This window comes from Streptomyces sp. AC1-42W, from assembly GCF_003248355.1.
GTDB lineage: Bacteria > Actinomycetota > Actinomycetes > Streptomycetales > Streptomycetaceae > Streptomyces.
The window spans coordinates 1-54,468 of the sequence record NZ_QKWY01000004.1 but is presented as its reverse complement, the minus strand read 5'-3'; the positions used below and the strand labels follow the sequence as shown (position 1 = coordinate 54,468).

Here is a 54,468-nt window from a genome sequence, read left to right as displayed (position 1 = left end):
CTGCCTTGTTGGCGGCCGCGACGACGCGGGTCTGCTCCAGGCGGGCCTTCGTCGCCCACGCCGACGACTCCGGGCACACGGTGAGCCGGCCGGAGTCCGCGTCGAAGCCGACAGCCACGACGTGCCCGGCGAGCTCCGGGGCGATGGCCGCCCACCGCTCCCGCAGGGTGGCGCCGGCGGCCGGGAGCTCCCAGGCCCGTTCGGTGACCAGTGCGCCGATCGCCGCCCCGAGGCCCATCGGCTCGCGCCCGTCTCGCCGCACCGTCGCACCGGTGCGCGGCTTCCTCTTCGTCTTCTGGCCGCTGCCGTTCTTCCGGGCCTGCTCCATCGCGGCCCGCAGCGCGACCCGGGCCAGGTCGACCCCGGACACCTCGCCCCCGCTCACGCCTGCCCCCAGGCGGTGTGCCCGAGGACCAGGTGGTGCGTGCCCGAAAGGCGCTGCGCTTCGTCGACCAGGCGGTTGCTGAACAGGCGCCTTGCCGACGTTTCGCCGTATTGGTCGATGTGGTCGAAGACGACGTCGTGGTCCTTCATCGCGCGCACCCGCCAGTCGCGTACCTGGTCGGGGGTCAGGTCCTCGAGGACCAGCTCCTGGTCCTCGTCGACGTCGGCGGTCTCCGGCTCCGGGGCGGGAACGGCGGCGGCCGGACGGGGCGCGGGCAGCACGACCGGGGCCACCGGCGCGGCCGGGACGACGTCCTCGGGCTGCACGGCCGCTGCGGCTTCGGCGCGGGCCTGAGCTGCGGCGGCCTTCCGGGCCCGGTGCTGCTCCCACTCGTACGCCTTCGCCCACGCCCTGGCCGTCACGTCCTGGTGCAGCTGCTGCTCGGTCGCCGCCCGCCGCTCCGCCTCCGAGGCGCCGGGCATCGCGGCGTCGACGGCGGCCGCGACCGCACGGCGCTGGTCGCGACGGTCGTCCTGCTTCTCCGCGCACCGCGGGCAGTCCCGGCCGGAGTCGAGCAGCACCCGGTCGTCGCACCGCACGTCGCCGCACTGCTGACGCTGGGGCAGGGCCAGACCGATCAGCCAGCCCACCGGGTCCGCGATCGGCTTGCCCAGCCGCATCTGGGTCTCCAGGTGCCGGGCGAGCCGGTCAGCAAGGACCTGCGGGGCGTCCGCACGGCCGGCGAAGCCGATCACCCGGGCCAGCTCGCTGCGAGCGGCGGTCTCCACCAGCTTCCGGGCGCCCCGACGCTCCAGGCGCGCCCAGACCAGGCCGACCGGAGCCAGAACAACCCGCAGGTCCTCCGGCGGCAGGGGCACCCTCCCCCGCTGCTGCCTGCCCTGACCCCCGCCGTCCACGACGCGCACCGGAGCACCGGTCACCGGCCCGCGGCCGGGCTTCTCGCTGCTGATCGACGGGGACTTCTCCTGCTGTTCCCCGCGCAGCGGGCCGCCGTCCTCGCGCATGCACGCGCGGTCCGGCAGATCACCGGACCCACCACGGCCTTCGCCGGAAAAGCCACCAGAGAGAGCAAGTGAAGAGGCGGGAGTAACCAGGTGAGGGTGGTCAGTGTGAAGGGCTGCCGCAACGTCGGGCTCTGCAACATCCGCCACATCCGTCACCGGCACGCCGCTGACCTGGGGTTCCGTCTCCGTCTTCGGCGCCTCACCAGCCCCTGCCGCAACGTCGGGGTCTGAAAACTCGGACTCCGGGGCCTGCGCACGGTCCTCCTGGACGTCGTCGGCGACCGTACGGCCGTGCGCGGCGGCGACCGCCGGCACCATCAGCCGCGACCGGTTCCGCAGGCCCGAGCCCGTCTTCAGACGCACCCGCAGGACCAGCTCGCGGTCCTCCAGGCGCTCCAGCACCCGCTCGCCCGCCGATGCCGTGCACCCGAGCAGCCGGGCTACCGTCGCCGCCGCGCGGCCGCGCTTGGTGTCCACCGTCCCGCCGCACTGCCGCACCCGACCGGTCTCCCGCGCCTCCAGGACCAGGAGCAGCAGCGCGAGGCGGTCCGTCGCCGCGGCGCGACCGGTACGCGTACCGATCAGCCCGGCCGGAGTGACCGAACCGTCCCGGTGCTTCCAGCCCGGACCCATCACGGCCTCCAGCAGCCGCCACAGGGTGGCGTACTCCTTCTTCGCCAGGTTCAGCGGGTGCCCGACGACGTCCTGCGCCGCCCACAGCGGCAGCACCTTGCACTCCAGGCCGTCGTCCTGGCCGTACTCGCCCGGCGCCGTCTCCACGGAGACCACGCCGGAGCGGCGCAGCCCCGACACCACCTCGGAAGCCGTGTACGACGCGGACATCCCGATCCACCGGCCCAGCTCGGAGGTGCGGATCTCCACCACACCGGTCTCCGACGGCGTCCGCGACGCCAGCACCAGCACCGCCAGGCGCACCGCGTCCGACGCCCCGGCCAGGCCAGCCGCATCCAGCAGCATCCGCACCGCACCACCCAGACGGGCGCGCGCGTCCGACCCCAGCGACAGCGGATGACCCGCCGCCCGCTCCGGGACCGGCCCGGCCGGGACGGACCGCAGCCGACGCCGCGAGCTCCCGCCCGGCGGGACGCCGACGGAGTTGTCGACGACGTCCCAGAAGTCGTGGTCCAGCACGGCGGCCGACGCCGCTCCCGCGCTCACAGGGACATCCCCGAGGTCAGGCGGTCAGCCGACCGGTCGTAAACGGTGTGACAGTTGGGGGGTGTGATGTACGTCACAATCCCGCCAGGGGGGACACCACAACCTGCGGTAATCACCCCCAAGGGGGTACTGACCTGGTCGTGGTCGACCTGACAAGACGACCGAAGCTCCTGCATTATGGCGAGACCAACCTTCATATGGATCAACGCGGACGGGCCCCTTGGCGGGGGCGCGATCGCAACGGCTCATGTGGTGGGCGGGGCAGTACGAAGGCCCAGAAGCGATCTCCTTTCGTTTGGTGGCGTTTTCGAACTGGTGTTTCGAAGCCCTTGGCGGGGCCTCGGAACGACCGAGGTGTTGGTCCTGGCTAGGGACCGGTGCTGCGGGTGTTGCTGCTGGACCCAGATGGGGCCCTTGTGGTCCTGGCTAGGGACCGGTGTTGCAAATGGCCCTGATGAGGGGCCGAGTGGGAGATATGCGGCTTGATAGCCGCGGCTCAGGACCGGTGACAGCCGGGATCTGAGCGGACCGCTCTGGTGGGGGATTGCCGCCAGGCGGTAGACGGGCCGCGCGAGGCCGAAGGGGATGGCTAGTCCGCCTCTTCTTGGCGCGCGCGGCCGATGGCCGGCTAGGTCATCCCAACCCCCTGAATCCGGAGGCTGGCGTCAGCATGTCCAGGCGCGCACCCGATGGCGTGATCGCGATGGTGGAACGGCCTTGCGGCGCGTGTAGTTCCGCAGACGCGGGTACTCTTCATTTCGCGATCACCTCCTTTCCAGGTGTCGCCCAACGAGGCATTGCCCCGTACGAGGCCCCGAGGACCATGCCCGGTCCCGGGGTTCTCGTCGTTAAGGATCACATCTGTGATCACCCTAAACCCCTGTGACGACACACAGGCGGGTCGAAAACGCAACAGGCCCGAGAAGTCCCGAATGCCGGAAGAATTGCGGCGTTTGACGGGAAACTCGTTACCGAGGTGGGTCGCCCAGTGGGTAAGTCGCTGAGTCCGCATCAGGCCAGCCCGCCCAGGTGCGCGTTAACTTCCTTCGCGGACGCAGCCAGCTCGTGCAGTTCCACGACCACGACCCCGGCCTCCACCAACTGCTCGTAGCCGATGCAGTCGTCGACGAACAGCGACGGCTCCCGCCAGGCGATGACCACCCGCGGAATGCCCGCCTCGAGGATGCGCTGTGCGCACGGGGTACGCGGCGAATGCCGCTGTGAGCAGGGCTCCAACGTGCTGTAGAGCGTCGCCCCGGCAACGAGCCGGGGGTCCGCCTTCCCGAGCGCGGCCTCTTCCGCGTGCTCACGCGGGTCGGACTCCCGGGAGTAGCCGGCCGCGATCTCGTTGCCGTCCTCGTCGACGATGAGCGCCCCGACCGAGTAGGCACCTGCGGCCGGCGGGCACATCGCGGCGAGGGAGATGGCACGCCTCATCCACTGCATGTCCTGCCATCGGTCGGGCGCGTACATCAGGCGCGTCCCTTCGGGGCGTAGCGGACGAGGACGACGTCGTCGATCGCGCGGACCTCGAGGACCTGCATCCGCGCGGTCGACCCGCCCGGGTAGTCGGCGGCTCCGAGGAACCGGGCGGCCTCCGGCTGGCCGACCAGCAGCGGCGCGATGGCGAGGTGCACTTCGTCGGCGAGGTCCTGGGCCATGAGCTGGGTGTGGATCGTGCCGCCACCCTCCACCATCAGCTGCTTGACGCCGCGGCGCCCGAGCTCATCGAGGACCAAGCCCCAGTCGAGGTCGGGCCCGACGCTGACGACGTCGGCGAGGTCCCCGAGCGTCGCGCGCACCTTCTCCACCGCGCTGTCGACGGTGACGACCAACTTGTCGCCACCGTGGTGCCAGAACTTCAGGTCGGCGGCGAGGTCGCCGGTGCGGGTGACCGTGACCTTGAGCGGGAACTCCGGCTTGCCGTCGGCGACGCGCTGAGCACGGCGTTCGTCGCTGTTGACCAACAGGCGCGGGTTGTCCCGGCGCATGGTGTTCGCGCCGATCAGGATCGCGTCGGACTCCGCGCGGACCTGGTCGACGCGGTCGAAGTCGGCGGCGTTGGACAGGCGCAGCCGCTCGGGGCTGGTGTCGTCCAGGTAGCCGTCGACCGACATGGCGGCCGACAGCAGCACGTACGGGCGGGCAGTCATCTGCTCAGGCATCCGTTTCTGTCTCGTGGAAGAGGGTGGAGTCGAAGGCGGTGCGGAACTCGGACACGACCGGCTCGCGCTGCCAGGGGATCAGGGCCTTGTCGAGCCGGGCGAGCTCGGTGGTGATCCGGCCGGAGCCCGTGTCCTCCGCCACCGTCAGCGCGTGCATCCCGATGGCGGCGGCCTGCTCCGGGACGCGCGCGCCGGCCAGCGCCACGGCCTGCCGCGCCAGGTAGACGCCGCGGTCGCGGTGGTAGCCGTCGGGCATCATCCGGATGGCGGCGCCGAACGCGTCCGCGGCCTGGTCGTGCTTGCCGAGAGCCTCCAGGCCCTGGGCGCGGTGAATCTCCACGTACGACGCGTTCAGCCACACGCCCCACGGGGTGGGGTCGGCGGCGGCGCCATCGAGGGCGTTGCGGACGTCGTCGATCGCCCGCTCGCTCTCGTCAGCGTCACCGCGCAGCGCGTGGCCATACGCCTCGTACGTGCGCGCAACGGCGGCAAGCCGGCTGCGCGGCCGCGCCATGTTCTGGGCGGCTTCCGCGAGGTCGACCACGTCGACCAGGTCCGCGATGTCGCCGGCCAACTGCGCCTTGCGGGCCATCACGTACGTGGTCAGGTCCTGGTCACCGACCGTTTGCGACCACTGCATCGCCCGGTCCAGCCAGTACGAGGCCGCCTTCGGGTCGCCCAGGTCCTGGTAGAGCCAGGACAGGAACTCGCCGTACTGCGTCTGGAGTTCCATCAGGTCGCGTCGGTCGGCGCCCTTCGCCTCGCGACGCAGCTCCTGGATGACCTGGATGTGATCGCGTGTCGCGCGGACCGCGTGCCAGGGGCCCAGCAGGTTGTCGTTGTCGATCAGCAGGCGGCGGGTGCGGCGCAGGTGCTCCACCGGTGTCGAGCCGTACGCAGATGCGGCCCGAGCCTTGCGAACCAGGCCCGGAACGGCACCCGAGTCCGCAAAGGCCGGCGAACCGATCCCTGCGGCGGCCGCCGCCCCGATCCCCACCCCCGTGCGCAGCAGCGCACGCCGATTCATTGCCACCCAGACCACCGACCCATCACGTAGACGACACGGGACCGAGATCCCTTCATCGTCCGACGCTGCCTGGTCCGGCATGGCCAGGGCCAGATCAACCGATGACTTGGCCACATGAACCGGCTGATTGGCCACATGCCCAGGCTCGTCTCCGATGCGCTCCCACAGCCGGAGCAGCATGCCGTTCGCTCCCAACGCACTGTCCAGCTGTGCGGCCTGCGCGCGGGTGGCCATGCGCTCAGCACGCTCGAATCGTCCCAGGTGGGAGTGGTCAACCATCGCCCGCTTGGCCAGGGCACGCAGGCTGAGACGGCGCAGATTCCGCAGCTCACGCAGCTCGTAGCCCCAGTTGTGCAGGGGCGACACCCAAGGCGTCAGCTCCCTTGGTTTCTGTGCCATCTCGCCCCAATCCTGTGGCTGATGTGGCCAGTTAGCCCGGCCACATGTCAGATCTGGAACTTGCAGCTCCCCGGGCTTAGAACCGAAGCAACGGTTTCCGAGCCCAGCGAGGGGGTGTTGCTCAGTGAGTGCTGTCGGGCAGCTCGATCTTCAGTTCAGGTCCGTCACCACGGCTGTAGTTGGCCGCGCGCTGGAACAGGGCACCGCTGCTGCGGTCGGCCGCTTCTACGGTCCGGACGTGCACGAATCCACGGTCGCTGTAGTACCGCTGGAGCTCGTCGTTGGAGCGCCACGCGTCCAGGCGAAGCAGCTGCTTGCCCTGGCGGAGCGCTTCCCGTCCAGCCCAGTCGAGCATGGCCGAACCAAGGTCCTGGCCTGCTACGTCGCGACGCACGACCATGCGGTGCACGTAGAGCGCGGGGTCGTCGGCCTCGGAAGGGGTCCAGAAGTCAGGGTCGGCGTGCTCGTCGACGGTGATGGTCGCGACCGGCGCACCGTCTACTTCGACGATCCAGCACTCGCCGGCTTCGATGTTCGCCTTGATGCGTTCCTCGCGGGGCGGGTACTGCCACTGGTCGATGCCGCGCTTGTTGAGCCACGAGGCGGCGTGTTCCCAGAGCTCGATGACCGTACGCAGGTCGGTGGCGACGGCGGGACGGATCGTCAGTGCGTCCGCGACCTGGGGCCGACTGCGCTCGTAGGTGATGACGTGCCGGTCGCCGGGCAGGACGTTGACCACCGCGCGGACGGGCCTTCCGTTCTTCGTGAAGCCCGTGCACAGGTGTACGGCGACCGGCGTACCGGGGCCGAGCTGCAGGCGGTCAGCCTCTTCGGGCGTCGGCATCCGGACGTGCAGCTCATCAAGGGCGCGGACCTGCTCGTAGCCGAGTTCCGCCAGGACGACGTTTGCGCCGCGGGCGATGTCGTCCGGGTTCATGATCTCGCTGTTCTGGACCAGGGACAGCGGGAAGTGGCTGTCGTTGGTGTTGTACGGGATGCCGTCGACGAACCGGACGCGCCGGCGGACAACCACCAGCTCGCCCTCGTTCATCTGGAGGCGCTCGCGGACGTGTCGCGAGGGCGTCTCCACCTTCACCTCGATGTGCTGGCTGGCCTCCCGGCCTTCCTCGTGCATCTGGGTGAGGAACTGGTCCATCTCCGGCGACAGCGGGCGCTTTCGGAACTCGCCCTGCGGTCGGTACACCATCGGTCGCCGACTGCGGACGAAGTAGCCGCGGGGCCGGTCGCTGATGATGAGACCTTCGTTGACCAGGACTTTCAGTCCCTGCACGGCCGTCGAACGGGTGGTGTCCCATTCGGCCGCGATCTCTGCTTCGGTCGGCAGCCGGTCACCCGGGGCCAAGGTCCCGTCGGTGATCTGAGCGCGGAGTCTGTCCGCGATGCGCTGATAGAGGGCCCGTGCCCTGCCACTGACTGCCATGGGAGATGTCTACATGCCCGGGAATGACTAGTCAATGTAGGCGAAGGGGCTTGACCCCGTGTCGCGCGCCGTGCATGCTTCATTGCGTCGGGCATTGAGTAGTCAATGTAAGTCGACTACCTGAAGCCCTTCACCAGCACCACCGCAGTAAGTCGTCTGCTCCTCACGGGGCGGCCGGGGTCGATAGCACCACCAAATCCCCCGGGTTTCTCGACTGACCTGCGTGTACGTCGCAGCGCAGATGCGCTGTCCCTTCGTCAGGACGCCAGGTCTCCCGAGCGGCCTGACGGACGGAGAGAGCACCGCGACGCACCCCCTGCCCCTCCGTACACAAGGAGCGCCGCATGTCCGTTTCGACCATGGAACCCACCGCCCGTCTCCGGAAGAGCCGGACCCGCACCAAGAAGGTCAGCTTCCGCGAGGCGCTCACCCTCTCCATCCTCCGCCCCCACCAGTACGACCTCCGCCCCCACTGCGCCTCGCTGATCTGCCCCGACTGCAACACCTGGGTGCCCATCACCGGCATCCAGGCCAAGGTCCACAAGCTTGTCCCGCACCACGCTGGCACCGCCCACGAGGACGCGCCGATCCGCTGCTCGGGCAGCAATCGACAGGTCATCGTCAACGTGAAGTTCGAGGTGTGGGAGCGGCGGCTGCAGGAAGGCGGCGCGGAGACCAACGGGCGCCGCTCGAACCGCGTCACACGGAAGCCGAAGACCGCGGTCGCCCCGGCCGTCATGCAGATCCTGTCGCCGCTCCTGGACGCCAAGGCCGCGCTCAAGATGTACGAGGCCCACACCAGGAACTGCGCGACCTGCGCCCCGTCCGGCCGCACCCGCTGCACCGACGGCGGCAGGCTCGCCCACCTGGTCGCGCACAAGCGCCGCACCGAGCCCGCCCGCCGCGCGGCCCTCACGGTCCGCGAAGGACTGGCCGAACAGCGTGAGCAGGGGCTGTGGCTGCTGCGCGAACTCCAGTGGGCGTCGACCGCCAGTTCGGTCCGCCGGGCCGACATCCAGCGGGCCCACGACGCGCTGGTCGCGATGCTCCAGTCGCTCACGCCGAAGAAGGCCGACGGCCCGCAGCTGAACGACTGGGAGCGCGCCGACCTCATGTGCGCGATCACGCTGCTCGCCACGAAGGTGGAGCAGCTCAGCAGGTAAGGCGAGCGCACGAACGCCCACGGCCCCGGCCATCCCGCACACCGCGGGGAGGCCGGGGCCGTGGCTGCTCGTACAGCAGCCAGAACGACGACAGCCCCAGGGATTAGGGCCCCGGGGCTGTCCAGGACCTGACTGGAGGACCTGATGCAGCTCAGCATCGCACGCCCGCTCGGCAACACCGACTCGGACCCGGACATGGACGAGGCGTTGCGCCGGGCGAGGGGAGGCAAGTGATGAACGCGATCACCAGCCTGACCGACGCCGAACGCGACGAGCTGTCGCGGAAGAACGCCGAACAGAACAAGCGCTCGGAGAACAACCGGCGCTGACCGCCTGCAAGTCCCAGCAGTGCTGAACCCGGCCCTGCCCGTCGTCCCCGCGCCTTCCCGGCCGGGGCCGGCGGAGAGCGCCGGGAACTCCCGCACGCTCCGGCCATCCGGCCGCCACAACACGCAACAACCCCGGGGCGGCTACCCCGGGGCTGTCTCTCGCTCTGGACCTTCTGGGAGGCCCTGATGAATCGCGGATCCATCGTACGCACGGCGAACTACAACTCGGTCTCCACGGCCGCCGGGCCCAAGCGGCCCCGCCCGGCCTGCGAGGGCGAGGACCCTGACCTGTTCTTCCCGGTCGGTGACGGTACGCGCGCCCTCTTCCAGGCGGCTACGGCCAAGGCCATCTGCCGTCGCTGCCCGCTCCAGGACTCCTGCCTCGAGGGCGCCTTGGAGCGCGGAGAGGAGTTCGGCGTGTGGGGCGGCACGGACGAACGCGACCGCCGCGCCATGCGCCGCCTGGTCGCCCGCACCGCCGCCTGACCGCTTCCCGTCCGGCGGGAGCGCCGGCCAACTCGCCGCCCGCCCCGCAGCACCGCCGCACATCGGCCGCCCACACCCCGGGCTGCCCCATTGATCCGCCCCCTGCTCCTGGTGACAGTCCAGGAGCCAGACCTCGAAGGAGTCCTCCATGGCCGGGATCTTCGCCCGCATGACCAGCCCGCTGCGCCGCATCGACGCTGAACCCGACGAGCTGGTCAGCGAGGCGTACTGGCTGCTCAAGGAAGCCGAGAAGAACCACGGCGTGTGGGCGGCGATGAACGCCTACACCGGCATGGCGAGCGTGAAGATCCAGCTCGCCCAGTACCTCAAGGAGCACCGCGACTGACCGCCGCGGCCCCGGCCGGAGTCGACCTCCGCGCCGGGGCCGGCGGTTCTCCCGCTCCGCCACGACCGACCAGGCCGTGGCGGAGTCGGAGAGCCGGAACGGCTCGGCAAAGCAAAGAGGCCCCGTGCGAGGGGGCCTCTCCTTTGTTCTCGCGATCCGCTGACAAGGAGCGATTCGCATGGCCAACGCTACCAGCGGGGGTGCCCGGTGAGTACAACCACAACCCCGGCCCCCGACAAGACGACGGACGACACGTACGTGGCACACAGCCCCTTCGCGGCGCTGCTGGCCACGGTCATCGCCGTGGCCGCCACCGTCCTGGCCCTGTTCGACCTGTTCGCGAACGGCCTGTGGCCCACCTGCCTGCACCTGGCCGTCGGCCTCGCCGTCTTCGGCGCGGTCCGGCTGTGCGTGGGCATGGCCCTGGAGCCGTTCATCCCGACCGACGACCCGGAGAGCACCACATGACCGCCGTCGACTTCCGCAAGCCCGACGTGATCCGCCCGGACGGCGACGACGACCCGCACTCCTGGGACGTCCCCGCCCTGGCCGACCACCCCGACCACAACGACGTCCAGGAGCTGGAGCACGACGAGGCCCCGGCGACCGGCACCGAGCCGGACCGCGACCCGCGCACCATGCGGCTGATCGCCGTCTTCGCCGGAGTCGGCGGCCTGGTGCTCGCCGCCATCGGCTTCACCGGCTCCTACACCACGCTCAAGAACCTCGCGGAGAGCAAGGACTTCGGTCTCTTCTCCTACGCGTTCCCGATCGGCATCGACGCCGGCATCCTCGTGCTCCTGGCGCTCGACCTCTACATGATGCGCAAGCGGATGCCGCTGCCGATCCTGCGCTGGGCCGCCCACGGGCTGACCGCCGCCACGGTGGCGTTCAACGCCGCCGCGCCCAAGGGGCCGTGGACGGCCGACCCGCTCGCGGCCTCCATGCACGGCGTCATCCCGGTGCTGTTCATCATCGCGGTGGAGGCCGCCCGCCACTACATCGGCCGGATGGCCGACCTGCTGGCCGGCGAAGCCCCGCTCGGGTCGGTCCCGCTGACCCGGTGGATCCTCTCCCCGCTGACCACGCCCCGCCTGGCCCGCCGGATGCGGCTCTACAACCTCCCCTACAAGGAGGTCGCCGCTCAGTTCCAGCAGCTGCGGATCTACCGCGAGGGCCTGCGTCAGAAGTACGACGACGACGAGCGGGGCTGGCGGAAGGCGGCGACGGCGAACGAGATGCTGCCGTTCAAGTTGGCGCCCTTCGGGTTCAGCGTGGAGCGTGCCCTCGCGGTGCCGCTGGAGGAGGAGACCAAGCGGATCGAGAGGGAGGCGCAGGCCGCCGTTCAGCGTGCCGAGGCCGAGATTCAGCGAGTGAAGACCGATGTTCAACTCGGAGCCGCTCGCATTCAGGCGGAGGTCGACAAGATCCGCGCCGAGGGTCAGCTGAAGATCGCGAAAGCCGAAGCGGAACGGGAGGCTCAGGCGGAGATTCAGCGCGCCGAAGCCGATGCTCAACTCCGTGAGGCCAAGCGCCAGCACGCGCTCAAGCTCGCTGAGGACAAGGCGGCGGCCGAAGCGCAGGAGCTCGCCGACGAGACCGAGAAGCGCCGCACCCTCGCCCAGATCGAGCGGGAGAAGGTGCAGGCCAGTTGGGGTCTGGAGAAGCAGCAGATGGCCACGGAGGCCACCGAGGCAGAGCGCCGGATCCAGGCGGATGCCGCCGCCCGAGCCCAGCGCGACGAGGCCGCCCGCAAGGCCGGCCTCGCGGAGCAGCAGCAGCGTCTGGCGCGGGCCCTGGCCGAAGAGAAGAAGGCCCTCGAAGAGGCCGCTGAACACGAGCGGAAGGAGGCTGAACACCGCGCCGCGACGGTGAACAAGGACCTGGAGGCGCAGCGCGACGCCGAGGAGATCGCCCTCTCCAAGGCCCGCGAGGAGGCTGCGGTCGAAGAGGCCGCGGAACGCCGTGCGCAGGCCGCTGAACACGAGGCCCGTGCGGTCGAAGCCGCCGCCCTGGCCCGCATGAACCAGGTCGACTGGGACGTGCAGAGGGTCGTCGCGATGATCCAGACCCGGGGCGAGAGCGCGGTCACCGTCCGCGTCATCGCCGACGAGCTGGGCATCTCCACCGGCTCCGCGCAGGACCGCAAGACCCGCGCCGTCGATCTCCTCAACGGCGGCGGCACCGAGGCTCCGGAGCAGGCCGCAGCCTGAAACGGAACCTGCTCGAAGGTCTTCCTGGCCCACACGGTCGCCCCTCGCAACGCCCCTCCGGCACACCGCCGGACGGGGTGGCTGCGGGGGTCGGCCGCGGCCGCCAGGCCGACCGCTTCACCCGCTCCACCCAGCACGATCCGGCCCGACCAGCGGCCCGGAAAGCACCTTTTGCACCCCCGACCCCGCCGTTTACGGAAAGTAGCGGCGAGGCGAGGCGAAGCGAGGCGAGGCGAGGGGGAAACCCCCTCCCAGCCCCCTGCTGAGCCCTCCAACCGGGGGTGACGGGGGGCCTCTGCCTCACCTCGCGTCGCCTCGCCTCTCCTCTCCGCTACGCATTGTGAGGAGATTCGTCGTGGCAGACACCGCGACCGCGCCCCCGGACACCACCGCCGGCGGCACCACCACCGAGGACACCGACACCGCCGAGTACACCGTGGTCACCGAGCCTTCGGAGACCACGGACCCGGCCCCGGAGCAGAAGAAGACCAGCCGCGGGCGCCCCCAGGCGCTGCCGCTTCTTGTCCACGGCACGAACGCAACCGGAATCGCCACGGGCATCGCCTACGGCGTCGCCGGAGTGCCCGGACTCATCGCCGCGGGCGCGGCCGGAGTGGCTGTCGCCGCTGCCGCACTGGCCGGTCGCAAGAAGCGCTCGAAAGTCTCCGCCGCCCGCAAGGCCGCTGCCGCGAACCGTTCCGGAGGCGGCTCCGGCCGGGCCGGCGGGGGTGCGGGCAAGGGCGGTCTGCTCGGACGCGGCGGAGGTCGCGGCCGGTCGGGCGGCGGCGGCGCCGGGGGCGGCCGGATGAACAACCGCAGCGGCCGGTTGAACGGCACCGGCGGCAAGATGAACGGCACCGGGAAGGGCGCTGAACGGCGTCCCGGCGGCGGCCGTCACGCCGCAGGCGGCGGCACCGGCGGGTCCGGGTCCGGGAAGAACGGGCGCGGCCTGGGCGGCCTGCTCGGCAAGGGCGGAGGCCGCGGCAAGGGCGGCCTGGGCGGCGGAGCCACCAGCCCCGCCGCCAACACCCCCAAGGGCACCGGCGGCAAGAACGGCCCCGGCGGGAGCAGCGGCGGCGGGAAGGCCGGCGCCGGTCAGCAGTCCCGCACCGGCAAGGCGTGGCAGACCCTCAAGGGCTGGGGCAACAAGATGCGCCGCAAGGGCGGCGGCTCGGGCACCGGGAGCGCCGGTTCCTCCGGCGGCTCCAGCGGCTCCGGCTCCGGGTCGGGCTCCAGCGGCAAGGGCACCACCCCGGCGAAGTCCCGCCTCGGGCGCGCGATGCAGAAGATGCGCGGCTGGGCGGGCAAGCTGCGCCGCTCCAAGAAGGGCAAGGGCGGCACGTCCGGCGGCTCCAGCGGTTCCGGCACCAAGGCCGGTTCGGCATCGGGCCGCCTCTACCGGATGCGCCGCACCGCCGCCCGCAAGCTCGGGCACTGGGCACGCTGCGCCGGAGCCGGATTCCTCGCCGGACTCGCCGGGCTCCTCACGCTGCCGCTGGGAATCCTGTGGGGCACCTGGCGCCTGCTCACCAAGCACCGCGACCCGCTCGCCGGGTTCGCCTTCCCCGTCCGGATCGCCGGACGGATCTGGCGGTTCTTCTTCCGCCGCTCCAAGGCCCGCCACGACAAGGAAGCCAAGGCGGACCAGCTCAACCTCACCGTCAACGACCCCCGGAAGGACACCGACCCCATGACCGGACCCTCTCTCGCCGCCGGCACCACCGTGCTGGACGGCAACAACTCCAAGTTCGCCCTCGCCATGCGGGCGACGCACTCCGCGTACACCGGCTACAGCCCGACCAGCATGATGGAGGTCGCTGCCGAGTACGCGGGCCTGCCCAACGGCATCCGGGCCGCGGCGATGGCCGTGCAGCAGATGGCCGTCAACTCCGACCAGAAGTACCCGTGCAGCAAGCGGGCCATCGCCAAGCTGACCGAGGCGTACCAGCGGATGGTCAACGCCGCCTCCCGTGCGGAGAACATGGTCGCCCTGTTCCGCTTCGCCCACGCCTTCGACATCGAGCGGATCGTCGCTCCGAGGACGAACGAGTGGATGTGGAACGTCACCCCGAACGGGTCGTCCGCGTCCGAGGCCGCGATGTTCCAGCCGGGCCGGATCGAGTCCGGGTGCGTCCTGATGGCCGTGCTCTACCGGACCTTCGACCCGGTCCACATGCTCCAGGTCGGCTCCGAGTACCAGGGCATCGGCTACGGGCTGAACGCCCTGGCCGACGCGATCGAGGCGCTGCACCAGCGCACCCGCGACCTGTACCCGGTCGACGACCGCGTCACCGACGAGCTCGGCACCCTGGTCCAGATGATCCGGGCGGCGGCCGACGACGCCGACATGGCCGCGAAGCTGTTCCTCGAGGACCACCGCCTGGAGATCAGCCACAACACCAACCCCCGCAAGGGCCCGGCCGCCGAGTCCATGTGGAACACCCCCCGCTGACCCTTCGACCCCCAGCACGACCCGCACCACCAGGAGCCGGTGGCCGACCCCGAACCCCGGGGCCGGCCACCGGCTCCCTTGCTGCCTATCCACCTTGTTGCTGCCCCCGCCCCGCCTTCCTGACCAGGACGGAGAACCTCCCCATGTCGATGCGTCACTGGGACTGGTCGCTGCCCAGCGGCCACACCACCTTCCTCGGATACGCCAGCGAGACCGCCGCCTCGATGGTGATGCTCGCCCCGATCACCGGACTGCCCTGGCAGGCCGCCGCCGTCACCCTCGGGGGCGCGGCCGCCGCCGGTGCCGTCCACGACCTGCGCGAGGGCACCACGGCCGGCACCCTCACCACCCGCGCCCTGTCCTGGGTCACCGCGGCCGGGTGGGCGTCCTGGGCGCTGGCGACCGCGCCCCTGACCTCTACCGGCTGGGCGACCGGCCTGGGCCTGGCCGCCGTCGGCATCGCCGCGAACGCGTCCGCGACCCGCTCGGAGTCCACCCGCTCCGAGCGCAAGCGGCTGCTCAAGCTGCGCCGCGAGTCGGTCGGCATCCTGCGCGACTGGGAAGACCGCATGAAGCGCGTCGCCCGGGTGGAGAACTGCGTCGGCAAGGACGTGCAGCACTGGCCCGGGAAGGTCGGCTACACCGTCGAGATCGACCTGCCCTCCGGCGGGACCACGGCCGACGACCTGAACGGCTACGGCCCGAAGTTCGCCGCCGACCTGCGCCTCGCCGACGGCTGCGGCGTCGAGATCTTCCCCGGCGCCAACCGCGGCACGATCCTGATCGAGGTCACCCTCAAGGACGTCATCAGCGAGGACATCCCCTACCCGGAGGACTTCTCCGAGCTGACGCTGACCGAGCGGTTCCCCTTCGGTCTGCACCGCAACGGCCAGGAGGCGCTCGGCAGTCTCTGCAACGACTGCGGCATCCTCATCGGCGAGACGGACGCGGGCAAGACGAACACGCTGCGCGTCGTCACCGGCCAGCTCGCCCGGATGCCCGACGCGCTGATCTGGGCCATCGACATCACCGGTGGTGGCGTCGCCCTCCCGTGGATCACCCCGTGGGCCACCGAGGGCCTCGCGTCCGCGCCGGTCGTCGACTGGATCGCGCACACCGAGGACGAAGCCCGGCTCATGCTCAAGATGGCCGGGGAGATCATCGCGGCTCGCAAGGCCGGATACCAGCAGCTGATGCGGGAGAAGAAGACCGACAACAAGCTGCCGATCTCCCACGAGATCCCGGGCATCGTCATCATCACCGACGAGACCGCCTCCCTCCCCTTCGACGTCAAGGAGATGCTCGACAAGGTCGCCGAAGAGGGCCGCGCGATGCGCGTGCGCAACCTCGTCTGCGGCCTGCGCGCCACGCAGGACGTCGTCACCGCCACCATGAAGATCCAGGCGAAGTGGCGCGTCGGCATGACCGTTTCCGACGCCGAAGAGCTCGCGTACCTCTTCCCCGGGTACATCAAGATCGACCCGAAGGACGCGCCCGTCGCGGGCGCCGGGTGGACGATGCACACCCGCCTCGGGCCCAAGAAGCCCACGGCGATGAAGGTGTGGCGCCTGGTCGACGAGCTCACCGACAAGATCTGCGCCGCGACCGCCGCCCGGAGGCCCAAGCTGGATGAGCTGTCCGCGTCGGTGGAGAGCGGCGCGTTCTACCCGCAGCGGTGGGCGCGCACGCTGCCGGACCTCTACAAGGGCCAGCAGCTCACCGAGTCCGCGCAGCACGCGATCGACAACGCCGGGGAGATCATCGACGCCTCCACCCTGCTCGCCTCCGCCCCGGCCCCGGCCGGATCGGCCGGCACCACCCCGGCGGCCCCGGCCGCCTCGGTGCCGCAGGGGTTCGAGGGCTTCGGCGGCGCGGCGGAGCTGTTCGCCGCCGTCAACGCCAGCCTCGACCCGACCGCCGGGCCGATCGCGGTTCCCGCCGGACCGGCTCCGGCTGCCGCTCCGGCAGCGGCCCCGCTCCCCCGCCCGACCCGCCCGGTCGACCCGCGCGAGAAGGGCTGGGAGCTCCTGGTCGCCGCCGGCGAAACCGGCTACACGCCCAAGCTCCTGCACGAGGCGCTCCAGCAGCTCCTGGGCGACGCCACCCCGGCGCCGCGCACGGTCGGCGGCTGGCTCAGCAAGTGGGCGGAGGAAGGCAGGGCCATCAAGGACGACTCCGGGCAGTACGCCCGGTACATCGCCCGTGAGGCCGCCGCCCAGCAGCCCAGCACCGCCCCCGCCGAACCGGCCGGGACGGCGCTGCCCGAGGGCCTGGACGGCGCCCTGGTCCTCGAGGCCGTCGAACTGGTCGTGTCCACCCAGTTCGGGTCGACGTCGATGCTCCAGCGCAAGCTGCGCATCGGCTTCGCCCTGGCGGAGAGGCTGATGGACTACCTCCACCAGCTGGGCATCGTCGGCCCCTCCGACGGCTCCAAGGCCCGCGAAATCCAGGTCTCGACTGACGACCTGGAGGTGGTAAAGATGAGGCTGGCCGACGAACTCGGCTTCACCGCGCGCGACTTGGGCGCGATGGGTCTCGCGGCCGCCGCCGCTTCGCACACCAAGGAGTGACCATGGAGACAGCGGATGAGGAGATCGAGCGCCTGGAAGCCGAACGGCACTCCTACAGCGAGACCTTCAAGAACACCTCCGAGGCCGACACCGTCACCCGCGCACACCTCCAGTCGGAGATGGACCGGCGCACCGCCCGGATCCAGGAGCTCCAGCAGCACCAGCCGCTGGGGTTCTTCGCCCGCTGGGGCCTGCGCGCCGCCGCCATCGCGGCAGTCTGGGGCGCGTTCGAGTTCGGCCCGTGGTGGGTGAAGGTCGGCCTCGGTCTCCTCGCGGCGTTCCTCGCCTTCTACAGCCTCGGCTGACCTCCCCGCCCCACCTCACGGCCCGACCCGGGCCACCCAGGACCCGCCCAGCCATCCCGGCCGGGCGGGTCCTTCGCGTTCCCCGCCACCCCCTCCCCCGTCAAGGAGCACCCCGTGGAACCCCGCGACCTCACCCTCACCGACTACCAGCACACCCCGCCGCACCCCGGCCCGCCCACCGCCGGCCTCCCGGTCGACGGACTGGAGCAGATCTGGGCCCTGTTCCCCGAGGCCCGCCCCGGCGCCCGGCCCGGCGACCTCCCGGCCGCGCCCGCCCACGCCGCCGTCGGACTCCCCACCGACGAGGCGTACATGGCGCGCGTCTACGACCTGGTCCGCCGGGAGAAAGCCCTCCAGTACCTCCGCGCGCAGTACCAGCAGGCGGCCCTCGCCCCGGTCCCCGCCTACCCGCAGGTCATGGCTCCGGCACCGACGCACCTGCTTCCGCCCGCCGCTCCGGCCGCGCCGCAGCGAGCGGTGCCGGCGTTCGTGTGGAAGTACAGCGCCATCGCCCTGTCGACCGGCGGCGGCATCGCGCTCGCCGGGGTCGGCGTCGGTGCTGCCGCTCCGACCCTCGCGCAGCTGCCCGCCATCCTCACCGCGACCGGCCAGGCCGTGATGAGCGTGGCCGGCCTGTTCGTGCTGATCTTCCTCGCGCTCGCCGTACGCGGAGCCTCGCGCGGCAACGGCGGGGGCGGCACCACGGTCAACATCCGCAAGGCGGTCTTCCGGCGCAACAAGTTCCACGGATGAGCCGGGCTGCCTGCCTCGCCCCCGCCCCGCCCGCTCCGGGCGCCGGGGACGGGACAGGCCGCCCGGCCCGCACCACCACCGTCTCGACAAGGAGCAGCATCACCTTGGCACCCAACGACCCGACCCCGGCCGCCGACAACGACCGCACGAAGTCGACGTCGACGAAGAAGGAGTCCCGCCTCTCCGAAGCCCGCACCTGGTGGAACGAGGCATGGGACGAGGGCGGCACCCTCCACGAGCTGTGGGAGGACGTCCGGCGCGCACCCGACGCCGGATGGCACGGCATGGCCAACTGGATCAAGGCCGTCGCCGCCATCGCCGTGTTCTCGTTCGTCGTCCTGCTCTTCAACGGCGCCGTCGACGTCCTGCTGGACGCCGCGCACCGCATCCTCACCGCCGTGCCGAACGTCCAGGTCGGCGACAACACCTCCACCGGCGTGTGGGCCACGATCGACAACCCGATCCGCTCCTACATCGCCGCCCACTCCGCCGGCCTGCCGATCAGCGCCTCCACCGTCTACACCCTGTGGCAGGTCACCGGCCTGTTCTCCCTGATCGCCGGGTTCATCACCCGCAGCAACGGGATCCGGCTGACGTGGCTGGCATGGGGGTGCGCGGGCATCGCGATGGTCTGGACGACGACCCCGGACACCTCGCGCACCGTCGCCACCGCCATCGCCGTCCTCGCCTGGACGTTCGCGTCGGCCTTCGCCCTGCGCGGGCTGAACCTGCGGCCGCAGGTCTTCTCCACCGTGCACACCGACCCGCAGATCACGGTCCAACCGCAGATCCACATCCCGGCCCAGCCCGACGGCCCCGCCCCGGACAACGTCCGCCAGCTGGGCCGCTGATCCGGTCGCTCCGCCTGGCCACCGGCCGCCGCCGCCCGTACCCCGGGCGGCCGGCTGCCGGTGACCGGACAGGCCGACCGGCCTGAGCTCCACCCGCGCCCGCCACCCCGCCACCAGGGGCGGCGGGCGCTTGAACGTCCACGCCACCGACGACATGGAGGGTTCATCGTGCTCATCCCCCGGCCCCGCCGCAGGATCGGCCGCCCCCGCCCCACCATCCCCGGCCCCCGATACCCCGCGCCCCAGCGCCGACTCCCCGGTACCTGGAGCAGGTGATGGCCGACCAGGACCAGGACCTGGTCGACGTCGACCCGAACGACCCCGGCGACGGCTCCTTACCGGTCTTCCGGTGGAAGCAGGCCGGGCGCGAGAACCTCGCGACGCGCCGCCAGTTGCGGGAGATGGGCCTGCGCCCCGGCGGCCAGGAGCCCGTCGCACGGATCGAATGCCGTGGCGGCAAGCGCTTCGCGTGGCTGTACCGGATCGACCTGGCGAAGCCGAAGTTCGCGATGACGCTCGCGAAGGAAGCCGCGCTCGACAAGGCGATGGCTGCTCGCCAGACGTGTCCCGGCCCCTGCGGCCGGCGCTATTTCCACTGCCTCCCGCTGAAAACCCTGGGGTCCTGCCTGGAGTGCTACGACGGCACGCCCGCCGACCCCGCCTCCTACATCGCTCCCCCGGCCAAGCACCTGCTGGCCGCCTGATCTGAGAGGACACCAGCCCATGAGCACCGCCACCCTCGCCGCCTTCACCGAGCCGGACCGCCCCAAGAACCTGCTGATCAGGTTCATCACGGTCGGCGGCTCGTACGTGGACGTCACCGGCCCCGGCGAGCACTCCGACAAGAACCGCTGGCACTGCCACGGCTGCGGCGACTCCTCCGACCGGCCCGAGGAGGACTTCCTGTTCTGCATCCGGCCGGACGCCAACAGCCACGCCGCCGCCTGCCGCGCCATCCCGCTGAAGTGAGCGCCCGCCACCTGCGCGGCGCCCTGCTGCTGGCCGCCGCCGTCCCGCTCGCCGCGGCGACGGCCGCCGCCGCGCTCAGCTTGTTCTTTAACGTGGGGCGTCGAACGATGCGTCGTACTTGATCACTCGGTCCGGTAACTGCCGTACGCGGAGCTTTTTCCACCCTGATGGCCGGGCGGGGCAGTTGGGCTGACAGACCGCAAGCTCCGCTGCTCGACCACTCGCATCACAAGCCTTGTCCAGGCTGTCCTCACCCTGCACCTGGCCAGCTCAGAGTGAAGATGGAAAGGGCTCACTGGAATTGAGATCTTCCGCCCGCCGGCCCGTACCCGACGGCCGCGCGGTTCGTTGGGCACAGCATGATCACACTTCGCCGCGCCGCTGTCCTCGGCGCCACTTCCGCTCTTGCCATCGCGGTCGCCGCATCTCCGGCATCGGCTGGCACAGGGCTGTCGGTCAACGACACCGTCACCCTCGAAGGCAATAGCGCTACCGTCTCCGGCACATACTCCTGCCAGACGAAGGACACCAAGCTCGCGGGCGTCGACAAGGCCAGGGTCACTCTCCAAGTCCTCGTGACGCAGGGCACGCTGGGCACCCCGGATTACGTGCCCGGTAGCGACGTCATCGAGGTGTCCTGCCCGGCCACGAACAAGCCATGGCAGATGACCCTGGCCCCGAACGCCGCCCATCTCGGCGAAAAGTGGAAGACGGGTTCAGGCAAGGTTGAGGCCACCCTGCTCAAGTCCAGGCCCTCCAATTCCCTTTTCGGCCCGAGTGTTGTTGGACAGATTGCCGAGCTGAACCGGACTGTCAGCGTCGACTGACCGCCCGCACTGGGAGGAGAATGCGGGAGCACTGGCGGAGCGCCGTGCGTGTTGGCGCCCCGCCAGTGCCGCTTTCGTGTCCGGGCCCGGCCGGAGACTGCGAGCTGAGCTTGTTCTTCATCTATCGGCTTCGAACGGTGTCTCGAACTGAGTCGCTCACCTGGGGATTCGTCGGACGTAGGGGCGGCCTTCGTCTGATCATGTGCTCCGACCAAGGTGCACTGACCAAGACGAAGGCCGTGAGGGTGAGTCTGCTGCCTGACGCAGTCCGGAGGGAAGCGTTCGCGGAAGCGTCACGCTTCCGGGGAGAGTTCTACGAGTGTCTGACCGCCCGGCGTGACGAGCTGTTCGAGCTGGCGGACGCGGTGCTGTGTGCGGACGGTGCGGTGAAGTCCCCGGTGGACCTGACACTGCTGCCCGAGCACCGTCGTGGACACGGAGCGATGTACGGCGGCCTGAACCACGGCCGGATCGACGTCGGTCAGCTGCGGACAGTGCTCGCAGGGCTGTCATTGCCGCGTTTCGACGGCGGGCGCCTGGTCCTGGCGGTCGATGTGTCGCCGTGGCTTCGCTCGGACGCGCCGTGCTCGGCGGAGCGGCTGTTCTGTCACGTCTACGGCCGCGCGAAGACGGCCTCGCAGTTCATCCCGGGCTGGCCCTACTCCTTCGTGGCCGCGCTGGAGCCGGGTTCCACGTCCTGGACCGCGATCCTGGACGCGGTCCGGCTCGGACCGGCGGACGACGCGACCGCGGTCACCGCCGCCCAGCTGCGTGGTGTCGTCGAGCGGCTCGTCGCCGCGGGTCAGTGGCGGACCGGGGACCCGCATATCGTGATCGTCATGGACGCGGGCTACGACGTCACCCGCCTGGCCTGGGTCCTGCGCGACCTGCCCGTCGAGCTGGTCGGCCGGGTCCGCTCCGACCGTGTCATGCGGCTGCCGAAGCCGCCCCGCAGGCCGGGGACGAACGGCCGGCCGCCCAAGCACGGCCCGGAGTTCCGCTTCACCAAGCCGGAGACCTGGCCCGAGCCCGCGATCACCACGGTCACCGACACCACCAACTACGGCAAGGCCGAAACCCAGGCGTGGGACCGGGTCCACCCCCGACTCACCCACCGTTCCTCCTGGCTCGACCACGACGGCGAACTCCCCTTGATCGAAGGCACGTTGATCCGGCTGGAGGTCGAGCACCTGCCGAAGGAACGAGATGCCCCGCCGGTGTGGCTATGGTCCTCGAAGACCGGTGCCACACCGGACGATGTGGACCGTTTCTGGCAGGCGTTCCTCCGCCGCTTCGATCTGGAGCACACTTTCCGCTTCGCGAAGCAGACGCTCGGCTGGACCACCCCGAAACTCCGCACCCCCGAGGCGGCGGACCGCTGGACCTGGATCCTGATCGTCGCCCACACCCAGCTCCGGCTCGCCCGCCCGCTCGCCACGGACCTCCGCCGGCCCTGGGAGAAACCCACCGCCTCCGGCTGGCTCACCCCCGCCCGAGTACGCCGAGGGTTCAGGAACATCCGCGCCCACCTCACCTGCCCGGCCCGCGTTCCCAAACCCTGCGGCGCCGGCCCCGGACGACCACCCGGCGCCAAGAACAGACACCGGGCACCCCGCTACGACGTCGGCAAAACCGTCAAACGCCCCGAGACTCTCAAGGCCATCGGCAAGCCCGGAAGATCTTGGTAGATAAAGAACAAGCTCAGTGACTGTTTCTCAACCCGAAGCGCGATAGGCATTGAGCGTTATCACTTCGCGGAACATCACCGATCGCGGTTGGCGGTCCCGCCGACCGCGATCGGCGGAGCCCGCGTAGTGGCTCAGTGATGCGAAATCCCCCTGCGGGGGCAGAGCAGTCCTGCGTCTGTCAATGCTGCGATGGCGGCTCCTAGAGAATGGCGCATGTTGCCGCTTTCATCCGGAATCAATTGCCTCACTTTGTGCCAGCTTGGCGTCATTGCCAGGCGCATATGAGTACGGTCGGCGCGCACGTGGCAAGCAGGTGCTCCATTGGAACGCAGCAGACCTATAGGGAGGTCTCAGTGAAGCGCGCCCGGAAACTGTCCTGCCTGGCCGTCGCGGCCATCTCGGTGATATTCGGTTCGGTCTCAACGTCGCATGCGGCGGAGCAGGCAGGAGAGGTGTCCACCTGGTATCTGGACATCACCGACAACGCGTACCACAAGAACAGCAGCTATCCCTGTACCGCGCATGACTGGTACTACCCGTCATGGCCGATCGACTGGACGTACAACGTCAACTGTGGCCGCAGAGTGTGGCTCCACGAGAACGTCGACAAGACGGGACGTGACATCTGCATCGGCCCCGGTCAGGCCAAGTTCACCCCGTTCGGGTACGCCTACCCTGCCGTCTTTACCGTCGGGGCTGCCAAGCCCTGTCCCTAGCGCTCAGCAGGTGGCGGGGCGGACTTTGGAGGTTCGCCCCGCCGCATCCTGGCGGGCCAGGGTCACGACGTGTCCGTCGTACCAGTCCTCAGAATGTGAACAGTGCCGATACTGTCCAGTGACACGTCAGGGATTGCTTCGGGTGGCCTGATGGTCATGGTCTGCACGCGAAATGAGTTCGCATCGACGAAAAGGGCTGCCCACGTGCCGGCCCGCACTGTCTTCGTGCCTGGAACCTTGAAGGTGAAGTTCCCCTTCAGGATGACGAGGTAGATGGGTTCGTCATCCGAGCCGACCGTTCCGTCGTGGAGTGCCCGCATGGCGATGTCCCGGGTAGTGGAAACCGCCAGCACTTCGCTCGGTGCTTCATCACCCTGCACCTCAGACCACTTGGCAGCTGTGGTCTTTAGACGATCAAGAGCCTGCGTTGAAATCTCGCCAGCGTTCATGAGAGAAGCGTCGCAGAGACTGCTGGTAGTCGTTATCCCCAAAAGAGCCAACGCTTGTCCAGCGGGAGAGTCCGCGGACTGGAGGAGCTGTCGACGTCACACCGCCAGGTGGGTCCCCCCGGAGATCTTCCCGGGTGGTCGAGTGAGGCGGCGGGTCATCAGCGTGATGGAGGCCCAGGTGATGAGGGTTTCTGAGTGCTGAATCAGCCGTTCGTAGTCGCGTGCATGCCGGCGGGCGTTCATCATCCAGGCCAGCGAGCGTTCGACGACCCAGCGGCGGGGCAGCAGGACGAACCCGGAGGTGTCCTTCGGCCGGGCGACCGTTTTGATCGTGAGGTTCAGGTGCTTCTTCGCCCAGTTGATGAGCTTGCCCGCGTAGGCGCGGTCGGCCCAGACGATGGTGATCTCGGGGTGCATCAGCCGGAGACGGAAGAGGACCTCCTTGGCTGCGGCGGAATCGTGCAGGTCAGCCGGCGTGACCATGACCAGCAGGGGCAGGCCGCGGGTGTCGACCACGAGATGCCGTTTGCGGCCATTGATTTTCTTCCCTGGGTCGTAACCCCGGGACTCTTTCCCGACGGTCGAGGCCGCTTTGACTGACTGCGAGTCGATGATCGTGGCGACCGCCCGGGGGCCTTTGCCCATCTCGCGGCGGATCCGCTGGGCCAACGCGTCACGGATCTGGCCAATGACACCGCAGGCCGCCCAGCGGGCCATGAACCCCCAAACCGTCCGCCAGGGCGGGAAGTCCGCAGGTAGGGCCCTCCATTTGCAGCCGGTGTCCACGACATATCGGATCGCGTCGACGATCTCGCGCCGGGGGTGTCTCTCCGGCCGGCCGCCGCGGGCGGTGTCGCAGGCCGGCGGCGGCAGCAGCGGTTCGATCAGCGTCCACTCGGCGTCCGTCGTGTCCGAGGGATAGCGGCGGTGACGCACTTGGCCTCCCGTCTGACCTGGGGCGGGGGCCGACCGGCAAAGCCGGTCGGCCCCCGCGGGAAGGGTCAGGAGCTGGCGATGAGGTCGAGGGTGGACTCGATCGAGTTGAGCTGGGCGACGATGTGCTTGACCCACTTGTCGTTCGGGTGAGCGGCGGCGTGCGGGGCGACGGTGCCGGTGATGAACCGGCGGAACTCGTTCAGCTTCTGGGAGACGACGGCCCGCTCGTATGCCTCCAGCGCGGTCCGGTCGGCGCCGAGCTGATAGCCGACCTCACGGGTCCAGGTCAGAGGCGGCCAGCCTCTGGAGGCCGCTTCGTCCTTCAGGGCGCCGATCCCGGATCTGACCTGGCAGGCGGACAGATCCGTCGCGCGGACGAGCTGGGTGAAGTCCAGCCCGGCCGGGCGGGCCTCGAACAGCACGAAGCGCACGGTGTCGGCATGGCGTCTGGCCGCGTCTCCCTTCCTGCGTGAGACACGGGGCATGATCACTCGCCTTTCAGCATGCGGGCGAGCTCGTCGTCCATGTCGACCTTGCCGGTGTCCACCGCCGTTTCGATCCAGTCGAGCGTCGCCTTCACCTTCGCGACATTCTGGTGCACGATCGCGCGTTCGTCCTCGGACAGCTGGCGGTCCCGCAGGCCCGGAACAGTGCGGCCGGCTGCGGCGACGAACGAGTGGAAGGCGGTGACCAGGTCCAGGAACTCCACCGTGCGGTCGATGTTGCGGACCGCCGGCGCGACCGGGCTGGTGCGGTCGAAGTAGTCGTGGGCTTGCCGACTGCGCTCGGCCTGGGCAGAGTTGACCTGGAAGCGGGCGGTGTCGTCGCTCATCGCCTTGAAGGCGACGTCCGGCCTGCGGAGCAGGCTGGTCGCGGCGGTGGTCGCCACCCCCTCGTCGCGGGTGAATTCCTCCACCACCCGGACCTTGTCCTCCGCCGACACTTTGGCCGCGACCTGCGGACGCTTGAGGAAGTCGGTGGTGACCGTGGCCGCGACCTCCGCGTCCCGGGCCAGCGAGTGGATTGCGGTGACCTTCTCCTGCGGCGTGATCGGCGTGTCGACCTGCTGACCCACCCGCCGGTTGGCATCGTCCGCACTCCACCGGGACTTGCCGTCCGGCGGCGTCAGGATCACCGCGAAGCGCTCGTCCTCGTCCTCGATGTTCGCCAGCGAGCGGTGGACCGTGTAGGAGGCGATCTTCGGCCGGCGCCGTTCCTTCGGCCAGCGAGAGGCCACCCACCTGGCCGTTTTCACCGTGGCGACACTCAGACCGATGTCCTCGGCCAGTCGTTTCAGCGACTGCTCGACCGTGTACTCGCTCTCCCCGACGGGGCCGCCCCGCTGCCTCATCGGTTCGACCTCCAGGGCGCGGTCCCCGATCGTGAACTGCCCGCGTGTCTGCTGTTCGACGACGTCACGCAGCTCGGCCACGATCTGTTCGTAACGGGACTGGCTGACGGCTCCGACGTTCTCGTTCTCCTCGGACATGGCTTTCACCATCCAAGTGCGGGCCAGGGCACGGCACTTCGGGCCGCGACGGGACAGGACCCGCATCCGTCACCGAGAGTCAGACTATAAATAGGAAGATCACAACGAATGACCGTAAATGACCGGACTGTGAACGAAACCGGCTTCAGGATGCGTTCGGTCAGTGGTCACTGTGAACGGTCCGCGAACGGTTCCTTCCGTCGCCGCCAGGCCCTCACGACACACCGCCGTGAGCAGTAGCGGGCGTCCGAGCGGCGGTCGACGCCCGCCACCCAGCGGGCCCCGCACTCCGGGCACTCGATCATGCCGGCCTCGTCCCGGACGGCCGCCAGACGCTTGCGCAGCCGCTGTTCTTTCCGCCACTGCCTGGAACGACACACCGAGGAGCAGAACATTGCACCGGGCCGGGCATCCGGCCTCAGCCGTTCCCCGCAGGCCCGACAGACCCTCTCCCCGGCCCTCTCGACGTCCTCGGACACCGACTCAGCCTAGGGCGCAAATCTACACAGAACCGAGGCTTAGAAACAGCTACTCAGGGCCAGCCACCTCAAGCTCTACGCCGACCGGCACCGCATCGAGATCACCGCCCGGCCCCGGCCGGGCTGCCCGCGCTGCCACGGCGAGGGCGGCTGGTGGGTCGGCGGCGCCTTCCCGGAGATGGAGGCGTGCGGCTGCTGGTCCGACCGGCGCGAGCTGCGCATCCGGCTCCTGCCCGTCCCGGCCTGGAACGAGCCTCCGTTCTGAGCACCACCGCCCCCAGCCGGAGACCGGCCGGGGGCGAAGGCACCACGGGGCGTCCGCAGCATCGGCAAGAGGCCGGCCGCCCCGCATCCCACCCCGAATCCGAGATGAGGAGCACACCCAGCATGACCGATCGCCTCCGCGCCATCGAGGGCCTCGCCCTGGTCGCCGCGCTGACCGCCGTCTTCGACGGAGTCCACGCACTGGGGGACCAGTTCGTCCAGAACTCGCACGACGCGATGACCAAGGGAATGCACGGCTCCCACCTGGTCTACAAGAACGACGGCAGCCCGGTGGAAGAGAACCCGTGGCGGCACGGCAAGGAAGGCCGCACCTGCACCGCCAGCGCGTACGGCCGCCGCTCGGTGAGCCGACATGTGGCCAGCTACAGCGCCGTACAGCTCGCCTCCACCCTCGCCGTCACCCGCACCCTCGGCTACCGCGTCCCCGCCAGCGCCCTGCTCACCGGCGCCGCGATCAACGCGATCACCCACGGGATCCTGGACAGGCGCGAACCGCTGCTCTGGCTCGCGGAGAAGGCCGGAAAGTCCGGCTACATCAAGCACGCCACCGTCGTCCGCAAGGCCGGCGGCGAGGGCACCGAGTACCCCAAGGCCGTCCAGGACGTCTCCGGTCCCGGGACCGCGCTGATGGAGTTGGACCAGGCGGCGCACCGCGCGATCGGCGTGGCCGCCGCCCTGGTCACCACCTGGATCACCCTGCGCAAGGGCGACCGCCGGTGACCCCCGCCACCCGTACCCGGCTGGAGCGCGTCCGCGCTTCGGCCGGGATCGTGAAGCTCGCCGTCCAGCAGATCGAGGACGAACTGGGCGGTCCGATCGATGCCGAGTTCCTCGCCGAGACGCTGCGCGAGCTGTTCGACGAGGCCGACCCCAAGGGCGGCGTCCTCGGCTCGCTCAACCAGCTGCTGACGATGGCCGCGAGGGCCGCCGCGCTCACCGAGCTGAACGGCGAGGACTCCGAGTCCGCCGCCTGCGCGATCGAAGAGGCCGCGGCCTACATCGGCGACTCCGCCGGGATGCGCCTGCACCTGGCCACCTCCACCCTCCACCCGCAAGGAGAACGCTCGTGAAGACCACCTTCGAAGGCACCATGCAGCCGCTCGACACGACCATCCCCGACCCGGCGCTGATCGTCCTCATCGGCGCGGCGGGGAGCGGCAAGAGCACCTGGGCGAGCACCTGGCCCTCCACGCAGGTCCTGGAGCTCGACCAGTTCAGGGCGATGGTTTCGGATGAGGCCGGGGACCAGGAGGCCACCTTGTCCGCAGTCAACGTGATGCACACCGTGCTGGAGGCCCGCCTCGCCCGTAAGCGCACGACGGTGATCGACGCGACGAATACCGAGGAACGGGTGAGGGCTGGCCTTGTGCAGATGGCCCGGAACTACGGCGTGCCCACCGTCGCGTTCCTGGTCTCCACCCCGGCCTCGGTCTGTGTGGAGCGCCAGGCCGACCGGAGCCCGGACCGCGCCGTGCCCGAGGGCGTCGTACGCCGCCAGCACGCCGAAGCCGTCGCCGCCTTCCCCCAGCTGCGCGGCGAGGGCTTCGACCACGTCGTGTTCGCCGACAACATCCACCGCCTTCAGCCGCTTCTGCAGCGCGCCAGCGACACCCGCCGCCGCGAGCTCGGCTGGGACGGCGGCGACGGCCTGGGCGGCCTGCTCCTGGTCCGCCGCACGTTCGGCGCGGAGGTGGTGCCGCTGTGGCGGTGGCGGGACAACTCGCCGCTCGCCGGCGGCGACCGCGTCGGCGAGATCCGCCTCGGGCCCGACCGCCTGGTCCTCGCCCTGCGCACCGACGTCGACGGCGCGGGCGACGTGGGCTTCGACCTGCTGGTCGGCTGCCCGTACGACGACGACTGCGACGCCCCGGCGTGGCAGCCGGTCTTCTCGGTCACCGACCTGTGGAAGGCGCACACCAGCGACACCGGGCTGCACCCGGACGCAGTCTGCTCCGTCCACGGCGGCCCCGACGACGTCGACCAGGAGGCCGACGACCACGACCAGGACGACGACCCCGAGGGCCGCGCGGACCTGGAAGAGCAGTTCGCGGCCGCGGTCCGCGAGTGAGCCGCGCCGCCGACGGTCCGCACCCGCACCCGCTCACCCCGGCCGAACTTCCGGCCGGGGATGAGTGGGCCCACGGCTGCCCTGACTGTCACCTCCCGATCCAGGGCGGAAGCGCCGGCCTCGCCGCGCACCGCCGCACCGTCCACACCAGCGCGGGCGACCCGCGCCGCCAGATCAACATCCAGTTATGAGCGGCCCGGCCGCTCCCACCCCTTCACGGAGGCCCGCATGGCCCGCAAGCCCGTCACCTGGTACATCGCCACCCCCGCCGACGGCATCATCGAGATGTCCCGCGAGGCCGGCACCCCGGTGAACCTCTCCGCCAACGTCGGCAAGGTCATCGACCACCCCAACCCCTGCCGCAACAAGTGGTACGACGAGAGCCGCTTCTCCTACTTCCGCATGGTCAAGCGCGTCGGCGAGGCGCTGGAGGACACCGGCATCTGGCCCGTCACCTGGCCTGTCCGGCTGTGGATCGTGGAGCCGTTGGGCGAGACCGGCAACTGGAGCCAGCGCTACTACCCCTACCGGCTGCTCTCCCACCAGATCCGCGTCCTCGAGGAGACCGACGCCCACCCCGCGCTCGGGCCCTGCGGCCGCGACGTCCTGAACGTCATCCAGCAGGAGATCCCCGAGCGGGCCGTGCGCTGGGCGTCGGACTGGGACGCCGATCCCGAGGGCATGCGCGACCGGAAGTGGGACTGGGAGCAGTGCGGCGGCCCCACCTGCGGCAGCGGCCGGTGGGCGGACTCCGTCGCCATGTCGACCTCGCACGCGCGCCGCGAGTCGGCCGCCCAGACCTGGATCGAGCACCTCGCACGGAACGCCGTCGACCAGGCCCTCGCCGTCACCGACGCCAGCATGATGGCGCGCTGCTACGCCTACAGCCGCGCCACCGGCTGCGCGGTCGCCGCCCAGCACCAGGCCCGCTTCGAGCCGTACGTCCTGGACGCTCTGCGCGGCGTCGGCCTCGACTCCCCCGCCCCGGCCGTGGCCGCCTGACCTGCCCCAACAGAAAAAGGCATCCTCAAAAGATGCCAAGCCCTAGAAATGCATCCTTCGAGGATGCATTATGGATGTGCGGGGGTCACCCGGCCCCCGCCTCTCCGACCAAGGAGCCCACCTTGAGCACCTCCCAGACCTTCACCGCCACCGCCGCCGGCGCCGTGTGGACCGACATCATCAGCCACGTCGGCACGGTCAACGTCACCATCGACCCGACCATCAAGCACGCCGTCATCACGGTGAGCACGGGCGACGACGACGGCCCGCTGGCCGACGCGGTGCGCGGTGCGACCAAGCGGGAGAGCCGCTACCAGAACCTCGACTGCGTCACCGTCTGCGTCCCCGAGGTCCAGGGCAACACGATGACGATGGGCAACTCCACCTTCAGCTTCAACGGCGGCAACATGGTCGTCGGCCAGAACTTCGGCGTCGTCCGCGGCTCCGTGACCGGCATGACCATCAGCAACGGCGACGTCATCATCGGCGGCCGCAAGGTCGTCTCGAACGGCCGCGTCGTCGCCGAGCAGGGCACCGTCGTCAGCGGCGGCGGGATGGACACCATCACCGTCGACGTGAAGCTGCCCAGCGACCAGTCCTCGGTCCGGTTGGAGACCACCAGCGCCGACATCACCGTCCACGGCGACCTCCAGGTCCTGGACGTCCACTCCGTCTCCGGTGACATCGAGGCCCGCGGCGTCCACACCCTGCGCGGCAACACCACCAGCGGCGACTTCGAGGTGGACCGGGTCGACGCCCGCGTCGACGTCAACTCCGTCTCCGGCGACATCGAGATCGGCGCCTACAACGGCACCGAGTTCCGCGCCAACACCGTCTCCGGCGACGTCCACGTCAGCGCGACCCCGGCCGCCACCGGCTCGATCGACGCCAACACGGTCTCCGGCGACGTCACCACGCGCGGCACGGACCACCTCCGCGAGCGCGTCGGCACCGTCTCCGGCAAGCACCGCCGCCGGTGACGTCGCCCCGGGGTGGCCGCCACAGTCGCCAAACTTCACCGGCCACCCCGGGCCTCCCAACCCGCTCCAAGAGGAGCAGGGGGCAGACACATCGTCCCTCGAATCCCCGCAGGAGCACCCCATGACCCCGCGCCCCGACGATGAGGCCCGCAACGAGCTGCGCGACCTGGTCGCCCAGGCCAGCCAGCGCCGCGACGACGGCCACGAGCGCATCGAGACCGAGTTCTGGCAGGAGATCGACCGCCTGCAGAAGCGGTACCACGGCGCGCAGCAGGACATCGCCGACGCCCTGGACGTCAAGCGCAACCAAGTCTTGAGGCAGACCAAGCGCTACCGGTCCACGGACCAGCCTGCCGCCAACGACTGAACCCCCCGGAGCCGTTCCGGCCCTGCCCACGCCGGGCCGGAACGGCTCCACCGTCTCCGCCCCACGGCGACCTGACGGGCTTCCCCGCCGCCCTGGCCTCACCTCCGAGACCAGGACGGCGCGGTGGCCCCTCACGCACCAGGCACGGAAGGAGAGGGTCGTCATGCCGAACCGCGAGGTCTACGAGGTAGACGTCCCGATACACAACACCACCAACCCGGCCCTGCGGGGGCTGCACGTCTTCACCGGCGAGGCGGACTCCCCCACCACGGCCCTGCGCCGCGCGCACGAGGTGTACGACGCCGCGCTCGCCGCACAGCAGGCCGGCCTCGACATCCCCGGCAAGCAGCCGGACAGCTGGGGAGCGCGCGGGCTGCGGCCCGGCTGGGAGCTGGACTGGCCCGCCGCGAAGGCCGGCCGCTGGCACAACCCGCTCAGCTGCACCCGCCGCAGCGACTTCGCGCTGTAGCTCCGCCCCGGGACAGGCGACAAGGCGTCCAAACCAACCGCCTGCCCCGGGCCTACCCACCCCGTACGAGACGAGAGAGGGAGATCCCAAGTATGGACCCCGTCACCCGCGTTGCGTCCCCGATCGGGCAGCGCGCCCTCATCATCACCACCCTCGCGGTCCCGCTCACCGGCTGGACCGTTCACGCGCTCACCCTTCACCGGCGCCTCGCGGCCGAACGCCGTGACCCCCTCACCGGAGCCCAGCGCCGCGCCGCGTTCGAGCGCCGCGCCCAGCGCCTGCTCGCCCGCCACCGGCAGGACTCCCTGGTCTGCCTGGTCGACCTCGACAACTTCAAGGGCCTGAACGACAGCCACGGCCACGCCGCCGGCGACAAGGTCCTCGCCGCGACCGGCGAGCGCCTCGCCTACTGGGCCGGACCGCACGGAGTCGTCGGCCGCCTGGGCGGGGATGAGTTCGCGGTCGCGACCCGTGTGGACACCCGGGCCGGAGACGAGGCGATGGAGCAGCGCCTGACGGAGCTGATGGGCGTGCTGCACGAGCCCGTGCCCACCGAGACCGGGCCCCTCGCCGTCGCCGCGTCGGTCGGCACCGCCGTCCCCGACTACCTCGGCATCCACGCCCTGCCCGCCCTGCTGCGCGGCGCGGACGTCTCGATGTACCGGACCAAGCACTCCGGCCACTACGGCTGGGCGGAGATCGAGGACCTGGAGACGCCCACCGTCAACGGCCGCCGCGCTGGCCGCCCCGGCACCGCGCTGGAGCGTGCCGCGTGACCGCCGACCTCGAAGGCGGCGACTGGATCCGCGGCATCACGATCCGCCAGCCCTGGGCCACCTGCATCCTCGCCGGGAAGACCCCGGAGAACAGGCCCGCGAACTGGCCGTGGCGCGGCTGGGTCCTCATCCACGCCGGGAAGGCGAAGCCGGACCCCGCCCTGCTGCGCGACCCGCTGGTGGCCACCGCGATCCGCGGCCGCGAGCTCCACCGCGGCGCGGTCATCGGCGTCGCCCGGCTCACCGACTGCCACCCGGACCAGGGCCCCGAGCGGTGCACCAGCCCCTGGGCGCAGAGGGACGTTCACCACCTGGTCCTCGACGACGTCCACGAGCTGCCGCTGCCCGTGCCCGCCACGGGCGCGCTCCCGGCCTGGAAGCCGACGCAGGACCTCGTGGACCAGGTCCTCCAGCAGCTGCCCCACCTGCGGCCGTGACCCGCAGAAGCCGCAGCTGCCACCCCGCCTGAACCCCTCCACCCGGAGGCCCCAATGAGCAGCACACCCCAGCACGGCACCGACCACACCCTGGCCTACCCCGAACCGCCGGCCTCGCCGCTCTGGCACCGGCGCGGCACCAAGGCCCGGCCGCTCACCCCCGAGGAGCAGCGGCGCAACCGCGAACTCCTGGTTCTCGCTCAGCACACCCCCCGACCCCGCTCCCGCACCACCAAGACCCGGGCGGAGGCCCGCTCATGACCTCTCAGACGCACCTCGCCATAGACGGCTACGTCGACGCCATCCCGGCCCCCGGCACCCACTGGGGCACCGCGACGTTCGACCTGATCCACTCCCCCGCCGACGCGGACCGGATCGCACCCGACACCCCGGACACGGTGTACGCCTGCACCACCGGCGACCCGCGCATCGCCCATGCCCTGCTGAACGAGATCCAGCCCGGCGACCTCCTGCGCGTCACCGGCACCGTCGCCCAGCCGGACGACCCGACCGCCCCGGCCCTGCTCACCGTCGACGCCATGGAGGTCCTGGAAGCCGCCCCGGCCCCGGTCCTGTACGACCTGGTGCTGGAGCGATGGGGCGGCTACGCGGCCGTGTTCGACGCGGACCGCGACACCGTGCCGGTCTTCACCGCCGCCGGAGTCTGGGTCGGCGAGGCCGTCAACCCCGACGCGATCCTCGGCCTGATCGACACGTACGAGAACGGCGGCGACACGCGATGACGACCGCCACTGCGCCGCGCACCGTCCTCGAACGCTTCCCCGCTGGCCACCCCCGCGGATCCTGGCCCGCCGACGACTACGCCGCTGCCCAGCGCGCCCAGGGCGTCGACGCCCAGGTCGTGATGGACCTGACCACCGACCAGTTCCTCGTGGTCAGCAGCCACGCCACCGCCAAGTCCTGACCACCCCACAGACGGCCCGGGGCGGCCGCCGGCTACGAGCCCGGCCGCCCCGGCGCCACTCTCCACACAGAACGGAACCGCGATGCTCACACAGCTCTGGGTCGGCACCTACCACGGCGCTCACGACGGAGAACGCGTCGTCGTCACCACGACCCGAGACGACACGCAGCCGCTCCCCTACGGCCTGACGTGCACCTGCGGACTCTCCCAGCGCCACACGGACCCCGTACGCCTGGACCGTGTCGCCTGGCGCCACACCCACCCCACCCTCTGGGACCGCTGGATGCTGAAGATCCGGCAGATGCGCCGCCCCGCCTGAGCAGTCCAACACGAAGGCCCACACTCCCCGCGCCCAGCAGCGCAGGGGGGTGCGGGCCTTTTTGTGTTTCGGGGCCGGCAACGAGGTGAGGCCCAGCCGCCGGCGGCTGGGCCTCTGAGGTTTTCTGACTGACCAGGCTCCGCCCGTGGGGCGATGCGCAGCCAGGATGCTGTCCGTCGGGACGGGCAGGCTCCCCGTTCTCAGGGGGGCACCTCGAACCTGACCCTGTTGTCCCATGACCAGGACGGGCAGCGCAAGCCAACCCGCCTTGTGCGGCGGGTTGTTCGAATTGCCTGGTCAGCGGGTACGCCGCGTTGAACGGAAGCGCCCCGACCAGTCCAGCGACCAGGCGGGGCGATCCAGTGTTTCACCCGCTACGGTTGCGGGCTATGCGAGAAACACAAGGAGAGACCGTACAGGTTTCGCCACTGAGCGACGACCTGGCATTCCTCGACATCGTCACCGAGTGGGACGTCGACTCGACCTTCCACGAGTGGAGGGCCGGCATCGTGGTGCCGGCGACCTTCCTGCCCGGTTCGCTGCCCCGCGTCATCGCCATCTGCAACCAGAAGGGCGGCGCGGGCAAGACCACGACCGCGCTCGAGTTCGCGATGGCCCTCGTTGCCCGCGGCCTGCGCGTACGGATCATCGACGCCGACCCGCAGGAAGCGTCCCTGTCGGTGTGGCTGCGGTACTTCTATCCCGAGGGCCTGGAGCCGGCCGACCGCAAGAACCTGATGCACCTGTACTTCGACCAGTCGGTGACGTTGCAGGAGATCACCTACGCCACCCCGTTCGAGGGCCTGTACTTCGTCCCGTCCTTCCCGGACCTGGACGACGTTGAGACCAAGCACCCGACCGGCACGGAGACGCAGCTCCAGTTCCACCTGTCCAAGGCCGACGACGGCATCGACGTCAACATCATCGACTGCGGACCGAAGCTCGGACCGCTCACCGTGTCCGCCCTCGTAGCGGCTCACGACGTCGTCATCCCGGTCCAGGGGGCCAGCGGTCTCGACGTGCGAGGTGCCGCTGCTCTCAACCGCACGATCACCTCCGTGCAGGCCCGGCTGAACACCGAGCTGCGCGTCGCGGCCGTCGTGCTCACCGACTTCGAGAAGTCCACCCTCTCCCGACAGATCGGCGGCAGGCTCGCCAAGGCGTACCCCAACGCCGTGATCCTGCCCGCCCGTACCTCGGTGCGCATCGGGGAAGCTCAGCTCGCCAAGCAGCCGCTGCGGATCTTCGCGCCCGGCGCCACCACGGTCCTGGACTACGACCGAGGCGCCAGCATCCTCTTCGGGAACGGGGCGGCGGCCTGATGCCCAGCTACGACGCAACCGATGCCCTGGACGACCTCTTCGGCGAAGAGGAGGGCTACTCCTCCGGGGGCGGAGCCGCCGTGGTGACCCGGACCGAGGCGATCCTCGACGGACCGGCGCCGGCCTCCAGCATCGACGCCGTGCTCCGACTCGCCGACGGACTGCCGAGCCTCGACGACGTCCGGGCCGTCGACGACCGCGACACCTCCGAGCTGACCGAGACGGAGCTGGAGCAGAAGGAGCAGACCGAGGCCGTCATCAGCACGGCGCTCGCTGCGGGCGATGCCGCCGTCTGGGTCATCGCGCAGGGCCTGGAACGCGCAGCGAAGGGCCGGTGGTGGCGGCGCACCCACACCAGCCTCGGCAGCTACGTGGAAGCGAAGATCGGCCGATCCGCCGTCTACGGCCGCCAGCTCCGCAAGAACGCACCGCTCGCCCTGGAGACGGCCCACAAGACCGGCACCGTCCCCAAGCCCTCGCAGGTGAAGGTCACCAGCAAGACCGAGGAGCAGTACGGCCGCGAAGCCGCCGTCACCCTCTACGAGGTCGTCCGCGACGTCAGCTCCGAACTGGGCGCCCACCCCACGGCCGACAGCCTGATGGCGGTGCACAAGAGCCTGCCCCGCCAACTGCCGGAAGAGCCCGAGCAGCAGCGGGAAGTGATCGTCCAGACCACCCGGCGCACGCTCGGGGTCGGGACCGAAACACCCGCGTTCGAATCCGAATCGAACAAGAGCGCTTCAATTGAAGCGCCTTCGTTCGAATCCGAATCGAACGGCGATGCTTCCGGTGCGACCCCCAGTGGCGCCGGAGAGGGGACGCCGGAGGGGTCCGACACCTCCGGCGGCGCTGAGGACGACATCGAGGATGCCGAGATCGTTCCCGAGCACCTGGTCACCCTCAAGGACGCGCTCAAGACGCTCAACGCCGTGAACCGAGCCGTCACCAAGGACGTCTTCGCCCAGGCCGCCGCCAGCCCCGACGACGCAGCGGAGTACGAGAAGGTCCGGCAGGCCATCATCGCGAAGACCACCGCGATCCGGAACAAGGCACTGCACGCCCCCAAGGGCTGATCCTCCCGGCGAACTCACGACGGCCCACGACCACCCCGGTCGTGGGCCGTCGGCATGAGGGGGCCCGTCTTGGTTTCACGCGGGAAAGTAGCTGGGGGACCTCGCGTCAGGGGCCGGTGAGGATGTCGTGGGTGCCGATGCGGCGCCAGATCACGTGCGGGGTGCCGGGACGGAGCGCCGGACCGTACTGCCACGTCGCGCGGCCTGCGGGGCCAGCGCCCATGGACCAGGTGAGTTCGTAGACGCCGGATGCGCGCTGGACACGCTTGACGCGGAGGCCCGCGCGGAATCGTCCTCCGGCACGCAGGTCCTCGACGAAGGCTGCCACGGTCTGGCGGAATCGGCGTTGCTGTTCTGGGGTGAGGCGGTCCAGGTCAGTGGTGAAGCGGGGCAGGGCTTCGTAGGTCGGCACGTCGGTCCTCCAGGAAGCACGAAGCCCCCGGCGTTGCCGGGGGCGGTGGGTGTCTCGCTCGGGTGTGGAGTCGGTGGTGACGAGTGCGGGCGGGGACGTCCTCGGCCGTCGCCCGGGGGAGCGGTACGTGAAGGTGCGCTGGATACCGCTGGAGTCGGTTACCTGGCGTTCTTGAGGCGTGTGAGGTGGGTGGGGCTGGCTGTCGCGCAGCATTTGCCTGGCCCCAGGTGGTGTTCGCCCGGCGGGCCAGACGTCGCCGCAGATGCCCGCCCGGCGGGATCGGCCGTGAAGTTCCGGTGAACCCTCCCGCCTCACGGGATCAGTCTTTATTCGCAGGTCAGAGCCGGTGTTCGCTGCCGGGATGCTGAGTGTTGCGAAGGTCCAGAGGCGGAATGCGTGGCGCTACTACGTGCGTGGGGTCGCCTTCGGGGACGGCCGACGTCCGGTCGGCCAGCCCCTGAAGGGCGCCCTGAAGAAGGCCGGCCTTCCGCCCGGAGTGTGGATGGGGCGGGGCCTGGCCGCGCTCGGGCTCACCGCCGGGCAGACGGTGACCGAGCGACAGATGGAGTTGGTCTTCGGGCAGCTCCGGCACCCGGACGCCGACCGGATCGAGCGCGAGCTCCTGGACGACGGTGCCGACCCGGAGGCGGCCCGCCTGGCCACCGTCCTCGGGCAGCCGGTCGAAGAGATCGAGGGACGCAAGGCGACCCCCTTGTTCGCGCTCGACTACACCTTCCGGGCGCAGGCGTCCCTGATCGTGCTGTGGGCGCTGGGAGACGACCACACCCGGCGCATCATCGAGCGGGCGCACGAGCGGGCCATCGCCACCGCGCTGCGCTGGCTCGAGGATGAGGTCGCAGAGACCCGGTGGTCGTCGGGCCGTCAGCGTGCGAAGGCACCGGCCCTGGTGGTCGCGAAGTGGCGGCACTGGGACAACAGGGACGGCTTTCCTCTACTCCACGACCACTGTCTGGTCCTCAACCGGGCGCAGCGCCCGGACGGCTCCTGGTACGCGCTGGACACGGTCCGCCTCTACCAGCACGTGGTGGCGGCCGGGACGCTCTACACCCTCACGATGACGACCGAGGTGTGCGAGGAGCTCGGGCTGGCGACGGTGCCCCGGGAGGTGACGCCGGGCCTGCGCCCCGTGATGGAGGTGGCCGGCGTCGACCAGGAGCTCATCGACTGGTCCTCCACCCGTCGCGAGCAGATGGCGCCGGTGCTGGAGCGCCTCACCGACGAGTACGTCCAGGAGCACAAGCGGCTGCCCGGCGAGCGCGGCCGCCACGGCCTGGGCTGGTGGGCGGCGCAGGACACCCGCCGGGCGAAGAAGACCCCCAAGCCCTTGGAGCAGCTGCGCGCGTGGTGGCGCACCTCCGCGATCCTGCGCTTCGGCAAGGACATGGTCGACGGGCTGCTGGAGCGGTGCCGTGCAGCCGGGAAGGCGATCCGGGCCCGGGTCGGCCCGGTGGTGGACACCGCGCTCGCCGCCGTCGACGTCGCCGCGATCGTCTTCACCGTCCGCAACTCCTTCGCCCGCCGCCACGTCCTGGCCGAAGCGCGCCGGCACCTGCTGGAGACCCTGCGCGGCCGTGCGTTCACACGCGGCCTGGACGACTACATCGCGGATGCGGCCCTGTCCCGGCACTCCCGTCAGCTCACCGTGCCGCAGAAGGGCCGCCGGGCCCCGGCGCCGGATCAGCTCACCTACACCGCGGACTTCGCCTGGCCGCACCGGTGGTGGATCGCCGGCACCGGCGGCAAGCCGCCGCGGGAGTCGAGCCGATACGAGCGCGCCCGGGTCGCCAGCCTCGCCCTGCAGAACGCGATCCGCGACGCCCGGATCCTTGCCTCCGTGCGGGACGAAGCGCCGGCCGCGACGGCATCGGACGCCGCGCGCGATGAAGACCACAACCACGACCAGGCGGCGCCGCACGCCGTCGACCACCCGGACAGGGACGCCGTCCTCACCCCGGCGCAGCAGGCCGCCGCTGTCCACGCCCACCAGCAGGCCGCGATGCCCGAGGAGTACCTGGAGGGCCGTACGACCGATCCCGCGACGTGGCTGCACACACCGAAGAACCTCGCCCGGCTGGCCGCCTTCACCCAGGCCGCCGAAGCCCGCGCCCGCATCGTCGCGGACGGACCGCAGCCGCAGCAGCCGGCCAAGGATGCCGACGACCCCGCCCGCCAGCAGCAGCACCACACAGCGCAGCCCGAGCAGGGCAGGGGAGCGGGCCGGGACCGCTGACGGGGACGCCAATCGGCCAGCGGCTGGCCGATTGGCGACTTCACCCCCGAGGCCCGGCGGACCGGACTGAGAATCGGGGCGTTGGCACCGGCACGGGAGGAACCTTGACCGACCTGCACGAACCGCTGGAACCGCTGGAGAGCTACCCCGACGAACTGCCCCCGCCCCGCCAGCGCGGCGACGTGAACCTGGTGGGCCTGCTCAGCATGGCCGACGACCTTGCCAAGACCGTGTCGGCGCTCCTCATCCGGGCGAGGTCCTCGGGCTCGGAAGTCCAGATCATGCCCCGGGAGATGATCCAGAAGAATCTGGAAAAGCACGCTGAGGAAGTCCTGGGGAAGGTCGTCTACCTCCAACGCCACGCCCACGCCGCGCTGCTCGGGCGGTGCGTGCTCGGTGCGGACTCCAAGGAGGACTGTTCCACGGAGGGCGCCAACCTCCAGCTCAACGTCTGGGATGAGCACACCCGCCGGGACATCGTGGAAGACGGCACCACCGGCTGCGTCGCCCACATCATCGAAGCCGCCCGCCGGACTATGGCCGACCCCGCCAGCGAGAAGATCGTGCTCGCCTTCGTCCGCGACGCCGAAGGACTCGCCGTCTGCCGCGCCCTCGGACTCGGACCGGACGATGCCGAGCAGTTCCTGTACGACGGCCTCACCCTGCGCCCCGAACACCGCGTCGGCTGACCCTCCCCCTTCCCGCGGCCGCGCCCGGCCGCCAAGCCCCCGCATTGGAGCGCCACGTGCCCTACGAGGCCCGCGATCTGAACCTGACCGATCCGACGAAGGGCTACCTGAACTTCGTCCTCTACACCGAGCCCCAGCGCGGCGCCGCCACATCGTCGCTGAACGCCGTGCTGGACATCGAGGCCCAGCAGACCGTGACACCGCACTTCCAGGAGTGGCTGGGCAGGCTGGTGCGGTGCGAACCGAACGCGATGCACTGCACCCTCGTGCGGTCCACGGACATCCCGACCCTGTTCCACCCGTGCGTCACGGAGGACCCCAGCAGCCCGTCGGCGATCAGCGGCTCAGGCTGCATGTGCCGCCGGACCTTCTACGACCCCGAGTACGGGCTGCCCGTCGTCGGCAAGCACTTCAAGCACGCGGGTGCCGGCGGCACGGACCAGTGGAGCTACACGACGTACGCTCCGCTCGAACTGCGCCCGGACGACGTCTTCAGCCGCTTCCACACCGGCCGCGGTCTGTTCTGGGCCCGGACGGACAAGGGCGTCCTGTCGTTCCTTCCGCAGAGGAACGGCCTGGGCTACGAGATCGGGTACAACGGCGGCGGCCCGCACGCCCTGGCCGCCTACCTCACCCAGGTCGCCACGACCGACGGGCAGCACACGACTGCCGGCGCCCAGTACGAGGATGCGCACCCGGCGATCGTTGCCTGGACGCAGAGCAAGGCGGCGGACCGTGGCACGAACGAGCTGTCGCTCAGCGACCTCGAGGCCATGATGCAGAGCTGACCGCCGTCGCATCCGGGCGCCTCACGGACCAGCCGTCCGTGGGGCGCCCGCGTGTACGCCGGACCGGCCGCGCTCCGCCTCGCGGGACGCAGGGCGAAGTCGTCGGCGCACCTGCCGGGACGCGATCGACGCGCACGTCCTGGAGGTGACGGTCAGGGGCGAGGGTGCGAGACCACACCCGACTACGGAGGCCCGCATGGTTGAACCGGTCCGGTTGTCCCTCTCGCCGGAGCAGCGTGAGCGCCTGGAGCAGCTCGCCGACGCCGCCCGGCTGCGCATGGCGCTGTACCCGTTGCCGACGTCGCCGCCCGTCCGTGGCCGCTCCCGCTCCCGGCAGTACCCCGGTGGCCGGCCGAACCTGTGGCGCACCGCGCGGGGCTGGCGCCGGGGCTGAGTGGACACGGTGGAGTCCACCGCGCACCGTGCACCGTGCAGGGAGGGGAGTGGAGTGGTGCGGATCGGCCGGTCCACTCGGTGCGCTCCATCCGTTGGGGGAGTGCGGAACATCCCGGCATCCGGTGCGGTGGTGCGGTGCATCGGGTGCACCGGTGCGGCCACCGACGATGCCGTGCACTCCCACCCGCCGCACCACCGCACCGGCGCGCCGCACTCACCGCACCGGTGCGCCGCACCGCACGTTCCACTGCCGCGCGTCGGAGTGGCCGCCACTCCTGTCCGCTCCACTCGATGTGTGTACGGAGGGTGACGGTGCATCGGATGCGGTGCACTCGATGCACCCCCCCTTGACCGGGTGTGCCGCCGGATTCCACCCAGCCCATCGGATGGAAAGCAACCCTTGTCCACCCATGAGTTTCGGCGTGATCTTCGACGTTTCCCCTTGACACACTCCGCTACCACCAGCGAGACGCCCAGCGCCGTGCCCTTGATGCCCGGTGCGGTAGGGGAGATCTCTCCCTCCCGGCGCACCGCGCACCGTCACCGTCCGTAGGGGCGGCGCGCGGTGCGGAGGATGCCGTGCATCGCCGCATCGCGGTGCGTTCCACCGGGTGGGAGTGCACGACATCGTCCGCACCGAGTGGAGAGTGGAGGCCACCGTGAAGCGCACCAGGCGTGGGTGGAGTCCACTCGGTGCGCTCCATTGGGTGGGTGGTGCGTTCCATTGCGCGCAACTCAACGCACCATGCGCGCGCCGGTCCGCACCCGCGCGCCACCGCCCCGGCCATCCGATGCGCGTGGCGCGCGCCGCCCGTCGCGTGTCGGCTTCTACGATCCGCGCGTGGGAGAGACCCCGGCACAGAAGGCCGCCAAGGCGGCACGCGGGCAGCAGCCGAAGAAGAGGCCCGGCAAGGCGCAGCGCGAGGCGATCAAGCGGGCGCAGGCGGCGAAGAAGAAGACGGCGGCGAAGAAGGCGGTGCCGCTGCCGCGCGGATCGGTGCGGGCCGCCTACCCGGGCACCTGCCCGGCCTGCTTCAAGGACTACGCCAAGGGCGATGTCATCACGAAGGTGACCGACGGCTGGGGGCACCCCGGCTGCGCGCCCCGGCAGCTGTCGGCAGCCGAGCGCGAGTTCGCCCGGAACAAGGCCCGGATCGAGAGCGGCGAGACGTTCCGCGGCCAGAAGCCCTCGGACTGGCGGCGCGGAGCCTCGCCGTCCAGCACCCGGCCCGCCCGCTGAACTCCAGCCGGGAGATGTGGCGTCGGCCACGGACAAACCCGCACGACATGGGGGTGGTCAAGGAGGAATCGGACACCCCCTCTCGCTGATCGTTAGACGACGGTCAAGGGGTGCTTCCTCACGGTGGCCCCGGCCCGCGCGCACATCCGCGTACGGGCCGGACGACTGCCGACCCGGCCCGCAGGCCGGAGAATCCGAGGACCCCGTGCCCGCCGACCTCACGCCCGCCCCCGCCTTCGAGCCGCACGAGCCGGCCGACCGCAGCCCCGTTGGCGGCGTCGACCAGGCCCCGCCGGCCCCCTCCACGGGCCCCTCCATCGCCCCCTCCACGGCCAATTCGCCCGCCGGACGCATCCGCGCAGGTCAGCCCGGGAAGTCAGGGTCCGGCGACGCGTTCGACAACCCTTCTAAGTCTCTGAAGCAGACATGGAAGCCGACCCACACCCGGAAGAAGGAAGTGCTGAAGGCTCTGGGGATCTTCCAGAGGGCTACCGCTGACCACCTGTGGCGGATGCTCCGGCCCGGAGACCGGCACGACCGGTGCACGAGGGACACCCTCAACGCCCTCAAGGGCGAGGGGAAGGTCCGGGTGGAGACACGACTGGAGTCGGGACACCAGCTATGGGTGCTGACCGAGCGAGGACACAAGGAAGCCAAGCAGCTGCTCCCGAAGAGCGCGCGGATGTCCGTGCTGCGCAAGCTCCAGTACGACGACGACGGAGAGCCAGTCGACGGCGACGGCTACGACGAACACGCCGCCGCCGTCACCTCGACCGCCGCCGTGCTCACCGGAGCCGGGTACGGCACCCCGCTGTCCTGGCAGACCGAGATCGCCCACCGCCTCCCGTACGGGTACACCCAGTACGCCGACCTGACGATGCGCGCCCCGGACGCTGGGGTGCCCGCGATGCTCCTGGAGGTCGACCGCGTCAACGAGCCCGTCGACGACCTGACGGCGAAGCTGCGCCGCTACAACGACTGGTTCGAGCTCCTGGCGCCGAAGGCCGACAAGGACAGGGAGAAGGCTGCCCGGCGGCAGGGGGCGGCGGTGCACGACTTCCGGCTGTGGTCGCGGATCTACCCGGCGACCGGGCAGGAGGGCTACGTGCCGGTGGCGTTCGTGTTCACGGGCAAGACCGCCGCGCAGCGCGAGAGCCGGATGCGGCGCCTGGAGCAGGCCGCCCGCCGCTACTTCGCCGGCACCCGGTACCCGTGGGCCGGGTTCACGGCCGTCGACTACCACCAGGCGGTGCCCGTGGTCGTCACCGAGCTGGAGCGGATCACCGCCGACCCGGCCGGGGCCGCGGGGAAGGTGTGGCGGCGGCTCGGGCGCGATGAGTGGCAGACGCTGAGCGAGGCCCTGGACAACCCGGACGGCGAGCGGCTCTACCGGAGGGAAGAGGAACAGTCCCGCCGGCGGCAGGCGGAACGCAAGGCTGCGGAGCGCGAGGCGCAGCGGCCGGTGTGCACGCAGTGCGGGACGAAGTTCACCGACGAACGCTGGCAGGTAACTGCGGGGTCCTCGTGGCACGGCCAGTGGGACGGGCTGTGCGGATCGTGCGCGGAGCAGGCCGCCGACCGCGCAGAGGCTGAGCGCGTCGCGCGCCGCCAGGCGGAAGAGGCGGAACGCGCGCCGGCCGAAGCGCCGGCCGTGAAGCCCCGCGGGCTGTTCGGGCGCCGCCGGTAGCCGGGCGGCTTCCGTCTCCGGCCGGACAGGCGGCCCGGCCGGAGGCGAGGATGAGCACCGCGAACAACGACGTGAAGGAGCCGATCGACGTGTCCCTGGTGCGCAAGAACTGTGCGGTGGCCACCCAGCTGACGGTGGAGGAACACCGCGAGCTCGCCAACCTGCGCTTCGGCGCGAACGCGCTGGAGGACTTCACCTGGTGCGAGGTGGAGTCCGGTCACGAGGGCGAGTGGCACTACGCCCTCGGACAGACCGCCAGCGACGGCAACTGGTGGTTGCGCTGGCGGCCCGGGGCCCGTGAGCTGGTCAATCTTCCGCCCTGCACCGACCGCGACACCGAGCACGCCCCGGACGACCCGACGCCGTGCCTGCTGTTCGACGGCCACGACGGCCGCCACACCTTCGAGTTCGGCATGGCGACCAACCGGCAGGGCCTGCTGCACCGGGCGCTGACGGTCGGCGACCTGCGCAAGGCGATCGAGGGCCTGGACGACGACACCGCCGTCCGGGTCGGGGCCGTCACCACGGGCGTCCTGCCCGACCTCGAGTTCGAGGCGCTGCTCCAGGCGGTGGGCGAGGGCGGCGTCGAACGCCTCGCGCCCGGCGGGGGAGTGGAACCAGCCCTGGTGCTCCTCATCGGCCTGGGCTCGGTGGACCAGAGCGACCGCGAGGTCATCTGACCGGAGGCCGCCTTGCCCGCCCACTCCACCGGGCGGAAAGATCGACACAGACCACCGACGTCATCGAGGGGGAAGAACACGGTGAGCAACACGCTGCTGCATCCGGACGGCTGGCTCGTGCTGGGGCTGCCCTGGCCGGAGAAGACCCAGGACGGCTGGGGCGAGTGCGCCCTTGCCATCGCCCCGCAGATGATCCCCCGCCACCTCGTCAGCAAAGGCGCCGGCATCGCGCTCGACCTCGCGACCGGCCTGGCCCGCGACCAGAACGAGGGGCCCGGCAAAGCGGTCTTCTTCTCCGACGTCACCCTCTGGCTCGACAAGCAGGGCAAGGACTGGGCGGACTTCGGAGCCGACTACGAAGCCGTCATCGACGAACTCGTCAAGGCACCGGTCCCGCAGCTCTACATGACGCTCGTGCAGAAGGCCCACGCCATCCTGTGCGACGCGAGCCGCGACGGGGTGCGCCTGTACTACCCCGGCGGCCAAGTCGAGCACGTCACCCCACAGGTCCGCGCCGACGTCCACGCCGCGATCACCACGAGCCTGGAGCGGGACTGGCCGCCCTACATCCAGGGCCTCATCGACCGCGGCGCCCTCCAGACCCAGTAGCACCGCATCGCTCCCGCCTCGGGCCCGGCCACCCCGGCCGGGCCCGACGCCGTCTCCGCCCCCCGTTGTCGGTGACGACTGGAAGGCTGGTCGGATGAACGGTGACGAGCAGCTGCTGACCGGTCGCGTCTACGGCGCGGACCACGACGACCCGAACCCCGGCCCGCTCCCGCACCGGACCTACGCTGAACTGGTCGGCGGCCCGCTGGACGGCCTGCTGCTCGACATCCACGGCTGGCGCACCGAGGAAGTCGACGACGGCGTCGCCCTGGCCACCGAGCTGTCCCGGTGGCCCGGCGGCCGCGCCCTGTACGACCCGCAGCCCGGCGAGCCCCGCACACCCGGCCCCGGCATCAGCTGCCGCTTCCACTACTCCGGCGACACACCCTGACCCCGGCCGCCGGCCCCGGCGCCCGGGGTGCCCTCGGTCAGCTGGGCGGCGGTGTTCTCGATCCACAGCAGCGTCCACTCGACTCCGGCCCGCCACCCGGGCTCCGCGCTGTCGTACCGGCCTTCGGCGTCGGCGCGGATGTTGGCGGCAAGGGCGCGCAGATCCTTCTGCAGTCCCTGCCGCTTGGCCGCGTCCATGGCCTGGATCATCTCGTCGGTGATGTCACCGGGTCGCAGTGCGCTCATCGCCCCACCCTGGACGACCGACCCCACGCAAGGCCACCCCTGCCTCGTGCGAAGGGCCTCGCGGCAAAGCCCTGGTCACCGCGTGATCTCCCATGACAGGCTCGTGAGCTTCCAGGCGGAGGGAACGAGAAGATGAAGAACGGCTTCGCGGAGACGCCGGGCGAACTGTGCCCGGACTGCACAGCGGGCCCCGCCCGGGAGAACGTCCGCGTCGCGGGCGGCACGCCGTACGAGATCTGGCACACCTCCGACTGCCCGGAGTGGACCGTCATGCAGATCAGCTTGGAGGCAGGCTCCCGGCGCATCAAGGAACAGGACGCGTGGGCCAAAGAGCTCTTCCCCACCGTGCACGAGCGGCTGAAGCATGCTGCCGAAAGCCTGCCGCCGGACAGCCCCGCCCAGCCGTTCGTCGACGCCCTGACCGAGCTGGTCCAAGCGCAGGCCGACACCACCGGCTTCGTGGTCCTGCACCGGTGGGTGGAGATTCTGGAGCGCCACTTCCCGCCCCAACTGCCGAACCCTGAGCACACCACCGAGTAGCGGTCAGGCGGCGTCGCCGTCGCCGGGCGGAAGCTGAGGCCGGCGGATCCGCTCACGCTCGACCTCGGCAGCGATGACCGCGCGCTGCGTCTCGCCACGCTGCTCGATGGCCGTCCGCTCCGTCGCGCCGCGCTGCTCGATGTGCGCCTTCGCCACCCGCCCGGCCACCGTGACCGCCGTGGCGACGGGCAAAGCCGTGACCAGGATGCCCGGCCAGGCGGAGCCGGTGAGGGAGTCACCCGGCTGGAATTCGGTCGGCGGAACATCAGGCTCGTCTGTACTCATAGCCCCCATCGTCCGGCCCTCGCACCCCTGTTGACCAGCACAGTCACCCGTGCGGCCCACAGGGGGCGGTCAGGGGTCGGTGATGTGGTCGGACCCGATGGACGTCACCGCTCGGGCAGCTTGCGGCGAAGACCGTCCATCGCCTTCTTCACGTCCCCGAGCTGGTCGCCGAGCACCCGCATACGCCAGTCCAGGCGCTCCATCCGGGCAGCGGCCGCCAGCGACGCGAACGTCTGCGCCATCTGCGCCGCGCCCGCCTCGCCCGCCAACGCCTTCTTGACGTACCGGGCGGCCATCGCCTCGTACTGCTTCGCGCGCTCCACCGCAGCCTTGAACTCGGGTGCGTCGTCGTCGTGTTCGGTCATGGAGCCCCTCCCAGGTTGATCTCTCCTCACCGTTGTACCGACCGCCCCGCACAGGCGGAGCCGCTGCCGATTTTCGGGCCGAAAAGTTGTCCACAGATCGCAGCTCAGGGCCCACTTTTCGCCGCGCTCTATCCACAGGCCAACGGCTTTACGGTTCGTGTCCGCTTCCGGGTGTGAGGTGCCGGGACGCACACCGAAAGGGCACGACCGATGGCACAGACGAAGTTCGACAAGCAGGTGGAGGAGACCGCCGAATCCCTCGCGTTCGGCATCGGCCGGTTCCTGGCCGGCCGACCGATGGACGGCGAGCGCAAGACCGACGCCACGTTCTGGCGCTCGGGCACCCGGGTCTTGCAGAAGGTCGAAGGCCGCGTCTCCCGGTCCTCCTACCGCGCCGGGTGGAAGCGCCTGACCTTCCGCATCAGCTCGCTGGCCGCCGTCGGCGCGGGCGGCTACCAGGCCGGGTGGGTCCACCAGGACGCCACCGTCGCCACCGCCCAGCAGATATGGGCCGACCCGGCCCCCGCGCTCGCCGCGCTGGAGCAGACCGGGATCGCCGCCGCGTCGACCGCGGCCGTCTCGACCGCCGCCTACTTCGCGCTGACCCGCAAGCGCCGGGAGCTGATGCGCGAGTGGGTGCTCCCGCTGCACGAGGCCCTCGCGCTGCCGCTGCGCCTGCCGGAGCAGACCGACCCGCGCCGCTACCTCCACATCCCGCGCAACTTCTCCGAGGACGACGCGGTGATCCGCGTGGACGTGCCGGGCCGCCTGGACTTCTCCAAGGACCTGGTCGTCGACATCATCGCCACCAAGCTCGCCCTGGAGGGCGTCACCTTCTCCTGGCACCTGGCGGGCCGCGAGACGTACGTGACGGTGAAGAAGACCCGCAAGCCCCCGGCCAAGGCGGCCTTCAAGGAGCCCAAGGTCCGCGAGATCGTGGCCGCCGCCAAGGAGTCCGCGCCCGTCATCGGGATCGGCTCCGCCGGGCGGATCGTCACCGTCGACCTGGACGCCGAGTCCCCGCACATCCTGGTCAACGCGAGCACGGGCGGCGGCAAGTCGGTGACCCTGCGGTGCATCGCCTGCCAGATGCTCCACCACGGCAGCCTCGTCTTCGTCCTGGATACCAAGCGGATCTCCCACCCGTGGGCCAACGGCCTGCCCGGCGTCACCTACTGCCGCGACATCGCCGACATCCACGACCAGCTCATCGCCCTCGGCATCGAAGGCCGGCGCCGTACCCGCGTCGCCGACGACCTGGGCATCGACGCCGACCCGAAGGACATCGGCCCGCGGCTGCTGATCCTCCTCGAAGAGGTCAACGCGACGATGAAGCAGCTGGCCCGCTACTGGGAGAAGACCCGCGAGTCCGGCGACCCGAAGGTCTCCCCGGCCGTCGACGCGCTCAACGAGATCCTCTACATGGGCCGCCAGCTGCGCATGCACGTCCTGCTGGTTGCGCAGTCCGCCACTGCCCGCGCTCTCGGTGGCCCGGAGGTCCGCGAGCAGTTCTCCACCCGCATCCTGGCCCGCTACAGCGTCAACGCCTGGCGGATGCTCGCCCCCGAGGTCCACCCGGCGCCGAAGTCCACCAAGCACCACGGCCGCGCCCAGGTCGTCTCCGGCGGGTCCGCACGGGAGACGCAGATCCTGTTCTTCACCGAGGCCGAAGCCCGCGAGTGGGCCACCACCGGCAAGCCGGCCCCGCCCGCAGTCGGCGCACAGCCGGGTCCGGTGCGGCTGCAGAAGCCGCCCGCCGACTCCCTCACCGACGCCTGGTCCACGCCCGCCCCCGAACTGCCCGCCGACCGTGGCGCGCTCGCCGACGCATGGAGCCCCGCCCCGGCCCCGGCCGCCGACCCGGGCGGCCCCACGGACCAGACCCCGCCGCCGACGACGGCCCCGGGCGACGACGACCAGGCGGTGGGGCTCCGTGAGGCCGCCGAACACCACCTGCCCGGCATCACCCTGGCCGCGCTGCGCTTCGCCCGCGCCAACGATCCGGCCTTCCCTGACCCGGTCGACAAGCGCGGCGCCGAGCTCCTCTACCGCGTCGGCGACCTCAAGAAGTGGGCCCGCAACCGGCCCCGGGCCGCCACCGGCACCACCGACCTGGACTGACCGGCGGTGTGCGGCGGGTCGGAAATCCGACCCGCCACCCACCGATCCGGACCTGTCCGCTTTCCCCGACACGATCCCCCCAGCCCTGGAGAACACCCGGTTCACCAGGCACTACACAGAAGAGGAACACCGCACCATGAACAAGACCGCGCTCCCCACGAAGCTCAGCTTCCACGCCCCCGACCTGCGCGAGCAGATAGAGGCCCTGCCCGAAGGGACCGCGCTCATCGGCATCAGCACCCACGGCGACGCCATCGCCGTCGACCTGACCGGCGAATGCCCGCACGTCCTGGTCTGCACCTCCACCGGCGGCGGCAGCACCACCGTGCTGCGCTCCCTGACCGCCCAGTTCCTCCACCAGGGCGCCCACGCCCTGGTCATCGACCCCAAGCGGATCTCCCACCTGTGGGCCAAGGGCCTGCCGACCGTGACCCACCGCGGGAACGTCGCCGGCATCCACGACGCCCTGGTCGGCCTCGGGGAGGAACTGGCGCGCCGCCTCGACCTCAACGACAGCGAGCTGGACGCCGCGCCCCGGCTCATCGTTTCGGTGGACAGCGCCTACAGCGCGCTGCGCCAGCTCACCCGCTACTGGGAGACGTTCCGCGGCAAGGACGACCCGCACACCTCCCCGGCCGTCGCCGCCCTCGAGGCCGCGCTGTGGACCGGACGCGCGGCCCGCGTCCACGTCATCCTCGACGGCACGCCCGCCCCCGGCGTCCTCGGGGCCGCGCCGCACGAGATGTTCGGCACGGTGATCCTGGCCCGGGTCTCCGCCAGCACCTGGCAGCGCCTCGCCCCGCTCGCCGGCCCCGCGCCGAAGCCGAGCAAGCACGGAGGCCGCGGCCACGTCGTCCAGCACGACGGCGTTCACGAGACGCAGGCGATCTGGATGACCGACGCCGACGTCGTCACCTGGCTCACCGACCCGGACGACACCCAGAGCTGACCGAGCGCCGGACATGCCACGGGCCCCGGGGGAATCAGCCATGACATCCCCGGGGCCCGGAATGGGTTCACGCTGTCCAACGACCGCGCGTCTCCAGCGTCACGCGGTGGCCGGCTCCGGCACTTGGAGTGCGTCCGCGACCCGACGGGCCATCGCGGCCACCTCCGGCGGGAACCGGTCCAGCGACCCGAGGTCGTCACACAGCTTTGCCCGCAGCCCGTGCAGGCACGCCATCGTGAACAGCACCTCCGGGCTGTCCTCGGGCTGCTGCGCTTCCTCCGCCTCGCGCTGCCCGCGTCCGTACAGCATTCGCACCGTCCCGAGCTCGCTGGCGTCGGCGGGCGCCGTCTGACCGAGCAGGCCCGCCAGGTGCGCCCGGTCGTCCTCCTGCGGTCCGTCGGCTCGACTCTGCTGCTGGCTGAGCTGGAGGTAGCCGTTCAGGGTCTCCGGGTCCACGCCGTTCTGCTGGCAGTACGCGGCGATCAGCATGGCCACGCTGTTCATGGTGTCGGCCGCGTCGGTGGACCGGTAGAGCGTCATCCGCTTCCAGTCCCGGGCGACGTCCGAGGCCGCGTAGCTCATGACCTCCTGGCAGCGCTCAACCGCCTCGTACACCATCTGGTTGACCGCGCGGCGCAGCGGCTCGGGCATCGGGGTGTGTTCCATGGCCGCACGCTAGAGGCCCGCGCGCCTGGAGTCCGCCGTCGCGGCCCCGCGCTCACCCGGACGGACCAGGAGCTGTTCCGGCCCACCGCCCGGTGCCGGATGCTCCGGCAGTGGAGGCGCCCTTGACGCCGGTCCCGGCCTGCGGGACGGTCTGCGCAACTACGCGCAACCGAGTCACAGGGGAGTACGTGATGACGCTACGGTTCGTCGGGATCGACCCCAACACCGGCGGTGAGGGATCAGCGACGGTGTGGGTGGAAGAGGAGAGCGCGGACCTGGTCCTCCAGGGCGAGGAAGCCGACGCCCTCCTCAAGTCCCTGGTCGGCTCCACCGAGTGGGTCGCCGGCCACAAGACGGGGATCCCGCCGCACGAGCGGGTGATCCGGATCCCGTTCCACATGGTGCAGATTTTGAGGGAGGCGTGCGATGCCGCTGAACGCGCAGCAGCTGAACACCGCGACGTTCGCTGAGCTGCTCGCCGACACCCACCACACGGCGGTCCACCTGGAGATGCGCGACCTGTACGCCGTCGGCGACGAGACGGACGACTACGCCGACTTCCTGGCCACCAGCGTCCCCAACCTCGACCCGGCCCGCTCCTTCTGGCCCCAGTGGATGCCGCTCGTGCAAAGCGCGGTCGCCCGCGGCGTGGTGATGCGCCGCGCCCGGATCGTCTCCGAGCCGGTCACCGACTACATCCGCTACGAACACGCCATCACCCCGCTCAACCTCCAGGCCGGGGAAGACGTGCGCTGGCTGCCCCGCCGCCGCGCCTCCGACATCGCACTGCCCGGCAACGACTTCTGGCTCCTGGACGACCGGCTCGTGCAGTTCCACCACTTCACCGGCACCGGCGACTGGGCACCGGACGGCAAGGAACGCACCACCGACCCGGCCGCCGTCGTGCTCTGCCGCGCCGCCTTCGAGACCGTGTGGGAGCGCGGCGTCCCGCACGAGAAGTACACCGTCCAGAACCACTGAGCAGAGCACCGTGAGCGCATCCCCATCGTCCAGCGCACAGGCCGCCCGCGAGGCCCTGGCCGTGCGCCTCAGCCACCTGCGCAAGGACGCCGGCCTCTCCGGGAAGGACCTCTCCGCCCGGTGCGGCTGGCACCCGGCGAAGACCACCCGCATCCAGAAGGCCGACGCCCCGCCCTCCGACGCGGACATCCGCGCCTGGTGTTCGGCGTGCGGCGCGGACGACCAGGCCGACGACCTCATCGCCACCGCCCGCGCCGTCGACTCGATGTATCTGGAGTGGCGCCGCCTGCACAAGGACGGGATGCGCAAGGTCCAGCAGAACTGGAACACCCTGCACGAACAGACCCGCGTCTGCCGGGTCTACGTCTCCAACGTCTTCCCGGGCTTCTTCCAGACACCCGGCTTCGCCACCGCCCTCATGGAGCAGATCACCCGCTTCCAGGGCACCCCCAACGACGTCACCGAAGCGGTCGCCGCCCGCATCGCCCGCTCCCGCTTCCTCTACGAGGGCGGGCACCGCTACGTCGTGCTCGTGGAGGAGTCAGTCCTCCGCTTTCGCACCGCCGACCCCGAGGCGATGCGCGGGCAGCTGCGCCACCTCCTGGCGGTGATGCCGCTCGCCTCGGTCTCGCTGGGCATCATCCCTTTCACCGCGCAGCGCACCGTCTGGCCGCTGGAGGCGTTCTACCTCCACGACGACACCGTGGCCGTGGTGGAGACGCTGACGGCGGAGATCAAGGTGACGCAGCCGCGCGAGCTCGCCGACTACGCCAAGGCGTTCGCTGGCCTCACGGAGATGGCCGTCTACGGCGACGCCGCCCGCGACCGCATCACGGCCGCGATCGACGCCCTGGGGTGAACTTCCGCAATTTCCCGCAATCTCGTTGAGGACGGAGCCGGAGCCTCCGTAGCGTCGAACGACACCGACGCGACCACTCAGCACACGGAGGCGGTGCCCATGAGCGCACCCACACCCGCCGGACCCGCACCCGACGGACCCGGCCTCCAGCGGCCCGACTTCGGCCGGCCTTCCTCCGCGCTGCTGGAGCGCGCCGTACGCGGCTACGCCCGCTTCCTCGCCGACCCGGACCCGGACGCCGACAGGGGCGACCACGGCCAGGCCGACGACGCGGCGGGCGTGCGGTGAGCGGGGCCTACGCCGTGCTCCACGATCCCGAGGGCCTGCTGGACGCCGAACTGCCCCTGGACCGTGCCCCGCACGAGGCCCTCATCACCGCCGTCCTCGCGTGGAAGGACCCGGACCTCGCTCCCTGCGACTACGAGCAGATCGCCCTCCAGCTCACCGGCCACGCCCGCGCGGTCGCCGCCGACGTCCGGCGTCTCGCCGCCGCCCTACCCAAGAGCGACGGCCGCGGCGCCCTCGCCGAAGTCATCCTCCGCGAAGCCGACGGCCGCCTGTCCGCCCCGCTCCAGGGCACCGCCCGCTGCGTCCAGAACCGCGCCCGCCTCGTACAGGCCCTCTACACCCGGCTGGACCGCCTCACCGAACCCGCCCCGGCCACCGCCTAGTTCGCCGGGGGAGCGGCCCGAAGATCCCAGGGCCTACACGCACACCAGTGCGATGCTCCCGGCTCAGAACCCCGGGCATCGCACCCCAGTGCGTGTAGGGCCTGGAAGCGGTGTCGCTGGCCCCGGACAGCGAAGGACCCCGAGCGCCCGTGCGCTCGGGGTCCTGTCGCCGCTCTCACCGCCGCCGCTCACCAGTCGTCAGGCGCGCTGCCCACCCACGCGATCGGCCGGCCCTCGCTGTTGCGGCCCCAGTGCGGTTCCTCCATCGAGGTCTCGTGCCCGTCGGGCAGCACACAGATCCGCCCCCAGGGGCCGTGCTTGCCCCCGCAGAGCCCGGCGAGTGCGTCGGCGTCGCCCTCCGCCACGGCCTGGTCGTAGCGGTCCTGGAACGGCTGGAGACGGGCGCTCAGCTCCGTGCCCATCTCCGTCTCCGCCGCCTTCACGCGCTCCCGCGCCTCCTGGACGCCGGGGTCGGACAGCACGGCCGAGATGACGTCCTCAGCCTCCGCGAAGGCCCTGGTGCGAGCGTGCCGCCGCACGGCGTCCTGCACGCGCTGCTCCCCGGCCTCGTGCTCGCCCGTGCTCATCACGCCGCTCCTTCCGTGGCCGCCCACTCCAGCCCGAGGCCGGCCAGCGTCCGCAGCTTGTCGGCGGTCAGCTTGGTCCGGCGGCTCTTGGAGTTGGACAGGAACACCCCGAGCCGCACCTCCGTCCCGTCCGGCAACGCCTCTACGTGGGCCCTGGGGACCGTCACAGAGCCCGTACGGGCCTTGTACTGCGCCAGGGCCGCAACGCCCCTCTCGAAGGCGCTCACGGGCGCCGTGGACGGCTCCGTCAGCGCGGCCTGCTCCACCGGGGCCGGAGTGGGGGCGAGCGGGGTGACGCCGACGGCCTCCAGGCGCTCGCGCTGCCCGTCGGCCAGGGCCGCCCACACCTCGGGCTTCCGCTGCCGGGCCAGCCACTTCCCGACGTCCATGC

The 54,468-nt window shown here is 71.0% G+C and carries 65 protein-coding genes and 2 pseudogenes (1 of these 67 only partly in view); 50 read left to right on the top strand and 17 right to left on the bottom strand.

Translation table 11 applies throughout. The features are described from left to right. The 6 genes from DNK56_RS34535 to DNK56_RS34510 all read right to left on the bottom strand — a co-directional run. Positions 1 to 385, bottom strand: the 5' end (the start) of a protein-coding gene (locus tag DNK56_RS34535; protein WP_241990243.1) for a DUF721 domain-containing protein. Its footprint begins 434 nt before the window's first position; only the first 385 of its 819 coding nucleotides appear in the window; it begins with the start codon at positions 383 to 385; its stop codon lies beyond the left edge, outside the window. Further along, a complete protein-coding gene (locus DNK56_RS34530) occupies positions 382 to 2,589 on the bottom strand; it encodes a hypothetical protein (protein ID WP_241990242.1) in 2,208 nt (735 codons plus the stop codon). The genes DNK56_RS34535 and DNK56_RS34530 overlap by 4 nt, the downstream gene beginning before the upstream one ends. A 1,011-nt stretch (positions 2,590 to 3,600) precedes the next feature. Then, positions 3,601 to 4,026 carry a deaminase gene (locus tag DNK56_RS36630; RefSeq protein ID WP_342211097.1) on the bottom strand — a complete coding sequence of 142 codons (426 nt, stop codon included), beginning with the start codon at positions 4,024 to 4,026 and terminating at the stop codon, positions 3,601 to 3,603. Positions 4,027 to 4,061: 35 nt separating this feature from the next. Beyond that, the gene (locus tag DNK56_RS36625) at positions 4,062 to 4,742 is read right to left on the bottom strand and encodes a RibD family protein (RefSeq protein ID WP_111340008.1); all 681 of its coding nucleotides are present in this window, start codon (positions 4,740 to 4,742) and stop codon (positions 4,062 to 4,064) included. A gap of 4 nt (positions 4,743 to 4,746) precedes the next feature. After that, complete coding sequence (locus DNK56_RS34515; protein ID WP_111340007.1) at positions 4,747 to 6,180, bottom strand: helix-turn-helix domain-containing protein; 1,434 nt, start codon at positions 6,178 to 6,180, stop codon at positions 4,747 to 4,749. 121 nt (positions 6,181 to 6,301) lie between these two features. Beyond that, on the bottom strand, positions 6,302 to 7,621 hold the full coding sequence (locus DNK56_RS34510) for a GNAT family N-acetyltransferase (RefSeq protein ID WP_111340006.1): 1,320 nt from the start codon (positions 7,619 to 7,621) through the stop codon (positions 6,302 to 6,304). A gap of 344 nt (positions 7,622 to 7,965) precedes the next feature. On the opposite strand from DNK56_RS34510, the gene DNK56_RS34505 reads away from it, so the two are divergent. The 16 genes and pseudogenes from DNK56_RS34505 to DNK56_RS34430 all read left to right on the top strand — a co-directional run bounded on the left by DNK56_RS34505 (position 7,966) and on the right by DNK56_RS34430 (position 23,289). Then, positions 7,966 to 8,784, top strand: a complete 819-nt coding sequence (locus DNK56_RS34505; protein ID WP_111340005.1) for a hypothetical protein — start codon at positions 7,966 to 7,968, stop codon at positions 8,782 to 8,784. Positions 8,785 to 9,299: 515 nt separating this feature from the next. Then, positions 9,300 to 9,599, top strand: coding sequence for a WhiB family transcriptional regulator (locus DNK56_RS34500; RefSeq protein WP_111340004.1), 300 nt, complete (start codon positions 9,300 to 9,302; stop codon positions 9,597 to 9,599). Positions 9,600 to 9,747: 148 nt separating this feature from the next. Beyond that, positions 9,748 to 9,945 (top strand): hypothetical protein, encoded by a 198-nt coding sequence (locus DNK56_RS34495; protein WP_111340003.1) that lies wholly within the window; start codon positions 9,748 to 9,750, stop codon positions 9,943 to 9,945. A 207-nt stretch (positions 9,946 to 10,152) separates the two neighbouring features. Continuing rightward, entirely contained in the window at positions 10,153 to 10,413 is a 261-nt protein-coding gene (locus tag DNK56_RS34490; RefSeq protein WP_241990241.1) for a hypothetical protein, read from the top strand. Continuing rightward, entirely contained in the window at positions 10,410 to 12,158 is a 1,749-nt protein-coding gene (locus tag DNK56_RS34485; protein WP_111340001.1) for a DUF2637 domain-containing protein, read from the top strand. Before DNK56_RS34490 ends, DNK56_RS34485 begins: the two co-directional genes overlap by 4 nt. Positions 12,159 to 12,513: 355 nt before the next feature. After that, the gene (locus DNK56_RS36405) at positions 12,514 to 14,610 is read left to right on the top strand and encodes a hypothetical protein (RefSeq protein WP_111340000.1); all 2,097 of its coding nucleotides are present in this window, start codon (positions 12,514 to 12,516) and stop codon (positions 14,608 to 14,610) included. 149 nt (positions 14,611 to 14,759) lie between these two features. After that, the gene (locus DNK56_RS34475) at positions 14,760 to 17,180 is read left to right on the top strand and encodes a DNA translocase FtsK (RefSeq protein ID WP_111340022.1); all 2,421 of its coding nucleotides are present in this window, start codon (positions 14,760 to 14,762) and stop codon (positions 17,178 to 17,180) included. A 2-nt stretch (positions 17,181 to 17,182) separates the two neighbouring features. Beyond that, a complete protein-coding gene (locus DNK56_RS34470) occupies positions 17,183 to 17,485 on the top strand; it encodes a hypothetical protein (RefSeq protein WP_111339999.1) in 303 nt (100 codons plus the stop codon). 114 nt (positions 17,486 to 17,599) lie between these two features. After that, positions 17,600 to 18,238, top strand: a complete 639-nt coding sequence (locus DNK56_RS34465) for a hypothetical protein (protein ID WP_111339998.1) — start codon at positions 17,600 to 17,602, stop codon at positions 18,236 to 18,238. After that, on the top strand, positions 18,235 to 19,089 hold the full coding sequence (locus DNK56_RS34460; RefSeq protein WP_241990240.1) for a hypothetical protein: 855 nt from the start codon (positions 18,235 to 18,237) through the stop codon (positions 19,087 to 19,089). Before DNK56_RS34465 ends, DNK56_RS34460 begins: the two co-directional genes overlap by 4 nt. A 275-nt stretch (positions 19,090 to 19,364) precedes the next feature. After that, on the top strand, positions 19,365 to 19,793 hold the full coding sequence (locus DNK56_RS34455; RefSeq protein ID WP_111339996.1) for an RRQRL motif-containing zinc-binding protein: 429 nt from the start codon (positions 19,365 to 19,367) through the stop codon (positions 19,791 to 19,793). A gap of 19 nt (positions 19,794 to 19,812) precedes the next feature. Next, on the top strand, positions 19,813 to 20,058 hold the full coding sequence (locus DNK56_RS34450; protein ID WP_111339995.1) for a hypothetical protein: 246 nt from the start codon (positions 19,813 to 19,815) through the stop codon (positions 20,056 to 20,058). Between the two features lie 198 nt (positions 20,059 to 20,256). Next, positions 20,257 to 20,337, top strand: a pseudogene (locus DNK56_RS34445) (IS5/IS1182 family transposase); the annotation flags it as partial. Between the two features lie 80 nt (positions 20,338 to 20,417). Continuing rightward, a complete protein-coding gene (locus tag DNK56_RS34440; protein ID WP_111339994.1) occupies positions 20,418 to 20,885 on the top strand; it encodes a hypothetical protein in 468 nt (155 codons plus the stop codon). Between the two features lie 245 nt (positions 20,886 to 21,130). Continuing rightward, positions 21,131 to 22,573, top strand: coding sequence for an NF041680 family putative transposase (locus tag DNK56_RS34435; protein ID WP_342211096.1), 1,443 nt, complete (start codon positions 21,131 to 21,133; stop codon positions 22,571 to 22,573). A gap of 353 nt (positions 22,574 to 22,926) precedes the next feature. Then, the gene (locus DNK56_RS34430; RefSeq protein WP_111339992.1) at positions 22,927 to 23,289 is read left to right on the top strand and encodes a hypothetical protein; all 363 of its coding nucleotides are present in this window, start codon (positions 22,927 to 22,929) and stop codon (positions 23,287 to 23,289) included. 62 nt (positions 23,290 to 23,351) lie between these two features. Here the strand turns inward: DNK56_RS34430 and DNK56_RS34425 are convergent, their stop codons facing one another. The 4 genes from DNK56_RS34425 to DNK56_RS34410 form a co-directional block, all read right to left on the bottom strand. Beyond that, positions 23,352 to 23,738: a hypothetical protein gene (locus DNK56_RS34425; RefSeq protein WP_146615271.1), complete on the bottom strand. Its 387-nt coding sequence runs from the start codon at positions 23,736 to 23,738 to the stop codon at positions 23,352 to 23,354. 96 nt (positions 23,739 to 23,834) lie between these two features. Continuing rightward, positions 23,835 to 24,674, bottom strand: coding sequence for an IS5 family transposase (locus tag DNK56_RS34420; protein WP_111339990.1), 840 nt, complete (start codon positions 24,672 to 24,674; stop codon positions 23,835 to 23,837). A 65-nt stretch (positions 24,675 to 24,739) separates the two neighbouring features. Then, positions 24,740 to 25,159 (bottom strand): RacP protein, encoded by a 420-nt coding sequence (locus DNK56_RS34415; RefSeq protein WP_111340021.1) that lies wholly within the window; start codon positions 25,157 to 25,159, stop codon positions 24,740 to 24,742. Between the two features lie 2 nt (positions 25,160 to 25,161). Beyond that, on the bottom strand, positions 25,162 to 26,163 hold the full coding sequence (locus DNK56_RS34410) for a DUF6192 family protein (protein ID WP_111339989.1): 1,002 nt from the start codon (positions 26,161 to 26,163) through the stop codon (positions 25,162 to 25,164). A 528-nt stretch (positions 26,164 to 26,691) separates the two neighbouring features. Here DNK56_RS34410 and DNK56_RS36620 point away from each other — a divergent pair. From DNK56_RS36620 to DNK56_RS34320, 17 genes and pseudogenes are all read left to right on the top strand, one after another. Further along, positions 26,692 to 26,907, top strand: a pseudogene (locus DNK56_RS36620) (hypothetical protein); the annotation flags it as partial. 122 nt (positions 26,908 to 27,029) lie between these two features. Beyond that, positions 27,030 to 27,647, top strand: coding sequence for a hypothetical protein (locus DNK56_RS34395; protein WP_111339988.1), 618 nt, complete (start codon positions 27,030 to 27,032; stop codon positions 27,645 to 27,647). Next, on the top strand, positions 27,644 to 27,997 hold the full coding sequence (locus DNK56_RS34390) for a hypothetical protein (RefSeq protein ID WP_111339987.1): 354 nt from the start codon (positions 27,644 to 27,646) through the stop codon (positions 27,995 to 27,997). Before DNK56_RS34395 ends, DNK56_RS34390 begins: the two co-directional genes overlap by 4 nt. Then, the gene (locus DNK56_RS34385) at positions 27,994 to 28,995 is read left to right on the top strand and encodes an ATP-binding protein (protein ID WP_111339986.1); all 1,002 of its coding nucleotides are present in this window, start codon (positions 27,994 to 27,996) and stop codon (positions 28,993 to 28,995) included. The genes DNK56_RS34390 and DNK56_RS34385 overlap by 4 nt, the downstream gene beginning before the upstream one ends. Then, on the top strand, positions 28,992 to 29,186 hold the full coding sequence (locus tag DNK56_RS34380; protein ID WP_030423206.1) for a hypothetical protein: 195 nt from the start codon (positions 28,992 to 28,994) through the stop codon (positions 29,184 to 29,186). The genes DNK56_RS34385 and DNK56_RS34380 overlap by 4 nt, the downstream gene beginning before the upstream one ends. Before the next feature lie 37 nt (positions 29,187 to 29,223). Then, a complete protein-coding gene (locus DNK56_RS34375; protein ID WP_111339985.1) occupies positions 29,224 to 29,997 on the top strand; it encodes a hypothetical protein in 774 nt (257 codons plus the stop codon). Between the two features lie 122 nt (positions 29,998 to 30,119). Next, on the top strand, positions 30,120 to 30,977 hold the full coding sequence (locus tag DNK56_RS34370; protein WP_158564906.1) for a DUF4097 family beta strand repeat-containing protein: 858 nt from the start codon (positions 30,120 to 30,122) through the stop codon (positions 30,975 to 30,977). Positions 30,978 to 31,098: 121 nt separating this feature from the next. Then, positions 31,099 to 31,344 carry a hypothetical protein gene (locus DNK56_RS34365; protein WP_111339983.1) on the top strand — a complete coding sequence of 82 codons (246 nt, stop codon included), beginning with the start codon at positions 31,099 to 31,101 and terminating at the stop codon, positions 31,342 to 31,344. 163 nt (positions 31,345 to 31,507) lie between these two features. Then, on the top strand, positions 31,508 to 31,813 hold the full coding sequence (locus DNK56_RS34360; RefSeq protein WP_111339982.1) for a hypothetical protein: 306 nt from the start codon (positions 31,508 to 31,510) through the stop codon (positions 31,811 to 31,813). 92 nt (positions 31,814 to 31,905) lie between these two features. Then, positions 31,906 to 32,589 carry a GGDEF domain-containing protein gene (locus tag DNK56_RS34355; protein WP_111339981.1) on the top strand — a complete coding sequence of 228 codons (684 nt, stop codon included), beginning with the start codon at positions 31,906 to 31,908 and terminating at the stop codon, positions 32,587 to 32,589. After that, positions 32,586 to 33,026: a hypothetical protein gene (locus tag DNK56_RS34350; protein ID WP_111339980.1), complete on the top strand. Its 441-nt coding sequence runs from the start codon at positions 32,586 to 32,588 to the stop codon at positions 33,024 to 33,026. The genes DNK56_RS34355 and DNK56_RS34350 overlap by 4 nt, the downstream gene beginning before the upstream one ends. 54 nt (positions 33,027 to 33,080) lie before the next feature. Beyond that, a complete protein-coding gene (locus DNK56_RS34345) occupies positions 33,081 to 33,287 on the top strand; it encodes a hypothetical protein (RefSeq protein WP_111339979.1) in 207 nt (68 codons plus the stop codon). Further along, positions 33,284 to 33,769, top strand: a complete 486-nt coding sequence (locus DNK56_RS34340) for a hypothetical protein (protein ID WP_111339978.1) — start codon at positions 33,284 to 33,286, stop codon at positions 33,767 to 33,769. Before DNK56_RS34345 ends, DNK56_RS34340 begins: the two co-directional genes overlap by 4 nt. Continuing rightward, entirely contained in the window at positions 33,766 to 33,951 is a 186-nt protein-coding gene (locus DNK56_RS34335) for a hypothetical protein (protein WP_111339977.1), read from the top strand. Before DNK56_RS34340 ends, DNK56_RS34335 begins: the two co-directional genes overlap by 4 nt. Positions 33,952 to 34,033: 82 nt before the next feature. Then, the gene (locus DNK56_RS34330; RefSeq protein ID WP_111339976.1) at positions 34,034 to 34,270 is read left to right on the top strand and encodes a hypothetical protein; all 237 of its coding nucleotides are present in this window, start codon (positions 34,034 to 34,036) and stop codon (positions 34,268 to 34,270) included. 389 nt (positions 34,271 to 34,659) lie between these two features. Further along, a complete protein-coding gene (locus tag DNK56_RS34325; protein ID WP_111339975.1) occupies positions 34,660 to 35,592 on the top strand; it encodes a ParA family protein in 933 nt (310 codons plus the stop codon). Then, positions 35,592 to 36,665: a hypothetical protein gene (locus DNK56_RS34320; protein WP_111339974.1), complete on the top strand. Its 1,074-nt coding sequence runs from the start codon at positions 35,592 to 35,594 to the stop codon at positions 36,663 to 36,665. Before DNK56_RS34325 ends, DNK56_RS34320 begins: the two co-directional genes overlap by 1 nt. A 106-nt stretch (positions 36,666 to 36,771) precedes the next feature. Here DNK56_RS34320 and DNK56_RS34315 read toward each other — a convergent pair whose 3' ends face one another. After that, positions 36,772 to 37,077, bottom strand: a complete 306-nt coding sequence (locus DNK56_RS34315; protein WP_111339973.1) for a hypothetical protein — start codon at positions 37,075 to 37,077, stop codon at positions 36,772 to 36,774. Between the two features lie 361 nt (positions 37,078 to 37,438). Between DNK56_RS34315 and mobF the strand changes: the two genes are divergently transcribed. The 9 genes from mobF (at position 37,439) to DNK56_RS34265 (ending at position 45,808) form a co-directional block, all read left to right on the top strand. Continuing rightward, a complete protein-coding gene (gene mobF, locus DNK56_RS34310; protein ID WP_111339972.1) occupies positions 37,439 to 39,328 on the top strand; it encodes a MobF family relaxase in 1,890 nt (629 codons plus the stop codon). A gap of 104 nt (positions 39,329 to 39,432) precedes the next feature. Continuing rightward, positions 39,433 to 40,017: a hypothetical protein gene (locus DNK56_RS34305; protein ID WP_111339971.1), complete on the top strand. Its 585-nt coding sequence runs from the start codon at positions 39,433 to 39,435 to the stop codon at positions 40,015 to 40,017. Positions 40,018 to 40,073: 56 nt separating this feature from the next. Beyond that, positions 40,074 to 40,805 carry a hypothetical protein gene (locus DNK56_RS34300; protein ID WP_241990239.1) on the top strand — a complete coding sequence of 244 codons (732 nt, stop codon included), beginning with the start codon at positions 40,074 to 40,076 and terminating at the stop codon, positions 40,803 to 40,805. A 196-nt stretch (positions 40,806 to 41,001) separates the two neighbouring features. Continuing rightward, positions 41,002 to 41,199 (top strand): hypothetical protein, encoded by a 198-nt coding sequence (locus DNK56_RS34295; protein ID WP_111339970.1) that lies wholly within the window; start codon positions 41,002 to 41,004, stop codon positions 41,197 to 41,199. A gap of 843 nt (positions 41,200 to 42,042) precedes the next feature. Beyond that, complete coding sequence (locus DNK56_RS34290; protein ID WP_199564826.1) at positions 42,043 to 42,441, top strand: hypothetical protein; 399 nt, start codon at positions 42,043 to 42,045, stop codon at positions 42,439 to 42,441. Between the two features lie 205 nt (positions 42,442 to 42,646). Then, a complete protein-coding gene (locus DNK56_RS34280; RefSeq protein ID WP_241990238.1) occupies positions 42,647 to 44,128 on the top strand; it encodes a replication-relaxation family protein in 1,482 nt (493 codons plus the stop codon). A 50-nt stretch (positions 44,129 to 44,178) separates the two neighbouring features. Next, positions 44,179 to 44,808: a hypothetical protein gene (locus DNK56_RS34275; RefSeq protein ID WP_111339969.1), complete on the top strand. Its 630-nt coding sequence runs from the start codon at positions 44,179 to 44,181 to the stop codon at positions 44,806 to 44,808. Positions 44,809 to 44,889: 81 nt separating this feature from the next. After that, positions 44,890 to 45,417, top strand: coding sequence for a hypothetical protein (locus tag DNK56_RS34270; RefSeq protein ID WP_111339968.1), 528 nt, complete (start codon positions 44,890 to 44,892; stop codon positions 45,415 to 45,417). Positions 45,418 to 45,511: 94 nt separating this feature from the next. Next, the gene (locus tag DNK56_RS34265) at positions 45,512 to 45,808 is read left to right on the top strand and encodes a hypothetical protein (protein ID WP_111339967.1); all 297 of its coding nucleotides are present in this window, start codon (positions 45,512 to 45,514) and stop codon (positions 45,806 to 45,808) included. Here the strand turns inward: DNK56_RS34265 and DNK56_RS34260 are convergent. Beyond that, positions 45,787 to 46,053, bottom strand: a complete 267-nt coding sequence (locus DNK56_RS34260) for a hypothetical protein (RefSeq protein WP_111339966.1) — start codon at positions 46,051 to 46,053, stop codon at positions 45,787 to 45,789. The genes DNK56_RS34265 and DNK56_RS34260 overlap by 22 nt on opposite strands. A 132-nt stretch (positions 46,054 to 46,185) precedes the next feature. Here DNK56_RS34260 and DNK56_RS35655 point away from each other — a divergent pair, with 132 nt between their 5' ends. Next, positions 46,186 to 46,593 carry a hypothetical protein gene (locus DNK56_RS35655; RefSeq protein ID WP_199564825.1) on the top strand — a complete coding sequence of 136 codons (408 nt, stop codon included), beginning with the start codon at positions 46,186 to 46,188 and terminating at the stop codon, positions 46,591 to 46,593. Between the two features lie 3 nt (positions 46,594 to 46,596). Here DNK56_RS35655 and DNK56_RS34250 read toward each other — a convergent pair whose 3' ends face one another. Next, positions 46,597 to 46,878 (bottom strand): hypothetical protein, encoded by a 282-nt coding sequence (locus DNK56_RS34250; RefSeq protein ID WP_111339965.1) that lies wholly within the window; start codon positions 46,876 to 46,878, stop codon positions 46,597 to 46,599. A 104-nt stretch (positions 46,879 to 46,982) separates the two neighbouring features. Beyond that, positions 46,983 to 47,243 carry a hypothetical protein gene (locus tag DNK56_RS35155; RefSeq protein ID WP_158564905.1) on the bottom strand — a complete coding sequence of 87 codons (261 nt, stop codon included), beginning with the start codon at positions 47,241 to 47,243 and terminating at the stop codon, positions 46,983 to 46,985. Positions 47,244 to 47,453: 210 nt separating this feature from the next. On the opposite strand from DNK56_RS35155, the gene DNK56_RS35650 reads away from it, so the two are divergent. Both DNK56_RS35650 and DNK56_RS34240 read left to right on the top strand, forming a co-directional pair. Next, entirely contained in the window at positions 47,454 to 49,364 is a 1,911-nt protein-coding gene (locus DNK56_RS35650) for a pRL2-11 (RefSeq protein WP_199564824.1), read from the top strand. A 136-nt stretch (positions 49,365 to 49,500) separates the two neighbouring features. After that, positions 49,501 to 50,313, top strand: coding sequence for a hypothetical protein (locus DNK56_RS34240; RefSeq protein WP_111339964.1), 813 nt, complete (start codon positions 49,501 to 49,503; stop codon positions 50,311 to 50,313). Between the two features lie 99 nt (positions 50,314 to 50,412). Here DNK56_RS34240 and DNK56_RS34235 read toward each other — a convergent pair whose 3' ends face one another. After that, positions 50,413 to 50,979 carry a hypothetical protein gene (locus DNK56_RS34235; protein WP_241990237.1) on the bottom strand — a complete coding sequence of 189 codons (567 nt, stop codon included), beginning with the start codon at positions 50,977 to 50,979 and terminating at the stop codon, positions 50,413 to 50,415. 191 nt (positions 50,980 to 51,170) lie between these two features. Between DNK56_RS34235 and DNK56_RS34230 the strand changes: the two genes are divergently transcribed. The 5 genes from DNK56_RS34230 (at position 51,171) to DNK56_RS34210 (ending at position 53,490) form a co-directional block, all read left to right on the top strand. Further along, on the top strand, positions 51,171 to 51,449 hold the full coding sequence (locus tag DNK56_RS34230) for a hypothetical protein (protein ID WP_030699965.1): 279 nt from the start codon (positions 51,171 to 51,173) through the stop codon (positions 51,447 to 51,449). Next, the gene (locus DNK56_RS34225) at positions 51,406 to 51,960 is read left to right on the top strand and encodes a DUF6879 family protein (protein WP_111339962.1); all 555 of its coding nucleotides are present in this window, start codon (positions 51,406 to 51,408) and stop codon (positions 51,958 to 51,960) included. The genes DNK56_RS34230 and DNK56_RS34225 overlap by 44 nt, the downstream gene beginning before the upstream one ends. 10 nt (positions 51,961 to 51,970) lie before the next feature. Next, the gene (locus DNK56_RS34220; protein ID WP_111339961.1) at positions 51,971 to 52,819 is read left to right on the top strand and encodes a helix-turn-helix domain-containing protein; all 849 of its coding nucleotides are present in this window, start codon (positions 51,971 to 51,973) and stop codon (positions 52,817 to 52,819) included. A gap of 99 nt (positions 52,820 to 52,918) precedes the next feature. Then, the gene (locus DNK56_RS34215; RefSeq protein ID WP_111339960.1) at positions 52,919 to 53,107 is read left to right on the top strand and encodes a hypothetical protein; all 189 of its coding nucleotides are present in this window, start codon (positions 52,919 to 52,921) and stop codon (positions 53,105 to 53,107) included. Continuing rightward, complete coding sequence (locus DNK56_RS34210) at positions 53,104 to 53,490, top strand: DUF6415 family natural product biosynthesis protein (RefSeq protein ID WP_111339959.1); 387 nt, start codon at positions 53,104 to 53,106, stop codon at positions 53,488 to 53,490. Before DNK56_RS34215 ends, DNK56_RS34210 begins: the two co-directional genes overlap by 4 nt. Positions 53,491 to 53,678: 188 nt before the next feature. Here the strand turns inward: DNK56_RS34210 and DNK56_RS34205 are convergent, their stop codons facing one another. Both DNK56_RS34205 and DNK56_RS34200 read right to left on the bottom strand, forming a co-directional pair. Continuing rightward, complete coding sequence (locus DNK56_RS34205; protein ID WP_199564823.1) at positions 53,679 to 54,077, bottom strand: hypothetical protein; 399 nt, start codon at positions 54,075 to 54,077, stop codon at positions 53,679 to 53,681. After that, the coding region (locus DNK56_RS34200; RefSeq protein WP_111339957.1) for a helicase associated domain-containing protein at positions 54,077 to 54,468 on the bottom strand (392 nt) is incomplete at its 5' end. The genes DNK56_RS34205 and DNK56_RS34200, both read right to left, overlap by 1 nt.

Excerpts from the sequence above, each read along its gene's own strand:
- DNK56_RS34500 (WP_111340004.1), top strand. The coding sequence starts at position 9,300 with ATGAATCGCGGATCCATCGTACGCACGGCGAACTACAACTCGGTCTCC.
- DNK56_RS34395 (WP_111339988.1), top strand. The coding sequence starts at position 27,030 with ATGACCGATCGCCTCCGCGCCATCGAGGGCCTCGCCCTGGTCGCCGCG.
- DNK56_RS35155 (WP_158564905.1), bottom strand. The coding sequence starts at position 47,243 with ATGACCGAACACGACGACGACGCACCCGAGTTCAAGGCTGCGGTGGAG.
- DNK56_RS34225 (WP_111339962.1), top strand. The coding sequence starts at position 51,406 with ATGCCGCTGAACGCGCAGCAGCTGAACACCGCGACGTTCGCTGAGCTG.
- DNK56_RS36630 (WP_342211097.1), bottom strand. The coding sequence starts at position 4,026 with ATGAGGCGTGCCATCTCCCTCGCCGCGATGTGCCCGCCGGCCGCAGGT.
- DNK56_RS34510 (WP_111340006.1), bottom strand. The coding sequence starts at position 7,621 with ATGGCAGTCAGTGGCAGGGCACGGGCCCTCTATCAGCGCATCGCGGAC.
- DNK56_RS34325 (WP_111339975.1), top strand. The coding sequence starts at position 34,660 with ATGCGAGAAACACAAGGAGAGACCGTACAGGTTTCGCCACTGAGCGAC.
- DNK56_RS34275 (WP_111339969.1), top strand. The coding sequence starts at position 44,179 with ATGAGCACCGCGAACAACGACGTGAAGGAGCCGATCGACGTGTCCCTG.
- DNK56_RS34375 (WP_111339985.1), top strand. The coding sequence starts at position 29,224 with ATGGCCCGCAAGCCCGTCACCTGGTACATCGCCACCCCCGCCGACGGC.
- DNK56_RS34215 (WP_111339960.1), top strand. The coding sequence starts at position 52,919 with ATGAGCGCACCCACACCCGCCGGACCCGCACCCGACGGACCCGGCCTC.
- DNK56_RS34415 (WP_111340021.1), bottom strand. The coding sequence starts at position 25,159 with ATGCCCCGTGTCTCACGCAGGAAGGGAGACGCGGCCAGACGCCATGCC.
- DNK56_RS35650 (WP_199564824.1), top strand. The coding sequence starts at position 47,454 with ATGGCACAGACGAAGTTCGACAAGCAGGTGGAGGAGACCGCCGAATCC.
- DNK56_RS34460 (WP_241990240.1), top strand. The coding sequence starts at position 18,235 with ATGAGCCGGGCTGCCTGCCTCGCCCCCGCCCCGCCCGCTCCGGGCGCC.
- DNK56_RS34475 (WP_111340022.1), top strand. The coding sequence starts at position 14,760 with ATGCGTCACTGGGACTGGTCGCTGCCCAGCGGCCACACCACCTTCCTC.
- DNK56_RS34450 (WP_111339995.1), top strand. The coding sequence starts at position 19,813 with ATGAGCACCGCCACCCTCGCCGCCTTCACCGAGCCGGACCGCCCCAAG.
- DNK56_RS34260 (WP_111339966.1), bottom strand. The coding sequence starts at position 46,053 with ATGAGCGCACTGCGACCCGGTGACATCACCGACGAGATGATCCAGGCC.
- mobF (WP_111339972.1), top strand. The coding sequence starts at position 37,439 with ATGCTGAGTGTTGCGAAGGTCCAGAGGCGGAATGCGTGGCGCTACTAC.
- DNK56_RS34205 (WP_199564823.1), bottom strand. The coding sequence starts at position 54,077 with ATGAGCACGGGCGAGCACGAGGCCGGGGAGCAGCGCGTGCAGGACGCC.
- DNK56_RS34505 (WP_111340005.1), top strand. The coding sequence starts at position 7,966 with ATGTCCGTTTCGACCATGGAACCCACCGCCCGTCTCCGGAAGAGCCGG.
- DNK56_RS34470 (WP_111339999.1), top strand. The coding sequence starts at position 17,183 with ATGGAGACAGCGGATGAGGAGATCGAGCGCCTGGAAGCCGAACGGCAC.
- DNK56_RS35655 (WP_199564825.1), top strand. The coding sequence starts at position 46,186 with ATGAAGAACGGCTTCGCGGAGACGCCGGGCGAACTGTGCCCGGACTGC.
- DNK56_RS34515 (WP_111340007.1), bottom strand. The coding sequence starts at position 6,180 with ATGGCACAGAAACCAAGGGAGCTGACGCCTTGGGTGTCGCCCCTGCAC.
- DNK56_RS34295 (WP_111339970.1), top strand. The coding sequence starts at position 41,002 with ATGGTTGAACCGGTCCGGTTGTCCCTCTCGCCGGAGCAGCGTGAGCGC.
- DNK56_RS34495 (WP_111340003.1), top strand. The coding sequence starts at position 9,748 with ATGGCCGGGATCTTCGCCCGCATGACCAGCCCGCTGCGCCGCATCGAC.
- DNK56_RS34425 (WP_146615271.1), bottom strand. The coding sequence starts at position 23,738 with ATGAACGCTGGCGAGATTTCAACGCAGGCTCTTGATCGTCTAAAGACC.
- DNK56_RS34265 (WP_111339967.1), top strand. The coding sequence starts at position 45,512 with ATGAACGGTGACGAGCAGCTGCTGACCGGTCGCGTCTACGGCGCGGAC.
- DNK56_RS34355 (WP_111339981.1), top strand. The coding sequence starts at position 31,906 with ATGGACCCCGTCACCCGCGTTGCGTCCCCGATCGGGCAGCGCGCCCTC.
- DNK56_RS34345 (WP_111339979.1), top strand. The coding sequence starts at position 33,081 with ATGAGCAGCACACCCCAGCACGGCACCGACCACACCCTGGCCTACCCC.
- DNK56_RS34335 (WP_111339977.1), top strand. The coding sequence starts at position 33,766 with ATGACGACCGCCACTGCGCCGCGCACCGTCCTCGAACGCTTCCCCGCT.
- DNK56_RS34235 (WP_241990237.1), bottom strand. The coding sequence starts at position 50,979 with ATGGAACACACCCCGATGCCCGAGCCGCTGCGCCGCGCGGTCAACCAG.
- DNK56_RS34365 (WP_111339983.1), top strand. The coding sequence starts at position 31,099 with ATGACCCCGCGCCCCGACGATGAGGCCCGCAACGAGCTGCGCGACCTG.
- DNK56_RS34240 (WP_111339964.1), top strand. The coding sequence starts at position 49,501 with ATGAACAAGACCGCGCTCCCCACGAAGCTCAGCTTCCACGCCCCCGAC.
- DNK56_RS34320 (WP_111339974.1), top strand. The coding sequence starts at position 35,592 with ATGCCCAGCTACGACGCAACCGATGCCCTGGACGACCTCTTCGGCGAA.
- DNK56_RS34360 (WP_111339982.1), top strand. The coding sequence starts at position 31,508 with ATGCCGAACCGCGAGGTCTACGAGGTAGACGTCCCGATACACAACACC.
- DNK56_RS34455 (WP_111339996.1), top strand. The coding sequence starts at position 19,365 with ATGGCCGACCAGGACCAGGACCTGGTCGACGTCGACCCGAACGACCCC.
- DNK56_RS34410 (WP_111339989.1), bottom strand. The coding sequence starts at position 26,163 with ATGTCCGAGGAGAACGAGAACGTCGGAGCCGTCAGCCAGTCCCGTTAC.
- DNK56_RS34330 (WP_111339976.1), top strand. The coding sequence starts at position 34,034 with ATGCTCACACAGCTCTGGGTCGGCACCTACCACGGCGCTCACGACGGA.
- DNK56_RS34340 (WP_111339978.1), top strand. The coding sequence starts at position 33,284 with ATGACCTCTCAGACGCACCTCGCCATAGACGGCTACGTCGACGCCATC.
- DNK56_RS36625 (WP_111340008.1), bottom strand. The coding sequence starts at position 4,742 with ATGACTGCCCGCCCGTACGTGCTGCTGTCGGCCGCCATGTCGGTCGAC.
- DNK56_RS34250 (WP_111339965.1), bottom strand. The coding sequence starts at position 46,878 with ATGAGTACAGACGAGCCTGATGTTCCGCCGACCGAATTCCAGCCGGGT.
- DNK56_RS34230 (WP_030699965.1), top strand. The coding sequence starts at position 51,171 with ATGACGCTACGGTTCGTCGGGATCGACCCCAACACCGGCGGTGAGGGA.
- DNK56_RS34485 (WP_111340001.1), top strand. The coding sequence starts at position 10,410 with ATGACCGCCGTCGACTTCCGCAAGCCCGACGTGATCCGCCCGGACGGC.
- DNK56_RS34440 (WP_111339994.1), top strand. The coding sequence starts at position 20,418 with ATGATCACACTTCGCCGCGCCGCTGTCCTCGGCGCCACTTCCGCTCTT.